37 protein-coding genes and 2 pseudogenes are annotated in these 53,695 nt (G+C 62.1%); 14 read left to right on the top strand and 25 right to left on the bottom strand.

The annotated features are described in order from the left end of the window. Nucleotides 1–6: 6 nt before the first annotated feature. The 8 genes from D0550_RS31160 to D0550_RS31125 all read right to left on the bottom strand — a co-directional run bounded on the left by D0550_RS31160 (nt 7) and on the right by D0550_RS31125 (nt 13,017). Nucleotides 7–1,110 (bottom strand): DUF1552 domain-containing protein, encoded by a 1,104-nt coding sequence (locus D0550_RS31160; protein ID WP_116813088.1) that lies wholly within the window; start codon nt 1,108–1,110, stop codon nt 7–9. After that, on the bottom strand, nt 1,107–2,825 hold the full coding sequence (locus D0550_RS31155) for a DUF1592 domain-containing protein (protein ID WP_161966170.1): 1,719 nt from the start codon (nt 2,823–2,825) through the stop codon (nt 1,107–1,109). Before D0550_RS31155 ends, D0550_RS31160 begins: the two co-directional genes overlap by 4 nt. An 8-nt stretch (nt 2,826–2,833) precedes the next feature. Then, nucleotides 2,834–3,952, bottom strand: coding sequence for a hypothetical protein (locus D0550_RS31150; RefSeq protein ID WP_116813086.1), 1,119 nt, complete (start codon nt 3,950–3,952; stop codon nt 2,834–2,836). After that, nucleotides 3,949–5,091 carry an NHL repeat-containing protein gene (locus D0550_RS31145; RefSeq protein ID WP_116813085.1) on the bottom strand — a complete coding sequence of 381 codons (1,143 nt, stop codon included), beginning with the start codon at nt 5,089–5,091 and terminating at the stop codon, nt 3,949–3,951. Before D0550_RS31145 ends, D0550_RS31150 begins: the two co-directional genes overlap by 4 nt. Continuing rightward, nucleotides 5,091–7,928, bottom strand: coding sequence for a TonB-dependent receptor plug domain-containing protein (locus D0550_RS31140; protein ID WP_161966169.1), 2,838 nt, complete (start codon nt 7,926–7,928; stop codon nt 5,091–5,093). Before D0550_RS31140 ends, D0550_RS31145 begins: the two co-directional genes overlap by 1 nt. Nucleotides 7,929–8,172: 244 nt before the next feature. Beyond that, a complete protein-coding gene (locus tag D0550_RS31135) occupies nt 8,173–11,253 on the bottom strand; it encodes a TonB-dependent receptor plug domain-containing protein (protein ID WP_161966168.1) in 3,081 nt (1,026 codons plus the stop codon). Nucleotides 11,254–11,404: 151 nt separating this feature from the next. Further along, nucleotides 11,405–12,415, bottom strand: coding sequence for a FecR family protein (locus D0550_RS31130; RefSeq protein WP_116813082.1), 1,011 nt, complete (start codon nt 12,413–12,415; stop codon nt 11,405–11,407). Beyond that, nucleotides 12,412–13,017, bottom strand: coding sequence for an RNA polymerase sigma factor (locus tag D0550_RS31125; protein WP_116813081.1), 606 nt, complete (start codon nt 13,015–13,017; stop codon nt 12,412–12,414). Before D0550_RS31125 ends, D0550_RS31130 begins: the two co-directional genes overlap by 4 nt. Nucleotides 13,018–13,159: 142 nt before the next feature. On the opposite strand from D0550_RS31125, the gene D0550_RS31120 reads away from it, so the two are divergent. Beyond that, complete coding sequence (locus tag D0550_RS31120) at nt 13,160–14,188, top strand: threonine aldolase family protein (protein WP_206606650.1); 1,029 nt, start codon at nt 13,160–13,162, stop codon at nt 14,186–14,188. Between the two features lie 71 nt (nt 14,189–14,259). Here D0550_RS31120 and D0550_RS31115 read toward each other — a convergent pair whose 3' ends face one another. The 3 genes from D0550_RS31115 to D0550_RS31105 form a co-directional block, all read right to left on the bottom strand. Continuing rightward, entirely contained in the window at nt 14,260–16,896 is a 2,637-nt protein-coding gene (locus tag D0550_RS31115) for an FG-GAP repeat domain-containing protein (RefSeq protein ID WP_116813080.1), read from the bottom strand. Between the two features lie 132 nt (nt 16,897–17,028). Beyond that, a complete protein-coding gene (locus D0550_RS31110) occupies nt 17,029–18,063 on the bottom strand; it encodes a zinc-dependent alcohol dehydrogenase family protein (RefSeq protein ID WP_116813079.1) in 1,035 nt (344 codons plus the stop codon). A 147-nt stretch (nt 18,064–18,210) separates the two neighbouring features. Continuing rightward, nucleotides 18,211–18,873 (bottom strand): GNAT family N-acetyltransferase, encoded by a 663-nt coding sequence (locus D0550_RS31105; RefSeq protein WP_206606649.1) that lies wholly within the window; start codon nt 18,871–18,873, stop codon nt 18,211–18,213. Between D0550_RS31105 and D0550_RS31100 the strand changes: the two genes are divergently transcribed. From D0550_RS31100 to D0550_RS31085, 4 genes are all read left to right on the top strand, one after another. Beyond that, nucleotides 18,872–19,294, top strand: coding sequence for a (R)-mandelonitrile lyase (locus D0550_RS31100; RefSeq protein WP_116813077.1), 423 nt, complete (start codon nt 18,872–18,874; stop codon nt 19,292–19,294). The two genes, D0550_RS31105 and D0550_RS31100, sit on opposite strands and share 2 nt — an antisense overlap. Nucleotides 19,295–19,478: 184 nt before the next feature. Next, nucleotides 19,479–20,549 (top strand): GGDEF domain-containing protein, encoded by a 1,071-nt coding sequence (locus D0550_RS31095; protein ID WP_161966167.1) that lies wholly within the window; start codon nt 19,479–19,481, stop codon nt 20,547–20,549. 405 nt (nt 20,550–20,954) lie between these two features. Then, nucleotides 20,955–22,025, top strand: coding sequence for a class I SAM-dependent methyltransferase (locus tag D0550_RS31090; protein WP_116813075.1), 1,071 nt, complete (start codon nt 20,955–20,957; stop codon nt 22,023–22,025). Nucleotides 22,026–22,065: 40 nt separating this feature from the next. Further along, a complete protein-coding gene (locus D0550_RS31085; protein ID WP_161966166.1) occupies nt 22,066–22,647 on the top strand; it encodes a YceI family protein in 582 nt (193 codons plus the stop codon). Between the two features lie 16 nt (nt 22,648–22,663). Here D0550_RS31085 and D0550_RS31080 read toward each other — a convergent pair whose 3' ends face one another. The 5 genes from D0550_RS31080 to D0550_RS31060 all read right to left on the bottom strand — a co-directional run bounded on the left by D0550_RS31080 (nt 22,664) and on the right by D0550_RS31060 (nt 31,042). Further along, nucleotides 22,664–24,451 carry an acyl-CoA dehydrogenase C-terminal domain-containing protein gene (locus D0550_RS31080; protein WP_116813073.1) on the bottom strand — a complete coding sequence of 596 codons (1,788 nt, stop codon included), beginning with the start codon at nt 24,449–24,451 and terminating at the stop codon, nt 22,664–22,666. Further along, nucleotides 24,438–24,998, bottom strand: a complete 561-nt coding sequence (locus D0550_RS31075; RefSeq protein ID WP_241520979.1) for a TetR/AcrR family transcriptional regulator — start codon at nt 24,996–24,998, stop codon at nt 24,438–24,440. The genes D0550_RS31080 and D0550_RS31075 overlap by 14 nt, the downstream gene beginning before the upstream one ends. A gap of 224 nt (nt 24,999–25,222) precedes the next feature. Next, entirely contained in the window at nt 25,223–28,150 is a 2,928-nt protein-coding gene (locus D0550_RS31070) for an FAD-binding and (Fe-S)-binding domain-containing protein (protein ID WP_206606648.1), read from the bottom strand. Continuing rightward, nucleotides 28,135–29,235, bottom strand: coding sequence for an enolase C-terminal domain-like protein (locus D0550_RS31065; RefSeq protein ID WP_116813072.1), 1,101 nt, complete (start codon nt 29,233–29,235; stop codon nt 28,135–28,137). The genes D0550_RS31070 and D0550_RS31065 overlap by 16 nt, the downstream gene beginning before the upstream one ends. A gap of 13 nt (nt 29,236–29,248) precedes the next feature. Continuing rightward, the gene (locus D0550_RS31060) at nt 29,249–31,042 is read right to left on the bottom strand and encodes a thiamine pyrophosphate-requiring protein (protein WP_116813091.1); all 1,794 of its coding nucleotides are present in this window, start codon (nt 31,040–31,042) and stop codon (nt 29,249–29,251) included. A gap of 151 nt (nt 31,043–31,193) precedes the next feature. Here D0550_RS31060 and D0550_RS31055 point away from each other — a divergent pair, with 151 nt between their 5' ends. The 4 genes and pseudogenes from D0550_RS31055 (at nt 31,194) to D0550_RS36220 (ending at nt 35,749) form a co-directional block, all read left to right on the top strand. Next, nucleotides 31,194–33,005 (top strand): glycoside hydrolase family 15 protein, encoded by a 1,812-nt coding sequence (locus D0550_RS31055; protein ID WP_116813071.1) that lies wholly within the window; start codon nt 31,194–31,196, stop codon nt 33,003–33,005. 93 nt (nt 33,006–33,098) lie between these two features. Continuing rightward, a complete protein-coding gene (locus D0550_RS31050) occupies nt 33,099–33,839 on the top strand; it encodes a DUF4197 domain-containing protein (RefSeq protein ID WP_206606647.1) in 741 nt (246 codons plus the stop codon). A 62-nt stretch (nt 33,840–33,901) separates the two neighbouring features. Continuing rightward, nucleotides 33,902–34,324, top strand: a pseudogene (locus tag D0550_RS37305) (protein kinase domain-containing protein); the annotation flags it as partial. A gap of 1,149 nt (nt 34,325–35,473) precedes the next feature. Further along, entirely contained in the window at nt 35,474–35,749 is a 276-nt protein-coding gene (locus D0550_RS36220; RefSeq protein ID WP_241520981.1) for an energy transducer TonB family protein, read from the top strand. Here D0550_RS36220 and D0550_RS31040 read toward each other — a convergent pair whose 3' ends face one another. After that, the gene (locus D0550_RS31040) at nt 35,750–36,376 is read right to left on the bottom strand and encodes a GyrI-like domain-containing protein (protein WP_206606646.1); all 627 of its coding nucleotides are present in this window, start codon (nt 36,374–36,376) and stop codon (nt 35,750–35,752) included. 50 nt (nt 36,377–36,426) lie between these two features. Here D0550_RS31040 and D0550_RS31035 point away from each other — a divergent pair, with 50 nt between their 5' ends. Next, a complete protein-coding gene (locus D0550_RS31035) occupies nt 36,427–36,735 on the top strand; it encodes a YciI-like protein (protein WP_116813068.1) in 309 nt (102 codons plus the stop codon). Nucleotides 36,736–36,774: 39 nt separating this feature from the next. Here the strand turns inward: D0550_RS31035 and D0550_RS31030 are convergent, their stop codons facing one another. The 4 genes from D0550_RS31030 to D0550_RS31015 form a co-directional block, all read right to left on the bottom strand. Next, nucleotides 36,775–37,542 carry a PRC-barrel domain-containing protein gene (locus tag D0550_RS31030; protein WP_174842524.1) on the bottom strand — a complete coding sequence of 256 codons (768 nt, stop codon included), beginning with the start codon at nt 37,540–37,542 and terminating at the stop codon, nt 36,775–36,777. A gap of 37 nt (nt 37,543–37,579) precedes the next feature. Beyond that, on the bottom strand, nt 37,580–38,032 hold the full coding sequence (locus D0550_RS31025) for a YbhB/YbcL family Raf kinase inhibitor-like protein (protein ID WP_116813067.1): 453 nt from the start codon (nt 38,030–38,032) through the stop codon (nt 37,580–37,582). Nucleotides 38,033–38,095: 63 nt separating this feature from the next. Next, nucleotides 38,096–39,091, bottom strand: coding sequence for a cation diffusion facilitator family transporter (locus D0550_RS31020; RefSeq protein WP_174842523.1), 996 nt, complete (start codon nt 39,089–39,091; stop codon nt 38,096–38,098). A gap of 33 nt (nt 39,092–39,124) precedes the next feature. Then, nucleotides 39,125–39,784: a DUF6766 family protein gene (locus D0550_RS31015; protein ID WP_116813065.1), complete on the bottom strand. Its 660-nt coding sequence runs from the start codon at nt 39,782–39,784 to the stop codon at nt 39,125–39,127. A gap of 165 nt (nt 39,785–39,949) precedes the next feature. Between D0550_RS31015 and D0550_RS31010 the strand changes: the two genes are divergently transcribed. Next, nucleotides 39,950–41,737 carry a sulfurtransferase gene (locus tag D0550_RS31010; RefSeq protein ID WP_116813064.1) on the top strand — a complete coding sequence of 596 codons (1,788 nt, stop codon included), beginning with the start codon at nt 39,950–39,952 and terminating at the stop codon, nt 41,735–41,737. A gap of 9 nt (nt 41,738–41,746) precedes the next feature. On the opposite strand, the gene D0550_RS31005 is transcribed toward D0550_RS31010, so the two are convergent. The 4 genes from D0550_RS31005 to D0550_RS35095 form a co-directional block, all read right to left on the bottom strand. Further along, on the bottom strand, nt 41,747–44,101 hold the full coding sequence (locus D0550_RS31005; RefSeq protein ID WP_206606645.1) for a glycoside hydrolase family 31 protein: 2,355 nt from the start codon (nt 44,099–44,101) through the stop codon (nt 41,747–41,749). Nucleotides 44,102–44,118: 17 nt separating this feature from the next. Further along, entirely contained in the window at nt 44,119–45,606 is a 1,488-nt protein-coding gene (locus D0550_RS31000; RefSeq protein WP_116813063.1) for a tryptophan halogenase family protein, read from the bottom strand. A gap of 1 nt (nt 45,607) precedes the next feature. After that, entirely contained in the window at nt 45,608–48,427 is a 2,820-nt protein-coding gene (locus D0550_RS30995) for a TonB-dependent receptor (protein ID WP_161966165.1), read from the bottom strand. Nucleotides 48,428–48,821: 394 nt separating this feature from the next. After that, on the bottom strand, nt 48,822–50,702 hold the full coding sequence (locus D0550_RS35095) for a cellulase family glycosylhydrolase (protein WP_161966164.1): 1,881 nt from the start codon (nt 50,700–50,702) through the stop codon (nt 48,822–48,824). 312 nt (nt 50,703–51,014) lie between these two features. Between D0550_RS35095 and D0550_RS30980 the strand changes: the two genes are divergently transcribed. From D0550_RS30980 to D0550_RS36590, 3 genes and pseudogenes are all read left to right on the top strand, one after another. Next, entirely contained in the window at nt 51,015–52,121 is a 1,107-nt protein-coding gene (locus D0550_RS30980) for a glycoside hydrolase family 43 protein (RefSeq protein WP_116813061.1), read from the top strand. Nucleotides 52,122–52,243: 122 nt separating this feature from the next. Beyond that, a pseudogene (locus D0550_RS37010) lies at nt 52,244–53,341 on the top strand (PAS domain-containing protein); the annotation flags it as partial. A gap of 100 nt (nt 53,342–53,441) precedes the next feature. Further along, nucleotides 53,442–53,695: methyl-accepting chemotaxis protein (locus D0550_RS36590; RefSeq protein ID WP_275129303.1), on the top strand; the 254-nt coding region annotated here is incomplete at its 3' end.

Below are 53,695 nucleotides of genomic sequence, written 5' to 3'. Positions count from 1 at the left end.
GCAGCGTCAGATGTGTATAAGAGACAGATCGAGCACCGAGCCCGGGCCCTCCTTGTAACGATCCAAGGTGGTGAGGAACTCGGCGAACGTGCGCGTCGCAAAATCGATGAACCAGGTCACGTCCTTCTGGTAACCGAGTTTCGGATCGATGGGCTCCTCGTGCGTCAAACTATGCCAGTCGCGCACACCGCCGGGCGTACGCAACCCCTGTGTGCCGAAGTTCATATTGAACACTCGCGTCTGACCGCACGCGATGGCATGCGCCAGCAGTCCGGCGAACAGCTTGTTGTTTCGTTCCACGGCGGCGACATTGCGCCCGGGATCCGCCTGCTCGATTTTGTCCGGAATGCGGCAAGCGGCCATCGGCGCGGGCTTCTGCAGTTCCATGTCGAGCTGTTGCTCGATCTGGCGCAGCGATGTGAAGTATTCGTCGAGACGAGCGCGATCGGCCGCACCGACCCGGCTCATCACGCCTTTGCGCTCCTCGCTGATCGCGGACAGCACGCTTCGACGCGCCATCACCTGCGGATCGGGCGTGAACTCGGCACTGTTCGGATCGTTGAACTCGGGTCCGAAGATGCGTGTGTACAGGGCCGCCGGCGACGGCTCGGAAGGATTGATCGCACCGCCCTTGCGACGACTCAAGCTCTGCCGACCGCCGCTGAGTGCGATCTCGATGGACTTGAAGCGAGTGCGGTTGCCGATCACGTCCGCAATGGTCGTGTCCAGGCTGGGATCAGAATCAACGCCGAGCGGCAACGATCCCATCGTCGCGATCTGTACGCCGCTGACATGCGTTTCCAGCGGCCGCCCGTCGAGGAAATATTTGGTGCCGCTGATGACATTGATGCGCTCCCGGAACGGATCGAGCACCTTCATCTCGGCGTTGTTCTGGTAGTTCGCCCCCAGGGTCGCCGGCTTCCAGCGCCCCGGATTGAAGCCGAGATTCTGGAACCACGACCCGAACACGACGGGCAGCTCACCGCCAGTCGCGGCGAGCGCCGTGCCGTTGGTATTCAGGAAACAATCCAGAAACGGCAGCGCGACCGAAACGGCGGTGCCACCGAGCATGCCTCGAAGCACGGTGCGGCGATTCAACGGTTTGCTCATGATGACGCTCCACTGAGTAGCTCGGTCGTGACGATCTCTTCGGTCGGCGGCAATCTCTTTGCAGGATCCGCCGGGGGCGGACCGACGCGATACAGGGCATCGCTCAGCGCAATCTCCTGCATCAGCGCCGGCAGACGATGACCGCTCTTCTCGAAATCCGTCTTGAGCGTCTTCAGCCACGTCCGCTCGTCCTTGATGGGCAGGCGCCCGAGGGCACGCGCGGACAGGCGATCTACCACGCAGGCAACGGCAGCTGGATTGTTATAAACGGCTTGCCCCAATCCGCCGGCATCGCCATAGGAGATGCCGTCGAGCTCGCCGCTCGGGTCGATGGACGCGCCGTTCTCGACGCTGCGGAATTCACCCGCACCGTCGAAGTTCTCCAGTGCAAATCCGATCGGATCGATGATCTTGTGACAGCCCGCACACGACGGCACGGTCGCATGCGCCGCCAACCGTTCTCGCGCAGTCGATGCACCATGCGCCGTGCTGTCTTCGAACTCGCTGAAACTCACATCTGCCGGCGGCGGCGGAACTGTCTGGCACAGCGCGATTTCCCGCACCGCCTTACCCCGCAGCGTCGGCGAGCCGCGGCCGGCCGGCGAATGCAATGCCGTGAATGCCACCTGAGTGAGAATGCCGCCACGCGGATCATCCGCTGCGAATTCGTAAGGCTGCCAGTCGTCGGGCGAGCCGTTGGGCCCGTCCTTGAAGATGGGCACTTGATAAATGCTGCCCAACTCCGGCGTGAGGAAGGTCTTGCGAGTCGTAAAGATCTCGCGGTAGTCCGCGTTGCGAGTCAGCACCACATCGAGCACCGTCCTCATCGTTTGCTCACGCGCGTCCGCCGCCGCTTGCGCACTGAACTTGGGGAACAGCGCCGCATCCTTGGCCAGCACTTCGAACTCGTCGAAGCGCAGCTGATCGACGAAGAAAGCTCGCACGCCCTCCTCCAACCGCGGCGACGCCTTCATCCGTTTGACCTGACGTTCCAACCCGCGCTTGGTCTGCAACTCCCCCTCGGCGGCAGCCGACAGCAGCATCGAATCGGGAGCGGAGTTCCATAGAAAGAAGCTGAGCTGAGAGGCGACCGAGTAGCTGTCGAGTCGAAACCCGCCCTTGTGCTCCGGATCCGGCTCGACGATCTGCTCCACGAACAGGAATGCTGGCGAGGACAGCATCGCAGCCAGGCTCAATCCCAAGCCTTGATAGAAGTCGCCCGTGATGCGGGTAGCTTCAGACGCGGCAGTCATGTATGCGCTCAGCTGCTGGTCCGTGAGCGGCCGGCGATACAGCAGGCGACCCACTTTGCTCAAAAACTCACCGGCGCACTTCTCATCCGGTACTGTGGGTGACGCCGGCTTGCAGGCGACCAGCATGTCACGATGATTCTGGTCGACGACTTGCGCGGCGACCGCTCGCCCCATCGCATCGTATTGCTCCATGCCCGCGGCAGTGATGCTGACCCGACTTGCACCGACGGCAAGCAAACCATCGACACGCATGTCGGGCTCGAAACGCCCGCCGAGATCGATATCGCCACCGAACACATCCTGAACGATGTTGCGATACTGCTCCGCCGTCAGCCGGCGCGTGACCGACGGGCCCGAGTTGATCTTGTGATCATCCGAAGCTGTCATGAAGAATGTGAGCGCGGTAGCTGCCACCGCAACCACCACCGCACCGGCGCCGATCAACCGAGTTTTTCCAGTCATTGCTCCACTCATCGGCGCGACACCTGCTGCGCCGGCGCCTCAGCCGGCTTGACGAACGCCGGCACGGCCTCGATGTAATACGTCGCCGAGATCGATTCGTTTTGACCCGTCACTGGATCGGGATCGGCATCGGCGTAACGCTTCAACAGGTAATAGAAGCCGGGAACGTCACCGGTCACCTGCTGTTCGCCGCCGAAGCCGACGCCGGCGATGCCCCAGTAGATCGGCCGCCACGGCTGATATCCGGCCATGAAGCCGCGCGCCGTGCGATCGGGTTTGAGCTCGAGGCGCAAATGCAGGTTCGACAGCTTGAACTCGGGCGACACCAGCGGGTTCTGTAACAACCGCAAGTTGCCGTGCTCGGTGATCGTGACCACGCCATTGCGCAGCTCGCCGTTGAACTTGTTTCGCGAGCGCAGATCGGGATCGACGCGATAGGCCATATCGAGGCGCGGCGAGCCATCGCTGTTGGAACGTAAATATTCGTAAGCGCGCTCGATGGCGATGGTGACGGGACCGTCCTTGCTGAGGTCGGCGCCGTCGACAGTGATCAGCCAGGCTGGCTGCGAATCCTTCAGCTGTCCCCACGCCCATGCCCAATAGGTCGGGCGGCTGTCGAGCGAGCCACGAAAGGCACGCGTGCAACCAAGCGCGCGGTAAAGATTGTGATCGACGCCGCGCTGCTTGGTTTCGGGATCTTGAAAGCTGCCCGGCTGATCGGGCCCTTTGCCATCGAGGTCAAAACCGAAACCGTCCTTGCCATCCAACCCAGGCAGGCTCAGATCGACGACAGCGGCCGGATGCGTGTAGGGATTGACCGGTTTGCCATCGATGCGACCGCGATTCATGATGAGCTCGTCGAGGTCGCGGACTTCGTCGCCATTCATGATCTTGCGACGCCACTCGGCGACCTGCTGGGGTGTCGCGCCGAGCTTGGCGGCATAGCGCAGATACACCTCTTCCACTGCCGGATGCACGCCGCGCGAGCAATCGTGATCGTTGCTGTAAGTGGCTTGTGCGAACCAGCTGATTGCAAAGTGACGCGTTTCGGCGGCGACGTTCGCAAGCGGCACGCAAGCCAACGACAGCGAGACCAGCGCGGCACGAGTGAGCTGTCGACGGCTCATTGCGGCAGGCTCCCCGCTGCGATCACCCATTTTTGAATGCGCTTGCCGGCGGCTTCAGCGGTGAAGATATTGCCCTTCGAATCGAACGCCGCCTGATGCATGCGATTGAGCTGGCCAGCGTAGTTGCCGAAGTCGCCAAACGTGCCGATCACGGCGCCGGTGGCACGACGCACCAAGCGAACCTGAAAATTGCCGAGATCCGCGAGCGCGAGCACGCTTTGCTGCGGATCAGGCGAGAAGCTGATGTGCCCCACCGTGCCCGGCGGCCGCGTTTCTTTGCCGTAGAAATATTCGGCGACGAACGTGCCATCGCGCTTGAACACCTGCATGCGATCGTTGTCGCGGTCGCAGACGTAGACCAGCCCGTCGCGCGACACCTTCACGCAATGCACGTTTCTAAACTGTGAGGCCGGCGGCGCGGATGGATAGTAGGGCCCAACCTTGTCGTCGGTCGGTGGCTTGCCATACGCACCCCACTTGCGCTTGAAAGCGCCGCTGTCGGCATCGAACACGATGATGCGATGATTGCCGTAGCCGTCGGCGACGAACACTTCATTGCTGGATGGATCGATCGCGATATCCGCCACACCGGAGAGCTGCGTGTTGTCCAGGCTGCCCTTCGACGGGCCGGCATGGCCGATCTGCATCAGAAACTTCCCGTCGCGGGTGAATTTCAACAGCATGCCGTCGGCGGGCTCGCCGTTCGGACCTGGCCGGGTCGAGCTGCCGCCCACCCAAACATTCCCTTTGTGATCCACCAGGATGCCGTGCTCGGTCGTCGGCCACTCATAGCCCTGGCCTGGCCCGCCCCACGCTTGCACTAGATTGCCTTGAGGATCGAACTCCATGACCGGGGGCGCAGGCACACAGCAGCGCCCCGTCGGCGGATCGAGTGCCGCCGCCTTTTCCCAGGGAAACAAGGTGCCTGGCCGCTGCACCACCCAGACGTGGTCCTTCGAGTCCACGAACATTCCGCCCATCTCACCAAACGTCCATTTGTTGGGCAGCGGCAGCTTCGGCCAAGAGGTATCGACGGCATAGCGTGGCATCTGCGGCGTTGGCGAATCCGCCGCGACCGGCGCGGCGGATACCAGCAGCACAGAAGCCGCAGCCAAGAACAATTTTGCAGCCGCGCGCATCACATCTTCATCCTCACACCAACCCGATAGACGCGACCCAATATATCGTAGAGCGACGCGTTGACGGGCGCCTGCGCGTAGGAAATGCCCGCAGGTCCCTGCGGCACCATCGCCGGATCTTTGTTGGCGAGATTGACGACGCTGAGGAACGTCTCGACGTCGGAGGCGGCCCAGCGCATTTTGTAAGAGACGGACGCATCCAGGTAGAAAGCGCCTGCCAGCGAGTTGTCGTTGATGGTGGGATTGTCCGCGGTCGAGACCGGGCAGCCGCTCGTACACTCGATATAAGTGTTCGAGTACGTGCCAGAGCTGAAGCCGCGCGCCGTCAGCGAGGTGGAGATTCGCTCGCCGCTGTACGCCAGCGTCGCCCGATAAACCCAGTCCGGCGGACCGCTGGTACCGAGCCCGTTCAATCCCGAGTTACTGCCCACCGAATCCGCGGGTGGATTGACGCCGTTGTCCTGATAATTCTCCAGGTAATTGGTCGCGAGCAAGCTGAAGCGCAGGTTGCCGGTCAGATTGCTGAACCACCGGTCGATGCCGAACGCGTAGCTCATCTCGTAGTCGATGCCCCGTGCTTTCAGCTCGACCAGATTGAACGGCGACAAGCGGATTTGCGTGATCTGCGATACCCCACCCGCGCCGATGCCACGCGTAATGGCGCTACAGAACGCCTGTATGCCGGCGAAGCAATTGTCGACGATGTTTTGCGCAGCGACGTTGCCAATCGCATCCGAGATTTTCACATCGTAGTAGTCGACCGACGCGGTGAAGCCTTCGAGGAATCTTGGCTGCAACACCACGCCGATGCCGAGCGTATCGGCCTTCTCCGGCTGCAGCAGCGGATTGCCGACCGCCAGGCCTTGATAGGGTGCGTTCTGATTGTTGTTGAACGGATCGATAACGCTGTTGGTATTCGCCGTGCCCGCCGCGAACAACTCGTTCAAGTTGGGCGCGCGAATGTCTCTCGAACGGGTCACGCGAAAGCGCAGATCGTCGATCGGTTGCCAGACCGCGCCGGCCTTCCACGTCGTCACCAGCCCCGAGGTGCTGTAATCGGTGCGCCGAACGGCCGCGTTCAGATCGAAGGACTGCGCGAACGGCACATCCTTGGCCAGCGGCACCACTGTTTCGAGAAACGCCTCGGCCACATGGTAGCTGCCGAAGGTCGGCAGATAGTTGCCGGCAAACCAGCCGTTGACCATCGAGGTGGAGTCCGACTCGCCGCGCACCTTCTCGTCGCGCCGCTCGATGCCAATGGCAATCGAGACTGGACCGGCCCAGGAATTGAACGGCTCGCCGCGCACCGTGGCGGCAACGACTTCCTGAGTGAAGCGCTGATCACGATGCGGCGATCCGATCAGCCAGGCGATCGTCTCGGGCGAGTTCACATTGAGGCCCATCGGGTTGTAAGGCAGACAACCGTCGTTGGGAGTGGTCAGCGTGCTGCGGCAGATCGGCTGGCCGTTGGCAGGATTTACAACGGTGTCCAGCGCGGCGGCATAGCGCGCTTTGGAGCTGATGTTGTAACCCGTCTCGGAGCTGTTGGTGGTGCCGAGCTGGTAGTACGCATCCCAGTTCCACGTGCTGCCAAACAAATCGAAACCACCCTCGAAGCCCGCCATCAGCCGAGTGACTTCACGCTGGCCGGTAAAGCTGATGGTGGGAATGTCGTTGTTCATCGTGCCCAACGTGAACTGAGTAATGCCTTGGTCGGCCATCTGCGCCGCCACCGACGCAGGAATGAATGGGTTGCCGGCCCGTATCACCAGATTCGCAAGATTGAACTGCTTGAGCTGCCACGACCGCGTTTCCGATTCATTGCGTGAGGCCTGAGCGAACACCCCGAAGTTGTCCGTGAGCGAAAAGTTCACGCGGGCGAACAGGCCGGTGCGATCGACCTCCTGATCGAGCGTGTTGTATTGATTGAATTGATTCGAGGCCCACTCGCCGCCTTGCATCCACGGATCGCGGACCAGCGAGCCGTACTGGAACTGGCGTGGCGTGCCACCTTCGCCGAACGTCGTGCCTCTGAGCGCCGTGTTGGTGATGATGCCGCCGAGCGTCGCAGTAGTGAGGCTGGCGCCACTGACGACGAGCCGCTCCGGCAAGCCGCTGGTCGGCGTGTAGGCCGGATTGTTCATGATGTAGCGGCCGTCGTTGTTCCAGCTGCGAGGCACGCCATAGATGCCATCGCGATGGGTGTATTCGCCGTTGAGCAGCAGATGACCGCGGCCATCCGCGAACGGCAGACCGCCGGTGAGCGTCACTTTCCAGTTGTCGTCATCGCCGTAATCGGTGCGGCCGCCGGACACTTCGCTCTTCAATCCCGTGAAGTCCTTGTCGAGAACGAAGTTGACCACGCCAGTCATGGCGTCCGAGCCGTACGCCGCCGAGGCACCGCCCGTCACCACTTCCACGCGCTGAACCAGCGACTGCGGCAGATCGTTGATATCGACGATGCCTGTGATGGCCGACGGCACCGAGCGCTTGCCATCGAGCAGTACCAGGGTACGCACCGTGCCCAGGCCACGCAGATTCAGCGCGTTGATGCCTGCCTGACCATTGCTGAAAGAAAGATTGGACGTCTGCGGCGTGGCGCTGCCCACCATGGCCGGCATGTCGTTGACGAAGTCGGCCAGATTCTCCGGCGCGGCTTGATTGATCTGTTCCGTGCCGATCACCGTCAGCGGCGTCGGTGCCTCGAAATTCTCGCGACTGATCCGGCTGCCGGTGACGACCACCTCTTGCAGCGAGTTCGGCTGTGACGCTCCAGCGGGAACGTCCTGCGCCAGCGCAGCCAACGGCACGACTGAGCCGGCACACCACGCAAGCAAACTTCCTTTTCCAGCTTTACGCCAACGACACCCCGAGCCTCTTACCATACGAGCGGACATCGATTCCCCCTGCCACGCCGCGCGCCCGAAGACACCCGTTCGAGTCGTTGCTCGACGGGGCATTTCGGGTCTGTGCAGACGCTAGGCTTGTTTCGTTCACTTCAGTTTCGTGCTCATGCCCGGGGTCAAAGACCGGGGGCTCGCACTTACTACGTTCGAGGGAACGATTTCGGAAACACCACGATCACCATTGCAGGCGAACGCCGGCGCGATAGGCGCGCCCGAGGGTATCGTAAAGAAGCGGATTGACACCGGGATCGACGAAGCTCGCGCCGGTGATACCGCCCGCCGGCGGCGGATCGCGATCGGTGAGATTGTCGACCTTGAAGAACAGCTCGAAGTTGCGCAGGCCGCGATTGCGCAGTCGATAGGTCAGCGACAGATCCGCATAGGTCGCCCCGGGTACGTGATTGCTGTTGATGGTGCGATTCACGACGCTCGGCGCCGGACATGCGGAGGTGCATTCGATATACGCGTTCTCCAGCTTGCCGCTGCTGACCCCGTGGCCAATGAGGCTGATGGCATAGTCGCCGTTGTCGTAGCTCGCCATGCCAAGCCAGCGCCAGTTCGCCGCCGAGCCGCTGTTGTCTCCAGCAAGCTCGGTGACCGTGATGCCATCGTCGATGCGTCGTTCGATGACATGCGTGGCAAGCGCACGCAACGTGAGATTACCGCTCCACAGCGGGCGGCGATAACTCGCTTCGATGTCCACGCCCTCAGCGCTCTCTGCAAGCAGATTGACCGGTTGCACCGTGATCTGCGTGACCGCCCCGCTCTCGTTGCGCACGATGGCTGAGCACAGTGCAGTGTTGCCAGCGAAGCAGCTATCGATGACGGCCTGCTGCTGGATGGTGGCGATGGCCTTGTCGACATCGATGCGGTAGTAGTCCATCGACATGCTCAGTCCCGGCACGAACGTCGGCTGATACACGACGCCGAAGCCCAAGGTATCGGCTTCCTCTGGATCCAGATTTGGATTGCCGACCATGGGCCGAAGGATCAGCGCGGTGACGTTGCCGCGAAACGGATCGCTGACTTGCTGAGTATTGACCTGGCCCGCGAGGAACAGATCGTTCAAGTTCGGCGCGCGGATATCGCGAGAGCGGGTGCCTCGAAACGTCAGATTGCGAACCGGCGAATACGTGGCGCCGAGCTTCCACGTCATCACCTCGCCCGAAGAACTGTAATCCGTCCAGCGAACGGCGCCGTTCAGATCCAGCGCATACGCCCAAGACTTCTTGTTCACGATGGGAGCGACGCTTTCCAGGAAGCCTTCGATCACGTCGTAGGAGCCGCGCGTCGCTTTGAAGTTACCTACGAAGTAGCCACTCGCTTGCGCGATCGGATCGGCGTGCGACACCACCGACTCCTTTCGATACTCGATGCCGCTCGCCACCGACACCGGGCCGGCCCAGGTGGCGAACGGTTCGCCCTGCACGCTGGCCGCTACCACGTCCTGCTGCAACGTTTGATCGAGCCGCGCGGTGCCGAGCACATAGTCCACGGCCTGCCGCGAGTTCACTCCGTAACCGAGCACGTTGTAAGGCACACAGCCATTGTCTGGATTCGTCAGCGTGGAGCGGCAGACGATCCTGCCGTTCGCATCGCGCACCGAATCGATCGCCTCGCGATATCTTGCGACCACCGTCGAAGTGACATCGTTGGAGATCTTGCTCGTGCCCCGCTGCGCATAGGCATCCCAGCGCCAGCTCGAACCAAACGCTGGCAATTTGCCATTGATGCCCGCGACGAAACGTGCAACGTCCCGTTGCGAATAACCGTGGATGTTGCCGAGGTCTTCGTTGGAAGAGCCCACGGTAAGGGTATCGAGCCCGAGGCGCTGCATCTCCTCACGCACGGTTTCGGGCAGGAATGCGTTGTCGCGCTGAATGGTGATGTTGCCGAGATAGTAGTTCCAGCAACACTGGTTGTCGGTCTGGGAATGCGCGTAGGAAGCGATCGCGAACACTTGCAGATCGTCGGTGAGCTGCCAACTGCCGCGCGCAAAGAAAGTTTGCCGCTTCACGGCCGCTTCGAGATCTGGCGAGCGCGATCGATCCGAGATCCGCCAGTCGCCGCCCGACATGAGCGGCGCCGAATCGATGGGCCCGTACTGAAACTGGCGCACCGCTCCACCTTGCGTGAACTCGGTGCCACGCAGTGGACCGCTCGTCACCAACGCACCGGGCGCCGATTCGTTCATCGCCGTCTCCGGCAGCCATAGCAGCTCAGGTTGCCCGTTGCCGCTCGTGTAATTCGGGTTGTTGATTATTTTCCAGCCTCGGTACCAGGAGCGTGGGACGCCGCGCACGCCGTCCGCGTCGCTGAAGCCGCTGCTGAACAACAGATGGCCGCGCTTGCCCGCAAACGGCAAGCCAGCGGTGAACGACACCTGATACTTATCCCCATCGCCGCGGTCGGTCATGCCGACCATGGCGTTCGCCTTGAAGCCCGTGAAGTCCTTGTCGAGCAAGAAATTCACCACACCGGTCATCGCATCCGAGCCATAGGCAGCCGAGGCACCGCCGGTCACCACCTCGACGCGCTCGATCAAACCGTCGGGCAGTTGATTGATATCGACGACACCGGTCAGCGCAGTCGGTGTGAGCCGCACACCATCCATCAGCACGAGCGTGCGATTCGCGCCCATGCTGCGCAGGTCGAGCGTGTTCGTGCCGGCTTGCCCACCGCTCACACCGGAGTTTCCGGAGCGTGGTGTCGCGCTACCCGCGAGGGCCGGAACGAAATTGACCGCGTCGGCGACATTGCTTGCGGCCAATACTTTCAGCGTTTCGTTGCTGACGACCGCCGTCGGCGTCGGGGCTTCGTAGCCATCGCGAATCACGCGCGTCGCCGTGACGATGACCGCTTCGAGCACGTCGTCCTCGTCCATCCAGTTCGAACGCTCGACAGTCTTTGCTTCGGCAGCCGGCCCGGCCTCGGCAGCGCGCACCGGCAGTTTCGGATGAATCGATATGATGTCCTGGCTCACGACCGTGTAGCGCAGGCTGGTGCCTTTCAGCAGGGTCTCGATCGCATCGACGATACGACGGCGGCCGCGCACTTCAGACGCAAAGCTCTTGGCCACTTCCTCACCGGAGGAGATCACCTGCAAATGCGCCTGGTCCGAGAATTCGATCAACGCGGTGGCGAGTGGCTGAGCGGAAATCTGGAACACGGCTTCGCGCGAGCCGACATCCTCGATCGCTTGTGCAGTGGAGACAATGAGCAGGCTCACCAGCACGAAGCCAAGCCGCAGCCGCATGACGCAGCGTGCGGGCCCGTCCGCGCCGAATCGCACCATCACTCATCCCCCAACTCAGCATCACATCCGTCCACTCAGCGTGGCTCGGAGCTCTTGTAGTAGTGGGGATATATACTTTCGAAACGCTGCGGATGGAAGCGGATAAGCACGCTCAGCCACTCGGAACCAATTCGATCGCGTCGCCTCGCTCCTGAACCTGGAGTGGAAATACGCTCTCGAGCGCCTTGAGCGCATCGCCGATGCGCGAGCTGAACACCGTGCCGGTGAAAGGCATGGCGCTCAAGCGTGCATCGCTGATGACGATGCGTTTGTTGTGATATCGGCTCAGATCCTCGGCGACACTGCCCAGTGGCTCGTGCATGTACTTGAGCACACCGTTGCGCCAGGAAGCCACGTCCGTCGGGCTGATCTCCGCGATTGTGACCATCCGCGAGCCGCTGTTGTAAACGGCCTGTTGACCGGCCACTAGCGGCGTTCGCGCACTCTGCGACGTGATGGCGGCATCGTTGCCGGACTCATCGTCGCTGTCGAGCTGCACGCGGCCCTCGCTGACTGCGATCACGACACGATCGCTGTTGCGCCTGACATTGAATGCGGTACCGACAGCGGTCACTTTCATGCCGCCGGCAGCCACCAGAAACGGTCGGCCGGGATCCTTCGCCACCAGAAAGTAAGCCTCGCCAACGTCCACGCTGATGAGGCGCTGGCTGGCGGTGTAGCGCGTCGTGATGCGCGAGTCCGCGCCAAGCTCCACTCGAGAGCCATCGGGCAGCACGCTGCTGCCGGTGCCAGCGATGGGCGTCGCATAACTCTGCAACAGCTCATCGCGATCGCTACGCAGGAATGCGAATGAGCCAATGCCGACGGCGATCAGCACGCTAGCCGCAAGTGCAAATCCGGCGTATCGATTCGTTCGGCGCGCCACTCGCGGCGGGGTCGACGCAGGCTCCGGCAGCGGCACTTTGGGAGCGGATGGATTGGCTGCGTGCCACACCAATTGCGCCGAGTGAAATTCCTGCAGGTTCCTCGGATCCTCCTCGCACCATTGCAGCCACGCGTCCGCGAGCGCCTCGTCGCAAGGCGCGTCGAGCAAACGGACCAGCCAGTCGGCGGCGGCCGCCATCCGGTCGAGGTCTGCACTTGTGGGGGTCGAACCTGTCATCGCTTCAGGCGCTCTAGCGCCTCCTCTCTGCTTGCGCCTCGCAGACGCAGCTGGCAATACATCAACGCGCGAGTCAGGTGGTGCCGGACCATCCTCTCGGTCACTTTGAGCTCGATCGCGATTTCGGCCACGCTCATCCCCTGCACCCGGTGCAGGTAGAACGCGCGCTGCGCCGACGGCGTCAATTCTTCCAGACACCGATTCACAAAACCAAGTTCCTCGGCGGCCACGGTGCGACGCTCGGGGTCGTCCCGAACCGTCAGCTCCTCGAACAGCTCGGCCTCGACCGCAGCGGCCGAGCGGTGCCGGACATTGCGTTGTCGCAGCCGATCCACCGCGAGGTTCGAAGCGATGCGGAACAGGTACGCACGCAGCAGGCTGGCAGCACCGGGCCGATCCAGCTGCAGCAGCCGCACGTACGACTCCTGCGCAACCTCCTTCGCGTCCTGCACCGACTTCAACTGCAGCGTCAACAGGCTGACGAGCGCTTGGTTGTGCTCGCGAAACAGGCGCTGCACGAGTTCCGCCCGAGTGGCGCTATCGGCGTCGTCACTCGGGGACTCAGGCACGAACGTGGGCTCGGGAACGTAGTCCGGTGGCATCGTAACCTTCTGGCTCGCTGGCCATGCCTATATACGTTCGAGGCCGGCCAGACGGAAACAGGATCATGCCCTCGAGGCACCCCGCAGACCAAACCAGCTACACTCCCCACCTCCGCCATCGATGCCCACCGCCGGAAATCCCATGTCCGCACAGATGATTGACGTACGCAGCGACACGGTCACTCGACCCACGCCCGCCATGCTCGAAGCGATGCTACGAGCCGATGTCGGTGACGACGTCTACGGCGAAGACGAGACCGTCAACGCCCTACAGAGCGCGGCTGCAAAACTGTTCGGCCATGAAGCCGCCCTGTTCTGCCCGACCGGCACGATGACCAACCAGATCGGGCTCAAGGTGCACCTGCGGCCCGGCGACGAGGTCATTTGCCATGCGCTCGCGCACGTCTATCTATATGAAGGCGGCGGGATCGCGGCCAACTGTGGTGCCTCGGTGCGCCTGCTTCACGGCCAGAACGGTCGATTCACGGCAGCCGACGTGCGCGCCAACATCAACAATCGCGATGACGCGCACTTGCCCTGGACGCGGGTCGTGTCCATCGAGAATACCGTCAACAAAGGTGGCGGCAGCTGCTGGGACCTGCAGGAGATCGAGCGCATCCGGGCGGTCTGTGACGAACACGATCTGGCGCTCCACCTGGATGGCGCACGGCTGTTCAACGCCTTGGTGGCGCGCAATGAATCGCCGCGCGACTACGGGCGCCTGTTCGACACGATCTCGATCTGCCTTTCCAAGGGGCTCGGCGCGCCGGCAGGCTCCCTGCTCATCGGATCGAAGAAGCTGATCGCCCAAGCCCATCGCTACCGCAAGCTGATGGGCGGCGGTATGCGCCAGTCGGGCTACATTGCGGCAGCCGGCTTGTATGCGCTCGAGAACAACGTGAGCCGACTTCAGCAGGACCATGCTCGCGCCAAGCGACTGGAAGCGGAGCTTCGCACCCTTCCCTATGTGGAGTCGGTGCTCCCCGTCGAAACCAATATCGTCATCTTCAACCTGAGCGCGTCGCTGCAACCCGACGTGTTCCTGCAGCGACTGGGACACCAGCAGGTGCGCGCACTGAGCATGGGGCAGCAACTGATTCGCTTCGTGTTCCACTTGAACATCGACGACACTCATACGGACGCGCTGATCGCGGCGCTGCGCTCGATCTGATCCAACGCGAAGTACACCCGGAGCTCGCCGCCACCAGCACGGCGAGCGTCGATGAGCGCATCACGTTGCCATCAAGGTGCGACGCCAAGCGCGACTGCGAGCACCTTTCGATACCGTTGCTCGGTGATGTATGCGAAGTCCAAGCGGCCGTCGCCATTGAAATCGGCGACGGTTTCCGGAAACGCCGGGCCGGACTCACCTGTAGTCGGCCGTAGATCCGGAGCGAATGACGAGAAGGAGCCGTTGCCGTTGTTGTACGCGACGGTGAGGCCAACCGCGCCGATGCCGATGACTATGTCGCTCCTGCCGTCATTGTTGAGATCGCCGACGCGCAGCCTGGTCAGAATTTGTCCCGCATCCAGCGCGGTCGGTGCCGCGTAGGTGCCATTGGCCTGGCGCAGGAAGATCTGCACCTGCGGATTGGAGCTGCTGAGGATGGGGACATTCGCCGTGACGATGTCGGAGCGGCCGTCGCCGTTCACATCGCCAATCCCGATCGGCCCTGCATGGCGCTGGCTCATCGTCGCTTGAAACGGCAACGCGACCGGCGCGCCTGGCAATGCATTCTGCACGCCATAGAGCGCAAACACGTTCGGCGCGGAGCCGTTCGAGCGTTCGCTGATCGCCACGTCGGCCACCCCGTCGCCGTCCAGATCGCTGACGGCGAATTGCGCTTGCGCGGAAGTGCCGGTAGCGACGGCCGTGCCCGCTTGCAATTGCCCGCCGCTGGATTGCAGGAAGTAGATCAACCCGCCGCTACAGCCGAGCGTCACGACATCGAGGCGGTGGTCGCCATTCAAATCCCCGATCGCCAATTGCGAGTCGCTCGAACTGCAACCGCCGGAGATGAGCTGCGGCGTGCCGAACACACCCACGGTGGTTTGCGGGATCACGACGATGCCGTCGCTGTGACGTAGCACGATGTCCGGGATGCCATCGGCAGTCACATCGGCAATCGCGGCGGTGTTCATCTGCTGGACCGGGATCGTGACCGGAGCGCTGAGCAGGCCGCTGGCGTTGTTATAAAACACCTGGACCTTGGCACCGTCCGCAGCCGAGGACGTCAACACCAGATCCACGAAGCCGTCGCCGTTGAGGTCGCCGCTGGTCAGTCCCGTCGCAAGCTCGCCAGCCGCGCCGATGTAGCCGACGCCGGCAGGAGCGAATGGCATCTGCGTACCGTACGCGACCCACTTCACGTCGCGAATGCGCCTGTCGGACATCGACGGTCCACCCACGCTCCATTCGAACTGATACACGCCCGGCCGCGAGAACGACGCCGTTGCGGATTGTCCGGTCTGCATGATCTGCGGGGCATTGCCGTAAGGCCCGGATCCACTCAGCACCAATTGCGGCGCCGGATCGTCGAAGCTCGTGTATTGCCTCCGGCCTAGATCGATCCAGAGCGAGTCGGAGTTACTGACCTCGTCGGCGGTGAGCTGCGACTTTACCGCCGCAAACAGCGTGCTGTGATTGGGATCGGCCGTCAGTGCGATCACGTCGCGAGCGGTGTGCACGCCGTCGCTGACTTCCAATTGCAGAACATAGCGCCCCGGCAGATCCATGGTGATTTGTGGCTGCGTTGCCGCTGCGGCATCCAGCTCGGCGTTGCTACCGGGCGGGCGGAACAACAGCTGCCACTGCGAGGCCACGAACGCGTTCTGCCGATGCGAGCTGAAACGTGAATCCAGCGTCACCGTCGTGCCGGGCAGATCGGTCAGACTGGAACCGCCGTCAGCGAGCGGCGCGTCTTGCGCCTGGCGCGTGGTTTGTTCCTCGAAATCGTCATCCCAGCTCAAGCGCACGCTGTAGTTGGGCTGCGTGGCGTTGGCGCCGACGAACTCAAGTGCGACGCTGGTCGGGGTGAGCGGTTCGAGCCGTAGATAACGACCGGCGAGCCCGACGCCCCGCAAGGCGCCGCCGTGATGGGGATACTCCTCGTCATAACGGAAATGCCACGGCGCTTCGGACTGAACGTCCAGATAGCCATGGCGTGAGTCGTAAGCCCGCGCCGAACCGCTGAGCGCCAGATACACGCCGCCGCTGATTCCCGTACGAGTGAGATTGACGTCCTGCGCATAGAAAGAAACGTTCAGCGTGTTGTCCCGGATGTGCAACGAGCCGGTAACCGCCTTGTCAACGGTGCCGCCAGTATCGCTACGGGTGATGGCGCCGCTGTAAGCGATGTCGACGCCGGGCTCTTGCACCCGGAAGTCCGCAAAACTCATCCGATACCGCGCGATCTGACCGTTAGTGGGGCTGGGTAACTGCAACGTTTCAAGCAGCTGACGACCACTGACGGTAGCGGCGCCCTCGCGATAGCCAGTGTAAGTGGCAAGCACCCATCCGGTGCCATCGGCTCGGCCCCGGCCAGTAAGTTGCAACGTGCCACCGCCGGGACCCGCCTCGGTTCTATTGACCGTCTCGCCGGCGCCCAGGGGCAAGCCGACGATCTCGTCGGCAGCCGCCATCGATATTTCAAACGCGGCGCGCGCGGCTTCGGCAAGTGCGCCGGCATTGGCAGTGTTCAGATCCGCCGCTCCAGCGGCGCCTTGATAATTGATGGCAGGCAGGGCGTCCGGCGTTTCGGGAACGAACGTGGACCCGTTTGGCGGACCATTGCCACCGCCGCCGCCACCCCCGCCACCACCTCCGCCACAAGCCGTAAGGCCGAAGGCGAGCGCCACCCACCACCAGTTTTTAGACATCCGCACTTTATTCCCTGTCGGCCGCGTGCCGCGAGAATGTAACCTAAAGTGTTAGATGCTCCTACCGAAATTGGACAAAGCGTCCTTCCACAATGGGGCACGCGCTTTTCCATGAGAGCTCGCACCGCGGACTCAGGGCCGAATCATCACCTTGATCGATTTGCGATCGTCCATTTCACGGTAGCCGTTCGGCACACCGTCGAGATCCACGACCCGGTCGAACACTTTACCCGGCTGGATGTGTCCTTCCAGAATGTCTGGCAGCAGTTCCTCGATGAAGGCACGCACCGGCGCCGGCCCGCCACCGATCGTGACATTCCGATAGAACGCCGACTGTGATGCCGGCATCGCCTCATCCTGCGGCACGCCAACTCTGCCGACGGCGCCGCCCGGCCGCGTAATCTCGATCGCCGTCGCCATCGCATCCCCATTACCAACACATTCCAATACACCGTGAGCGCCTTGCCCATGAGTGAGCTGACGCACGTGGTCGACTGCCTCGTCGCCACGTTCGCTGACAACATCAGTTGCACCGAACTCGCGCGCCAGTGCAATCCGGTCGGGATGACGGCCCAGAATGATGATGCGCTCGGCACCAAGCCGCTTCGCCGCGATGACGCCACACAAACCCACGGCACCGTCTCCTACCACCGCCACATCCTTGCCCGGCCCCACTTTCGCGACGACGGCGGCGTGATGCCCCGTTCCCATCACATCCGACAGCGTCAACACCGAGGGCATGAGCGCATCCTCGATCTGCTGCGAGATGGTGAACAGCGTTCCGTCGGCGTTGGGAATGCGAATGGCTTCGGCCTGCGCACCAGCCATGCCCCGGTTCCCGAAGAACGCGACATGGACGCACGACGTGTACAAGCCTTCCCTGCAAAACGGGCAGGTGCCATCCGAGCACGCGAACGGCATGATGACCGTGTCGCCGCGCTTCACTGTCCGCACACCGGCGCCAACGTCTTCCACGACACCAATGGCTTCGTGCCCCATGGATTGGCCCCGCTCCGATCGTTCCATGCCGCGATACGGCCACAGGTCACTGCCGCAGATGCAGGCCCGCGTAACACGTACGACAGCGTCGGTCGGTTCGGCCAGGGTGGCGTCGGGAACGTTCTCGATGCGAACGTCGCCGGCTGCATGCATGATCGTTGCGCGCATGATGTTGCCCTCTCGAGTTGCCCGGATGGAGCACGGACGAATGCCTGCGATTAACGCAGCGGACGCGAAAGAGTTACGGATCGGCGTCGCAAAGTGACTGGTCCGTCCTTCCCCGACGGCAGGCTACCGACGCAAGCGATGTGAACTTTACGAAATCAGCGGCTTGCTCAGAAACAATGCGCCGCCTGCCTCGGCCACGTGCACGTCCTGACTGAATCCTGCCGCCGCGTACAGCCCACGGGCCCGCGAATTGTTCTCCTGCACTTCGAGCGTCAGCTTGCAACAGCCCAGTTCATTCGCCTCCCGCTCTATTGCCTCCATGAGCTCGCGCCCGATTCCGTAACCCCTGGCAGCGGGATCGACGTAGAAATCAGAGATGTTCAGCAATGGGCGCGCGGCAAACGTCGAGAAGCCGCGAAAGCAGATCGCAATCCCAACTCCGCGTTCTGCGCGCATGGCCAGTAACACGACTGTTCCCGGATGGGCCCGCAAACCGGAAATCAGGTGCGTGCGCGCGAACGCGGAGAGTGGCTGCCCGGCGCCCATGCGGTCCTGAGCGTAGGCATCCAGTAACTCCAGCGTCCACGTGGCATGAAGATCCTGGTCAAGGTCGGCTTTGAGAATGCGCAGAGCAGCGGACATATCACGACCGGCGTTGGGAAGTTGCAGGAATGATAAGACGAGAGCGCGACGACGGACACCCTCCCGGGAGTTGGATGTCATCCTCGGCAGCGGCTGATTATTTGCCGCCGCTGCGTAACTTTCACATCCATCGGCGGTTACGACATTTACCTCCCGGGAGTCACTCATGCAGATCCATCGAAGCGGCAGCCGGCCATCCGCCAAGGGACCCGCCCAGTACTTTTCGGGCACTGTGCGCATCGATCCACTATTCGAGGCACCTGCCCCGGCGCGTGTCACCAGCGTCAGCGTCACATTCGAGCCAGGCGCGCGTACTGCGTGGCACACACACCCGCTCGGTCAAACGCTGATCGTCACGTCCGGCTTGGGTCTGACTCAATGTGAGGGCGACAGCCCGGTGGAGATCCGGCCGGGGGATGTGATCTGGTGTCCGCCCAACAACCGGCATTGGCATGGCGCCGCGCCGAACACTTCGATGACTCATATCGCGATCGTCGAAGCCCTCGACGGCAAGACGGTCGACTGGATGGAGCAAGTCACCGATGAGCACTACCAGGCGGCAGCTCGAAGCGCACAGCAGCGGCAATGAGAACAGCGCATCGAGCGCGCGGCTAGCCGCGATCTGCTCGCCGTTGCCGAATTTGCCTTGTCAACGGGCGGCCATGGCCGCAAACTTGCGCCCGGCGAGCGCGTCCGGCGCGATTCGCCGGCCTCAGGAGGTCGAGGCCATACCATTAAGAGCAGTCCGGGCAAACCGGCGTTTCATATTTCAGATGCGTTACACCGAATCGAAGGAAAAGAGCGCAGAAATTCTGCGCCTCACGCTGCCGTTGATGGCTCAGCATCGCGCTGCGTACCACCCGCAGACCTATACCATCTGGTATGAGCACACCTCCGGCATCAATCCTCGCTTGAGCAACGAGCTGGAGCAGCGCCTGGCCAGAAATGAGTCGCTGAGCGATGACGATATCTGGCGTCTGCACGCGAACTTCGTCATCGCCCGTGACGCCGAAGCGCTCGAGCGCATGCACCAGCGCTTGCATACATTGCTATCGGATACCGCGACCGCCGCCTGCAGCGCGGGCCTCGAGGCGACCCAATTCAATCAGACATTGCAGATCCATAAGAGCCAGCTGACGCAGCCGCTGGCCATGGATCTGATTACCGACATCGTCGCCGAGCTCATCACCGATACCGAGCGCATGCGGGTCGTGACGCAGGAGCTGTCCGAGCAGCTGGAGCGCTCTACCCAGGAAGTGCATCAATTGAGCGAACAGCTGAAGCACGCCGAGCATCAGGCGAAGCTGGATCCGCTGACCGGCATGCTCAATCGCCGCGGGCTGGAGCAGCGCATCCAATCCTTCGTGCAGGATGCCGAATCGCTGCAGGGCGGCGTCATGCTGCTGGCGGATATCGATCACTTCAAGATGCTGAACGACACCTATGGCCATCTGCTCGGTGACAAAGTCATCCGCTCGGTGGCCCAGGTCATCAGCGAAAGCATCAAAGGCCGCGACATCGCGGCCCGCATCGGCGGCGAAGAATTTGCCGTGTTTTTGCCTGATACCAGCATCGAAGGTGCCACGATCCTGGCAAAGCGGATCAGCGCAGCCACCGCATCCCGCACGATCCGCCGCGCCGGCACGGATCGCAGCATCGATCGCGTGACCATCTCGGTGGGCGTCGCCGCCAGTACCGCAACCGATACATTGGAAACCTTGCTCGACCGCGCCGACAAAGCCATGTACGCGGGCAAGCAAGCTGGCCGTAACCGTGTCACGTTGTACGAGCCTTCGCTTGGCGCACTGCGCGCTCAAGCCGAGAGCCCGTACCCGCCCGCCTGACCAGCAACCTTGCAAGGATTTGCAAGGTTCACCGAGCGCGCATGTCACATGCTGCCGAAGATTTCGTCGTCGCCATCTAATATTTCGTAATCGAACTCGGCGGCTCGTTACATCGAACGTACGAAACGCACCCGACTCACTGCTCTCCTCGTCGCGCCACGCGAAGAATTCGAACCCGCGTCCATCCCCGACCACTCGGCCGTGCAGAGGAGGTATGGCTGACGTATCGGCACGGCTCCTGCCAGTGAGCCCGGTACCGGCGCCTGAGGTCAAACGCCGAGCCCCGCCGTGCCCGATTTCCCGGCGACGGGTCGCAGATCAGGCAATCGAGCATTGGTTCAGGGCTTTGCCGGCGCGGTTCGTGGATAATCGCGGACCGCCAGATCACGCGCATGGGTAAGCAAAATGACCGGACGACCGGGTCGCGACGAAAAGCCCCTCTATGAAGCCATCATCGACGCCCAGAAGCTCGCCTTCGCGCCGCTGTCCTTTCATGCCGCGCTGGCCTTGAGGGATCTCGGCATCCTGGCCGCGCTGGCTGAATCCAGGCAGGAGGGTCTGACCGCCGCCCGTATCGCGCAGATTGCGCGTGTGCCGCTCTATGGCGTCAAGGTGCTGCTCGAATCCGGCGTGGTCTCGGAATTGATCGCGATCGAGGGCGACCGGTTCTATCTGCGCCAGCTCGGGCTACTGATCCTCCGGGACCACATGACTCGGGTCAACATGGATTTCACGGCGGACGTTTGCTATCGAGGGATCGCCCACCTGAAGGAGACCGTCACCACCGGCAAGCCGATGGGACTGGTTGAGTTCGGACCGTGGAAGACGATCTATGAAGGTCTCACGCAGCTGCCCCAGGATGTGCAACGAAGCTGGCTCGCGTTCGATCACTACTACTCGGATCACATGTTCCCGAGCGCGCTGCCGCTGGTGTTCGCCGACCGGCCCAAGCGGCTGCTCGATGTCGGCGCCAATACCGGAAAATTCGCCCTTTCCTGCCTCGAGCACGACTCAGAGGTGACGGTCAGCCTGCTCGATCATCCGGGCCAGCTGGAGCTGGCCCGTCAAGCGATCACGGCCAAAGGTCACGCCGCGCGGGCGAGCTTCCATCCCATCGACTTCCTGGACGCCGCCGTCGAGTTCCCAGGCAATCAGGACGCCATCTGGATGAGTCAGTTCCTGGACTGTTTCGGCGAAGACGAGATCGTGTCCATTCTCGAGCGCGCACGACGCGCCCTGGCGCCGCACGGCCGGCTCTACATCGTCGAAACGTACTGGGACAATCAGGAGCATGCCGCCGCACGCTTCGTGCTCACGATGACGTCGCTGTATTTCGCGTGTCTCGCCAACGGCAACAGCAAGATGTACCTCTCGGATGACATGCGCACCTGCGTGCAGCGCGCCGGGTTCCGCATCGAGCGGGAGCTGGAACGTTTCTCGGCGAGCCATACGATGTTCGTATGCCGCCCGGCTTGACGAGGCGCGCACAATCTCATCATCGAACCGGGGGTGCAGAATGAAGCTACGCAATGTCCTGCTTTCGTCGCTACTCATCGCGGCAGCGGCCGCGCACGCCGAGACCAAAACCTATACGGTCGACCCGCGCCACACGTTTCCGATGTTCGAAGTCAGCCACTACGGCCTCTCAACGCAACGCGGGCGCTTCACCGCCGTGAGAGGCACGATCACGCTGGATACGCAGGCCAGAAGCGGCACCATCGACATCACCATCGATGCGAAATCCATCGACATGGGCTTCGCGGAATGGAACGAGCAGATGCAGGCCGAAGGCTTCTTCGATACCGCGCGTCACCCGGAGATTTCTTATCGTTCGAACAAGCTGGAGTTCTCAGGCGGCCGACCGGTACGCGCCCAGGGCACGCTCACCCTGCTGGGAGTCTCGCATCCGCTCACGCTCGAGATCGACAGCTTTCACTGTGACAAGAACCGGGTCAGCGGCAAACCGACCTGTGGCGCGGATGCCAGAACCGAGTTGCAACGCTCCCAATTCGGCATGACCCGATCGCTGCCCGGCATCGGCGACGATATCACCCTCGTCATCGCCATCGAGGCAGTCGAACAGGAGCCGGCCGGCTAGCGCACGCGCCGGCCGCTCAGACCTCCAACCCGAAACTCGCCTCCGGCATGCCGGTCAGCGATTCGCTGCCGTTGCCGATGCTCGCGGCGTGGGCGTGGATTCTCGGCAGCAGCTTGTCGAAATAGAACTGTGCCGTCTGAATCTTTGCGCGGTAGAAGGCTTCCTCGGTCGTGCCGTCAGCAAGCTTCGAGCTTGCGGCTTGCGCCGACAATGCAAACATATAGCCGACGCTCACATAACCCGCCAGCAGCAGATAATCGACCGCCGCCGCGCCGACGAACGCCGGATCGGATGCGCTGCGCTCGGCAGCCAGCTCGGTCAGCTCCAGCCAGATCTTCACCGCTGCGACGAGCCTGGCCGTCATCGCGGTCAGCTCCGCGCCGTTGGCCTGGCGACAGAACGCCAGGATTTCAGCGCTGAATTCGGTCAGCGCCTGACGCTGCGGCCCGAGCAGTTTGCGTCCCAGCAGATCCATGCCCTGAATGCCGGTAGTGCCTTCATAGATGCGCGTGATCCGCACATCCCGAACGCGCTGCTCCAGTCCCCACTCCTTCATATAACCGTGCCCGCCAAGAATCTGGATGCCCAGATCCGTCGCTTCGCTCGCCCACTCGGACAATGCTCCCTTGGCAATCGGCGTGAGCACTGCAAGTCGTTGCTCGGCCAGGGCGCGCTGTTCAACGTCGCCGCCGTCCGCCAGATCGACCCACTTCGCACAGTACAACACCAATGCTCGACCACCCTCGGCGATGGCCTTCTGCGTGAGCAACATGCGGCGGATATCCGGATGCACGATCAAAGCCGAAGGTCCGCCGCTCGACGATGCGTGCGGCGATCGACCGGCCAGACGTTCCCGCGCGTACGCCAACGCAGATTGAAATGCGCCTTCGGCGTGCGCCTGCGCTTGCTGAGCGGTGCCAAGCCGCGATTTGTTGATGAACACGAACATTGCGTTCAAGCCGCGTTCCGGCTCGCCGACCAGCCAGCCGCGTGCGCCTTCGAACGCCATCACGCACGTCGCGCTCGCCCGCAACCCCATCTTGTGCTCGATCGACAGACAGCGCAGCGAATTGGCGCTGCCCCGCGCCGCCTGATCGTCAACCTTCGGCACCGCGAACAAAGAAATGCCTCGCGTGCCCGGCGCGGCATCGGGCAATCTCGCCAACACCAGGTGCACGATGTTGTCCGAAAAGTCCTGCTCGCCGGAGCTGATGAAGATCTTCGTGCCGCTGATGCTGTAACTGCCGTCGCCACGTGGCTCCGCTCGCGTGCGCACCTGGCTGAGATCCGAGCCGCAATGAGGCTCGGTGAGACACATCGTGCCCATCCATTCGCCGCTCACCAGTTTCGGCACGAAGCGCTCGATCAACTGCGCATCGGCGAAACTCACCAGCGTCTTGATCGCGCCATCGTTCAACAGCCCATACATGCACCACGAATGATTGGCCGCCTGCATGAACTCCGACATTGCCAGCTTGAGCGAGTACGGCGCGGCCTCGCCGCCTTGCTCCTCGGGATTCGCGAGTCTCGGCCAACCACCGTCGACGTACTGCTTATATGCATCCGCAAAGCCTCGCGGCGAGCGCACCTTGCCATTCTCGAAGTGCGCGCCCTCCTCGTCGCCGCTGCGATTCAATGGAGCGAGGACTTCCTCGGCGAACTGCCCAACCGCCTCCAGGATCGAATCGACATCGTCCATACTCACGCCGGCGCCTGTCGGCAACGACGCGTAGTGAGATGAGAATCCGAGCACTTCCTGCATGCAAAAGCGCACGTCGCGAATCGGGGCTTTATAGCTGTGCATTACGGCTCCGGATAGCAAGGGATTGCTGGACGATGTCATGCAACCGTTCGTGCAGACTGTCGATGGGAATGGTCGGCGTCACGAGCCACCGGTACAGCAATCCATCGAGCGCCGCGCAGAACAACTCAGCGGCGAGGTTTGCATCGATCGATTTGTCGATGTCGCCGTGCGCCTGGCCGGCCTCGATCCACACTTGCACGTGACGATGCTGGGCACGATGCACCTTGGCGACGTTCGCTCGATATTCGGCGCTCGGATCGATGCTCGCGTAGCGCAGCAGATACATCGCACGAATGTCATCCGGCTCGTCACGAATGAATCCATGCAACGCTTCGATCGCTTGTCGAAGAGCGGCCACACCGATGTTGTCGCCGACTGAGCTTTTCACGCGGGCGATCCACTCGGCCGCCACAGTGTCGTGCACGTAAGCAAACAATCCCGCTTTCGTTCCGAATCGATGGGTCACCAAACCGCGTGAGTAACCGGCGTGCTGGCCGATGGCCGCGAGCGTCGTGCCGGCGAGACCACGTTCATTGAGCAGACTCACTGCCGCGTCTTTGAGCAGGCGATCGGAAAGCGCAGTGCGGTCTTCTTGCCGCCGCCGGGGTGAGCTTGCTGGAGCTGTCATGGGCGTCATTTACTTGCTGGCAACAAGCAACTTAGGGCGCCACGCCGCCCTCGTCAACTCCTCAGCCTCGCCAACAGAGGTATGTCGTTGATTTTAGGTACTTATTTCGGAAGCGACGAGCTATCGCCGTCGGCCGATTGCGCTCATAGATAAGGAGCCTCCCGGCCCAATCCCTGCGCCATCACTTCAGCCAGGTGCAGCGCTCGCCTGCCCGTCGTCTGTGCAATCTGCTCGCGGCAACTGTAGCCGTCCGCAACGATCAGCGTATCCGCAGCGGCCTCGCGCACCGCGGGCAACAAGACTCGCTCGCCTACCCGCATGGAGACTTCGTACTTGCTCTTGTCGAATCCGAAGGAGCCCGCCATGCCGCAGCAGCCCGAATCCAGCACGTTCACATCCATGCCGGTCCGCTTCAGCACCTCGATCTCCGAGTCCATCTTCAGCACCGCCTTGTGGATGCAGTGGCCGTGCAGGAGCGCCTTGTGTGCCACATGCGGCGGCGAATAGTCGGGAACGTCGTGCATCAGAAACTCGGACAGCAGTTGTGTCTGCTTCGCCAGCCGGTTGGCCTGCTCGTTGTGCGGCATCAGGTTCAGCAACTCGTCGCGAAACACTGCGGCGCAGGCTGGCTCCAGCACGATGAGCGGCGTGCCTGCTTCGATGTCGGCACGCAGAGCATGCATCACGTTCTCCAGATAACGAACTGCTGTGTCGAGCATGCCGAACTCGTACAAGGGGCGCCCGCAGCACAGATGTCCCGCTGGAACATGCACCTCGCAGCCGGCACGCTCCAACACGAACACTGCAGCTGCGAGCGTTTCCGGATGCCAGTAGTTGTTGAACGTGTCGGCCCACAGCAGCACGCGCCGTCCGTTCGTTCCGTTAGCTCGTCGTCTAAATGCATGGTCGAAGGTCTCGTGGGCGAATGTCGGAAGCGTGCGTTGCGAGGCAACGCCGGTAAATGCCTTCGCCGCTGCGGCGAACGGCTCTCGCGTGAGCAGAAAATTCACCATGCGCGGTGCCCCAGCCGCCAGCTTCGCCCAACGGTCGATATACCCAAACGCGTACGCCTGGCGTGGCCGTAACTTTCCCTTGTAGTAGTGCGACAGAAATTCCGCGCGCAGGGTTGCCATGTCCACGTGTACCGGACACTCGCTCTTGCAGCCCTTGCAGGACAGGCAGAGATCGAGCGCCTCCTTGACGCTCTCATCCCGCCACTGATCGCGCAGAACATTCCCCTGCAAGGCCTCGAACAACAGTCGTGCGCGTCCTCGCGTGGAGTACCGCTCTTCGCGCGTGGCCATATAGCTGGGGCACATGGTTCCGATGTCATGCTTGCGGCAGTCGCCGACACCAACGCAGCGAAGCAGAGCGCGCGAGAACCTGCCGGTGTCGTCCGGGAACATGAAAGTGGTTTTGGGCTCGATCGGCCGATACCCGGCGCCGAGGCGCAGGTTGTCGGAGAGCCTGAAAGCATCGATGACCTTGCCGGGATTCATCTTGCCGTGCGGATCCCAGAGTGCCTTGAAGTCACGGAACGCCTGCATGATGGTGCTGCCAAACATGATGGGCAGCAGTTCGGCCTTGGACTGACCATCGCCATGCTCGCCGGAAATCGACCCGCCGAAGCTCGCCACTAGCATGGCCGCCTCGTGCGCAAACTGGCGATACTTGCGGATGCCCGACTCCGTGGTGAGGTCGAAATCGATCCGCGTGTGCACGCAGCCTTGTCCGAAGTGGCCGTACAGATCGCCCTCATACTGATATTTGCCGAGCAGCTCGCGAAACCGACGCAGGTAATCGCCGAGTTGGGCAGGCGGAACCGAGGCGTCCTCCCAGCCTTCCCAGGTGATGGGCTTGTCCGGCACGTGTGCGGTGGCGCCGAGTCCCGCTTCGCGGACTTTCCAGACCAAATGTTCCTGTTCGGGATCGTCGAACAGTTTCATCGACGGGGCATCGCGCTTCGTCGCCAGCGCTCGCATGGCATCGCGCGCCTTTGCTTCCGATTCCTGGATCGTCGCGCCGCCGAACTCGACGAGCAACCAACCGCCGCCGTTCGGCAGCAGCTGCACCTCCTGCGGATGCAGGTGCACAGCCTTCATATCCTCGATGAGTTTCTGATCGATGCCCTCCAGTCCGATGGGCGCGAACTTCATGATCTCGTCGATGTGATCCGCGGCGGCATACACGTCCGGATAACCCAACACGAGCAGAGAGCGCGCCTGCGGGCTGTCGAGCAGGCGTGCTTTCGCTCGGAGCACGACGACGCAAGTGCCTTCCGAGCCGACCAGCGAGCGCGCGATGTTGAAGCCGTTTTCGGGCAGCAGCGGCGGCAAGTTGTAGCCGGATACGCGGCGAGGAATTTCCGGGAAGCGCCGGCGAATCTCCTCCCCGTAGCGATCGACCAGCGCCGCCAGACCGGTATGGATCTGCGCCGTTCGAGCCTGCTGCGCGGCTGTGAGACCCGCGCCCTCTCCATCATGGGCCCCGAAGTGCATGCGTACGCCATCGTAGGTCAGCACGTCGAGCGCAAGAATGTTCTCAGAGGTTTCGCCCCCCATGACGGAGTGCACACCGCACGAGTTGTTACCGATCATGCCGCCGAGTGTGTTGTGGCTGTGGGTCGAGGGATCGGGCGCGAAGGTCAGATGGTGCTGCTCGGCCGCGGTGCGCAGATCGTCGAGGACCACACCCGGCTCGACCCACGCCGTCTTGCCCGCAACGTCGATCTCCTGAATGCGATTGAGATATTTGGAGAAATCGATGACGACCGCGACATTGCAACATTGCCCGCACAGGCTCGTGCCGCCGCCGCGACTCAAAATTGGCACACCGAATTCTCGACACAGCGCCACTGTCGCGAGCACATCGTCGACTGAGCGTGGAATCACGACGCCGATCGGCACCTGCCGATAATTCGAGGCGTCGGTCGCGTACAGGGCACGGCTGCCATCGTCGAAACGCACCTCGCCGGAGATCGCTTGACGCAGCTTCACATCGAGGCCGCGAACATCGAACGCCGGCTGCAACGGTGCAGTGCTCGGCAAGTGCTCATTCAGATGCGATAACACTCCGCATCCTCCTTCTTCAGCTCGATGCCTAGCCCCAGGCGCGATAGATCCGCCGCAAGCACGCCATCAGACGGAACGCAGGCACCATCGAACAGCATCCGCTCGATGCGGACGTGATCGAAGAAATATTCCAGGTTGATTGCCGGCCCCGCCGAGCACGTCGCTGCGACGTGCAGCGACGGTGCGCAATGACTCGATAGCGGCACGTGAAATGCCTCGCACAACGCAGCCGCTGCGAGAAATCCAGTCAATCCGAAACAGCGAGTTGCATCCGCCTGCAGCACATCCACGGCTTGTGCTTGCAGCATTCGGCGGAAGTAACCGGGCGTGTAGCCGTACTCACCTGCACTGATATTCATTCCGGCTGGCGCGCGGTCGCGTAGCAGCCGCAACCCTTCCAGATCGTCCGAGCTCACCGGCTCCTCGAACCAGCTGACATTCGAGTCCGCAAAGCCTTGCGCCAGTAATAGCGCCTGCTTGCGCGTGTACGCTCCATTCGCATCGACGAACAGCGCCACGTCGTCGCCAATTGCACGCCGGGCCGCGGCCACGCGAGCGCGATCACGCTGAGGTTCGCGACCGACTTTCATCTTGACGGCTCGAATTCCCTCTCGCGCCCAACCTGACAGCTGCTCCTGCAGTTGCTGGTCGGTATAAGACGTGAAACCTCCGCTGCCGTAGATGCATATCGACTCGTGCGCAGCCCCGAGCAACGTCACCAATGGCACGCCCATGAACTTCGACTTCCAGTCCCACAGCGCGTTGTCGACGGCTGAGATCGCCATTGCCGAGATGCCCGCCGCGCCAAGATTTCTGACGTTGTCACGCATGTCGCGCCATCGAGCAGCGATGGCGAGCGCGTCGCAGCCCACCAATAATTTCTCGAAGCGCTCATGCACCAGCCTGGCGGTCGCCTCGTCGGCATAGGAATACCCGCCGCCGCACAGCCCTGCGGCCTGGATTTCTACGAACACGAGTGTGGTGCTATCCCAGGCCAGCGTGCCGTCCGACTCCGGCGTCGCCGTCGGCACGCGATAGGCCGACACGACGACTGCCTCGATCGGTACCTCATTGATGTCGCGCATGGGGCTCGACCGGCTAGGTGCCCTTGCCGGGGAACAACGCCGCCCAGCTCTCTTTCATGGTCGACTTGATGATGGCCAGCGAATCGGGATCCCGATGCAGCAACGCCTTCAGATAATTGCGCACGTTCTTCATCGACACGTGCGGCGGCAACGGCGGCACATTGGGATCAGTAATCATCTCCAGCACCACGGGACGATCGGCCGCGAACGCCTCTGCCCAGGCACCGGCCACCGCTTCCGCTCGATCAACGCGTATGCCGATCAAGCCCAGCAATGCCGCGTACTCGGCGTAGTCGAAGCGGGGTACGTCCTGCGATTCGGTGTACTTCGGATCGCCTTCCATCACCCGCTGTTCCCAAGTCACCTGATTCAAGTCGCCGTTGTTCAGCACCATGACGACCAGATGCGGATTCGGCCAGTCGCGCCACAGCCGCGAAATCGTGACCAGACCGTTGATGCCGTTCATCAGCATGGCGCCATCGCCAACGGTCGCGACTACTGTGCGGTCGGGATGCGCCAGCTTGGCGGCAATCGCGTACGGCACACCCGGCCCCATCGTCGCGAGGCCGCCGGACAACGACGCCATCATGCCGCGGCGTAACTTCACATCACGCGCATACCAATCGGCGGAAGAGCCCGAATCGGCCGTGAGGATCGCCTCGTTGGGCAGCTGCGCGGACAGTTCCCAGAAAACACGCTGCGGGTTGATGGGGTTGGCTGCGTTCATCGCGCGCTTCTCCAGCACGCGCCACCAGCGCTCGACGTTCTGCTCGATCCCTTGCTGCCAGCCTCGATCCTCCTTGCGCTCGATCAGGGGCAGCAAGGCGCGCAATGTTTCTTTGCTGTCGCCGAGCAGATTCAGTTCCATTGGATACCGCAGACTCAGCATGCGACCGTCGATGTCGATCTGCACGCCGCGCGCATGCCCTTCCGCCGGCAGGAATTCCGAGTAGGGAAACGCGGAGCCCACCATCAACAGCGTGTCGCATTCATTCATCATGTCCCAGCTCGGCGCGGTGCCTAGCAAGCCAATGGACCCCGTGACGAACGGCAGATCGTCGGGAACCGCAGCCTTGCCCAGCAGTGCTTTGGCGATGCCCGCGCCGGTCAGCTCTGCGACTTCGATGAGCTCTTGCGTGGCATGCAGCGCGCCTGCGCCCGCGAGAATCGCCACCTTCTTACCGGCGTTGAGAATCTCCGCTGCACGTTTTAGATCGTCTGCCGGCGGCACGATTCGACGCCCCGGTCTGCCGACGCCCGAATGGATGGTGCCATGCTCGCGCGGCGGCGTTTCGACCGCGTCGAGATCCTGCAGATCGTTCGGGATGATGAGGCATGTGACAGTGCGCTGGTCGTAAGCGATGCGCACAGCGCGATCGACCAGGTGCCGAACCTGCTCCGGAACGATCGCCGTGTGCACGTATTCACCGGCGACATCCTTGAACAGCGACCCGAGATCCACTTCCTGCTGATAGTTGCCGCCCAACGCTGCGCGTGCCTGCTGACCGACGATCGCGAGCACCGGCTGATGATCGAGCTTCGCATCGTACAAGCCGTTCAGCAGATGTATCGCGCCCGGGCCTGAAGTTGCGAGGCACACGCCCAGCTCGTGAGCGAACTTCGCGTGTCCGCACGCCATGAAAGCTGCGAGCTCCTCGTGTCGCGTTTGTATGTACTCGATCTTGCCGGGCGCGCGCCCGAGTGCGCCCATGATCCCGTTGATGCCGTCGCCGGGGTACCCGAAGATCCTGCGGACGCCCCACTGGTGTAGCCGCTCTATCAGAAAATCGCTGACTGTGTCGGCCATGTGCAGCTCCGACGTCGTGACATGCGCTGTCGCATGCCATGGCAACGCGTCGTTGCGACCAATGTTTCGTTAAGGATTTGCAAGGGGAACGAAGCTTTCCAGCAAGAGTTTGACAAGAGTCAGACGAGCGCCTCGCATTTTCCTTACGTCCATGACGAGCCGGATAGAAGACTACGCGCTGATCGGCGATCTGCAGACCGCGGCTCTGGTGGGACGCAACGGCTCCATCGACTGGCTGTGCTGGCCGCGCTTCGATTCCGACGCCTGCTTCGCGGCGCTGCTCGGCGATTCCGGCCAGGGTCACTGGTCATTGGCGCCGAAAGATGCGAGCGCGCAGGTCCGTCGCCGTTATCGGGATGACACGCTCATCCTCGAGACGCGGTTCGAAGTCTCATCCGGGGCAGTAGTGATCGTGGACTTCATGCCGCCTCGTGGCCGCTCCTCCGACATCATCCGCGTGGTGAGCGGCGAGCGCGGTGTCGTCGAGATGTGCACAGAGCTGATCATCCGCTTCGGCTATGGCGCCACGATTCCCTGGGTGACTCGGATTGGAGAAGGCATCTGGCAAGCCGCCGCTGGACCCGACATGGTGATCCTGCGTACCAGCGCGCCGATGCGTGGCGAGAATCTCAAGTCGGTTGCGGATTTCACGATCCACGCCGGCGAAACAGTTCAGTTCATCCTGACCTATGCACCCTCGCACCTCGCTGTGCCGCGAGCGCCGGACGTTCCGCGTGCACTCAGCGAGACCGAACAGTTCTGGCGTGAGTGGATCGCGAAGGGAAACCAGAGCGCCTGTCGACCGCTGGCGGTCAGGCGCTCTTTGATCACGCTGCGGGCACTGACCCACAGTCCGACAGGCGGCATCATCGCGGCTCCGACCACGTCATTGCCCGAGGAGATGGGCGGCACTCGAAACTGGGACTATCGGCTCTGCTGGTTGCGGGATGCAACGCTGACGCTGCTTGCGTTCATGAACGCCGGATATTTCGAGGAGGCCGATGCGTGGCGCGCGTGGCTATTGCGCGCCATCGCCGGCAACGCCGATCAGCTGCAGGTCATGTACGGTGTGGCGGGCGAGCGAAGACTCACGGAATGGGAGGTGACGTGGCTGCCGGGTTATGAAGGATCCAGGCCCGTGCGCGTCGGCAATGACGCCCACGCACAGATGCAACTCGATGTGTTCGGCGAAGTGATGGACGCGCTTCATCAGGGACGCTGTGGTGGACTGGCCACGCACGAGGCCGGCTGGGCTCTGCAACGCGAACTTTTGTCGCATCTTGCCTCGGTCTGGCAGGAGCCGGACTACGGCATCTGGGAGATGCGCAGCAAGCCTCGACATTTCACCTATTCGAAAATCATGTCCTGGGTCGCGTTCGATCGCGGCATCAAAGATGCCGAGCGCTATTCGCTGAACGGGCCACTCGATCAATGGCGCGCGCTGCGCGCACAGATTCACAAGGAAGTCTGCGAGCGAGCTTTCAATAGCGCACGCAACACCTTCGTGCAGTCTTACGGCTCGACACAACCCGACGCCAGCTTGTTACTCATTCCTCAACTTGGCTTCCTGCCCGCCACGGATGCGCGGGTCCTCGGCACCATCGCCGCAATCGAGTCGTCCCTGCTGCACAATGGCTTCGTCCATCGCTACGATACGGCCGCAACCGACGACGGCCTGCCCCCGGGTGAAGGCACCTTCATCGCGTGCAGCTTCTGGCTCGCCGATGCCTACGTCATGACCGGCCGCATCGAGCAAGCCCGTGCACTGTTCGAGCGTCTGCTCACGTTGAGCAATGACGTTGGCCTGCTTGCTGAAGAATACGACCCCGCGACCAAGCGCATGCTCGGCAACTTCCCGCAGGGATTTTCGCATCTGTCCCTGATCGGTACGGCGCTCAACCTGGAGCACGCGAGCAAGCCCGCCGAACAGCGCTCCGGCGCCTCAATCGGCGTCACGCATTGACCGTCGCTCAAAGCTGACAACTCGTTCGCGCTGCCGATCCGTCGTCTCGCGATACACTCTGCGCCCTTCAGCAGGACGTATTCAGGAACTGACATGATGGGTCGAGTGCAATTTCCCCGGAATGCTCGCGCGATTGTGCTTGCCGCCGTGGCCCTGGCAGTGAGCTTGGGCTTGGGCGCGTGCGCGGAAATGTCGCAGATTCTGCAGTCGGGCGCGGGAACCCCCGGCACTTCCAGTCAATCTGGATTGTCACGCGCGATCAAAGAGTCGCTCGAGCTGAGCAGCACTCGGGCAGCGGATCTGCTGTCCCAGACCGGCGGCTATCAGAACAGCTCGTTGTACCGCATCCGCTTGCCAGAACCGGTCCAGCCGATCGCCTCGCGGCTGCGGCAGTTTGGCCTGGGCGGGCAAGTCGACCAGATCGAGAAGCTCATGAATCAGGGCGCCGAGCGTGCCGCGGTCGAAGCAAAAGAGGTTTTCATCGGCGCCGTGCGCAGCATGACGATTGCAGACGCAATGGGTATCGTGCGCGGGAGCAACACCGCCGCGACCGACTATTTCCGCCAGAACACCGAAACGCAGCTCCGGCAGAAATATCTGCCCATCATCCAAAGCAATCTGCAGCAGATCGGCTTCTACAATCAGTACCAGCAGCTGCTGACCGCCTACAAACAATTGCCGCTGACCAACAAGCCCGACCTGGACCTGGAGCAACACGTGCTCACCCAAAGCCTCAACGCCCTGTTCACTCAGGTCGGTGAGGAAGAGAAGGCGATTCGCAAGGATCCGATCGGCCGCGGCAGCAGCGCGATTGCGGCGGTGTTCGGGCGCTAGCCGCCCGCCCCGTTCGGACGGCGGGCCGGAATCCAATCGGCCCCGCCGCCGAATACTCCAGGATGAACGCGGAATTCAGCGATACCGCAGGCTGGGCGCAATGGGTCAACCAGAGCGTCAACGGCGTCTTCCCTCTACGCCGGCTGCTCGGCGCAGCGAAACATAACGCGGTCTTCCTTACCGACTATAAGGCAAAAAACCTCGCCGCCGCCGCGATCAGGTTCGTGCGGGCGGATGCGGCGCAGGCGAAGGCGCTGCTTGCGCAGTGGGGCGCGGCGGCCCAGCTTGCTCATCCTCATCTGGTCCGCCTGTTCGAGATGGGGCGGTATCGGGCTGGGAAGCATGAGTTTGTCTTCGTGGTCATGGAATATGCGGAACAGACGCTCGCCGAGATTCTGCGCCGGCGCGCCCTGAGCCATGAGGAAGTACGGGAATTGCTGTTCCCTACGCTCGATGCGCTGACGTTCTTGCATCGGCGGCATCTGATTCACGGCGGACTCAAACCATCGAACCTTCTCGCCGTCGACGATCAGCTGAAACTCGCCAGCGACACGCTCCGGCCTGCCGGCCAGGGCTTTGCCACTACGGATGATGTCTGGAGTCTCGGCGCTACCTTGGTCGAGGCGCTCACCCAGCGCGCGCCGTCTAAGTCCGATCCGCGATTGGAGCTGGGTTTGCCCGCCGATTTGCCGACAGGACTGGCGGAAACGGTGCGACGCTGCCTGAGCCCGACTCCCGCCGATCGGCCAACCGTCATTGACCTCAGAAGTGAATATAAACCGGCGTCTTCAGCGGACTCGAAGCCGGAGCCGGCGCCGCAGGCTCCGCCGCAAACGCCTGTCTCTCATTCTCAGCTGCGAGCACCTATCGTCTCGCCCGCGCAGCTGCGGGCATCTGCCGGTTCACATCCTCAGGCTCAGCACGCTGCTGTTTCGAAGCCTCAGCCGCAAGCACCGGCCACCTCGCATGCTCAACCGAAGGCGCCTGCCGGTTCACATCCTCAGGCTCAGCCGGCTCCAGTTTCGAAGTCTCAGCCTCAAGCGCCGGCCGCCGCGCATGCTCAGCCGAAGGCATCAGGCGGTTCACAGCCTCAGCCGCAAGCAGCTAGCCTTTCGAAGGCTGAGCCGCAGGCATCTGCCGTCTCGCAGCCTCAGCCACAAGCACGTGACGTTTCACGACCTCAGGCGCAGCCAGCTGCCGTTTCGAAACCTCAGCTGCAGGCACCGGCCGTGTCGCATGCGCGGCCACAGGCCCCTCCTGGTTCACAACCTCAGGCGCAGCCAGCTGCCGTTTCGAAGCCTCAGCCGCAGGCGCCGGTAGTCTCGCCTGCGCAGCCGCAGGCACCTGCGGCGCCCGATGATTCGACGCCGACGCGGAAGCGACATCTGCCGTTGCTGGCGATCGCAGCGTTGGCGGCGGTATTGATCGCGGCGTGGTTCGGCCTGCGTTCTACGAGCGATCCTCAAGCTGATTTGCAGCCGCCTGTCGTCATCGCTCCGGTCCCTGCTCCCGCTCCAGCGCCAGCTGCTTCAACAACTATCGCCAAGCTCCCACCCGCAGAGTCGAAACGCGCGCGTGATGTTTCTTCCCCGCCAAGCCAGCCGCCTCTCCCACGGCCACCTGCCTCGAACGCCGTGCTTCATGAAGTCACGCCGGACGTGCCGGAGAAGATCAGCCAAAAGATCCAAGGCCACGTCCACGTCACGGTGCGAGTGCTCGTCGACCCGACCGGCGATGTCACCGGTGTGCTCATGGAAAATCCGGGGCCGAGCAAGTACTTCGCAAGGCTGGCGGACAACGCCGCCCGAGAATGGCAGTTCATCCCAGAAGACAGTGAACGCGCCCGAGTGTGGCTGGTAACCTTCGTGTTCACTCGCGACGGCGTGTCGACCCGCGCAATCGAACAATAGCTATTCCGCCGGTTGGCGAATGATCGTTTTCCATTTGGCCGGCGCCGCGCGACGGATGTCGCTCAAATAGATCTCGTGATGTTTGCCAGTGAGCTTCAACCCCTGTGCTTCGATAAAACGGTGCAGCTTCTCGATCGTCGGCCCCTCTTCGCTGAACGGCCCGATGTGCAATACCTGCCCCGCCTTACCCTCTTCAAAAGCAGCGAACTCCACTTTACCCAGCGACGGCAGGTCTTTCTTCCGGGCCAGCTCCGATCTGCAAGTCTCGACCAGGGATGACGTCACGATCGTCGGTTGCAGGATCATCAGCGTCCATTGCCACTCATCCTTGCGCGTAACGCTGAACTGTCTCATGTCGTCCACCCACCACAGCCCCTCCAGCGGCATGACGACATAGTCCATCGCCGCACTCTTCTTCACGGCAAACTTGAGGGTATAAGCCAGGCTGAAGAGCGCCTCCACAGCCTCCTGGTACGAGCGTGATGAATTTGGATCGCCGGCGCCGTCAATCCGTAGATAGCTGAGCGGCGGGACCTCCACCAAGCACGGCTCCTTGGCCGACGCGGTGTACAGGTGCTTGAGCTCTTTCTTGTAGTCGACCTTGTTCATGGCCCGCACAGTATGCATGCGGCCTGCTTCGTGCCACAGTTCCACATCCACACCACCGGAGGCAGACCATGAAGCACTTCCTGCTCTTTTACGAAGTCGGCGCGGACTATGTGGAAAAGCGCGCGCAGTTCCGAGAGGCGCATCTGAAGAAGGCGTGGGAGAGCTGCGCTCGCAACGAGATGGTCCTTGGCGGCGCGCTGGCCGATCCGATCGATGGCGCCGTCATCCTGTTTCGGGCCGAGTCACGCGAGGTTCCGGAAGCCTTCGCGAAGACGGATCCGTATGTCCAGAACGGACTGGTCACTCACTGGTACGTCCGAGAGTGGTCCACCGTAGTGGGCACAATGGCGACGCATCCGGTACCGCCGACGGGCTGAAACGCGCGCCACCGACCAGCCGGGAGCTGACCTGCAATTTCACATCGGCAGTTCCCAGTTGGGGTCCTTGGTTTTGCGCCCCTGTCGTCCGAGCGTTTGACTGTAGTATCGGTGCAGCACCTCTTCTTCCGCCTGCGTGAACGAGGCGGCATCGTACTCCGGACTGTTACGGACCTCGTCCCGAGTCAGCACGACGTGTACCTTGCTGCTCTCCCAACTGACGCGCTCGATCCAATCCGTCGAGATCAGCACGTGGCGCCCCGGCAACCAGTTGCGTGTATCGACGACGAAGTAACGCAGCCCCCAGCTGGCGTCATCGAAGATGAAGTCATCGACGTGGCCAATCGCGCCATTCACCGCTTCGACGTGATAGCCGTCGACCTCGTTCGCGCTGCGCAGATTCGGATCGCCCTGCTCTCGCGCCTCCTGCTGAGCCTTGCGCGCCCGCTCCAGAGCCAGATCGGCCATGGCGGCCTCTTCCGGTAGATGCAACGAACCCCAGGCCAAGGGGCCGGCCCAGTAATAGGGATAGCCGTAGTAATCCGAGTACTCGGCCTCGTACTGACGAGACACCGGCTTCTCCGAATCCACCCCGGGACTGTTTTTAACCTGCTCCCGGGTCAGCGCCACGTCGACGCGTTGCGCTTGCCAGTTCACGCTGCGAATGGCCCAGGGCGATATCAGCACCCGGCGCGCGGTCAGCCACGATCCGGGATTCACCACCAGGTAGCGCAGGGTCCAATGCCGACCGTCGAAGTATGCGTCCCGGATGCTGCCGAGCTCACCGTCGGTGGCCCCGATCGACATGCGTTTCAAATCTGAGAAAGTCCGCAGCATGGTCGCCTCAGCGTTGATAAGTACCGATCGTCTCTGTCGCCGCGAGAATGTGCGGCGTCACTGACTGCCATAGCTCACTCGCACTACGGTTGCGGGACACGTCGACGTTGTCGACATCCAGCGCCGCTACTTTGAAGTGGTAGTGATGCACACCGTGTCCGCGCGGTGGCGCGGGGCCATCGTATGAAGCATGGCCGAAATCGTTACGACCGCAGTCGAGTTGCTGGGCGCGGCCGCCTTCGGAGATGCCGGTCCGATCCGCCGGAATGTTCGCCACTGCCCAATGTCTGAAAGTCCCAGACGGCGCGTCGGGGTCTTCGCAAATCAGAGCAAAGCTGCGGGTGCCCGCAGGCGCTCCGGACCACTCCAGCGGCGGCGAGAGATTGTCGCCATCGCCGGTGTACTTGCGTGGGATGGTGCTGCCTTTGGCGAAGGCGGGGCTTTTCACTGCGAATGCCATGCTTGCGCCCTCCAACTGCGAGTCTCGACGCGGAAGCAACGCGAGGTGACCGCACCAGTTCCTTCAGTTCGGTTTTCTGTCATCGTCGTCGGTCATTGGCTGACCCGATGCGGACTCGATGTCGCCGAATCGCCGGCGAACCAGCTCACGGTAGGCACGCTCGGTTTGTGGCTTGACGAACAACGCGACGATTTCCGGGCGCTCGGCGCGCACTTTGTTCTCCAGCTCGTAGATCTTCTGCTCGATCTGCGGCGTGCGTAGCTCGTCCTTGAATTTCAGGCTGATGGCGACGGCGATCTGATCGGGCGCCAGTTGCATGCTCAGCACTCCAAACGCCTGCTGCACGCACGGCTCTGCAGCGACCATGGCAAGAATCTCCTCAGCCAGTCGCGGTTCGGCGCGCTCGCCGATCAGCAAGCTCTTGCTTTCGCGCGCCAGCAGCACCGCCACGGCTGCCAGCAGCAAGCCAATCAAGATCGACGCAATGCCATCGTAGATCGGTTCGTTCAGCCGGGTTGCAGCGAAGATCCCCAGCGCGGCGATCGCGATGCCCGCCAGAGCGGCAGTGTCCTCGAAGAGCACCACGAAGGTCGGCGGGTCCTTGCTGCGTCGGAAGGCCCGATAAAAACTCAGCTCGCCTCTGACTGCGTTGAACTGACGGAACGACACCCACCACGATCCGCCTTCGAACAACGCGGCGAGCCCCAGGACGATGTAGCTCACCACCGGATCCTCGATGGGCTGCGGCGCGAGAATGTGGCGGACACCTTGAAAGATGGACACGCCGGCCCCCAGTGCGAACACCAGCAGCGCGACGATGAAACTCCAGAAATAAAGCTCGCGGCCATAGCCGAGCGGATGCCCCACATCCGGACGCCGCCGTGCCTGACGCATGCCGTACAGAAGCAGCACTTCGTTGCCGGTGTCGACCACGGAGTGCACAGCTTCACTCAACATCGCCGAGCTGCCGGTCCACAGCGCCGCGCCGGCCTTGGTGATGGCAACCAGAATGTTGCCGATCAACGCCGCAAAAACCGCAGGATTGGAGTTGCCCTTCACGACTACTCCAGATCCGGGCGACCGGTGGATTCCTCAGCCGCCCGTGTGATTGTGAGGACTGTCGACGGGCTTGGACTCCGCCGAGCCTCGCTGCCGTAAAAAGATGGTGAGCACCACCATGCACCAGATCGCCAGAAATTCGCTTTGCCAGTTCTGGAAGGACTGAAACCAGAAGCGCGCCTGCGTGAGGAACTCCCAAAAGGAAACTTCAGTCCCCCCGTGCAAACGCTGCTCTTCGTTATACGCCGCTGCGCCGCCCACTGCGTGCGATATGAAAGAGATGAGGAACAGGATGAGAAAAGCCAGGCTCAGCGAGTGCTCGTACAGCCGCAGTCGCCAACCGCCAGCCTGCACCGGCCCGGGAGCATCGCTGCTGCGGCACAGCCGCGGATCGCGATCGACTTCTTCGGGCTCATCGGGAGACTTCGATTCCGCCGAGCCGCGCTGGTACAGGAAAGCTGTAAATAGTACGAAAGCGAACATCTGCAAAAACTCGCTTTCCCAGTTCTCCGTGGTCGCCTCCACGAAGTCGCCACTGCTCAGATACTCCACGAGCGTGGGTGGCGTCGCGCCATGGTCGCGCTGATCCGCGACTTGATCGCGCCAGCCCGTCAATGCCTGTCCCGCCCAGAAAATGAGAAACAGCGCGAACAGCACCAGGGACAGCCCGTTATCGCGCCAGAATCGTTTCATCTCGAGCCTCCATCAGCGCCCCGCACAGGGTTGAATTCCCACGGGCCGAGTCAGGATCCACGCGATGCCAAAAAGGGGCGCGGCCTCACCTTCCGCGCCTGCGGGCCGACGCTGCCCGCAAGGGTTTGCGGCATCCCGGCCCCCTCTATAAGATGCGCGGCCTCCATGAGCCCCGTCGTCAACATCGCCGCCTACAAATTCCTGCCGCTCGACGGCCTGAAATCGCTGCGCGTGCGGCTGCAGGACCTGTGCGCAGAGGCGCAGCTCAAAGGCAGCATTTTGCTGAGCCCGGAAGGCATCAACCTGTTCGTGGCCGGTGGCGAGCGGCAGATCGAGCAGTTGCTGGCCGAGTTGCGCAGCTGGCCCGGGCTGGCGGATCTGCAACCGAAAATCAGCCACACCGATCATCAGCCGTTCCGTCGCATGCTGGTGCGGATCAAGAAAGAGATCATCGCTTTCGGCGTGCCCGGCATCGATCCCGCCCGACGCACCTCGCCGAAGCTGGCGGCCACGCAGTTGAAACAATGGCTGGACGAAGGCCGCCCGATCACGCTGCTCGACACCCGCAACGACTACGAAGTCAAGTTGGGCACGTTCAAGAACGCGCTGCCCATCGGCGTCGATCACTTTCGCGATTTTCCCGCGGCCGTGGCGAAACTGCCTGAGCAGCTGAAAGAGCAAACGGTGGTGATGTTCTGCACCGGCGGCATCCGCTGCGAGAAGGCGGGGCCGTTCATGGAACAGGCGGGCTTCAAGAACATCCTGCAGCTCGACGGCGGCATCCTGAAATATTTCGAGGACGTCGGCGGCGAGCACTACGACGGCGAATGCTTCGTGTTCGATCAGCGCGTCGGGCTCGATCCGAAACTGGGCGAGACGCATTCGACCCAATGTTTCCAATGCCAGTCGCCGCTGACGCCGGCCGAGCAGGAACATCCGCACTATGTGCCGGGCAAGTCGTGCCAGTACTGCTTCAAGACACCGGCCGAGCAGATGGCGTTGAACATCGCGCGCCGTCATGAGGTGATTCGGCAGCTGGTGAATCCGCTGCCCGGCAGCCAGCCCTACGATCATTTCAAGCCGGTGAACGTGCCGGTGGATTGCGATGGCCAGACCATCGTGGCAACGCTTCACCGCGTCGTCAGGCACATCGCGCTCGAAGTGTGGGAGCGCAAATGCGCCGACGGGTTGGTGCTTACCGCAGATCACGAGCCGGTTGCGGCCACCCATCGAGTGAAGCCCGGCGAGCGTTATCTACATCGCTTGCCCGCGGTCATCGAACCGGCCGTGAATATGGATGTGACCATCCTTCACGAGGACGAAGCCATCGTCGTCGTGAACAAGCCTGCGCCACTGCCGATTCATTCCGGCGGCCGCTTCTATCGCAACACGCTGCAATGGCTGCTCTACGACGTGTACGCGCCGCAGAAGTTGCGCCCCGCGCATCGGCTCGATGCCAATACCACAGGTGTCCAGGTGCTGACTCGCACTCGGCATTTCGCCGGGCGCGTGCAGGATCAGTTCGCGCGGACGCAAGTCGAGAAGGTTTATCTGGTACGCGTCAACGGTCATCCCGAGGCCGACCAATTCGCTTGCGAAATGCCGATCAGCAGAGAACCGGGGAAGCTTGGCTCACGTAGCGTCGACCCCGACGGGCTTCCATCACACACGGACTTCCGTGTCCTGCGCCGTTTCAACGATGGCACCGCCCTGCTCGAAGCGCGCCCTCGCACCGGACGCACCAACCAAATCCGAATTCACATCGCGCATCTTGGCTGGCCGGTGTGCGGCGATCCCGCCTATCTCGCTGGCAGCGAAGTCGGCGAGACACAGACGCTCAGCATCGATGCGCCCCCGCTGTGCCTGCACGCCTTCGAGCTCACGTTCAAGCACCCGGTGAGCCGTCAGCCCGTGACGTTCCGGGCGCCGCCGCCTGCGTGGGCAGAGGAATAAGAGCCCGGCTCATCGCACGATCCGGGTCAGCTCTCGGGTCGAACGACTCACCGCTTTATCACCTTCCGCGGACAGCTGCCCGGCCCGATCATCCCACTGCAATCGAGTGGTCCGTCCGATCCCTTTCTCATAGTCGTACGACACGCCGTCATCATCGTAGAGCGTGAACTCGGCGCTCTTGCCGGCATAAACACGAATCTCCTTGAGCGCCTGAGCCGTCGCGGTACTTGGAATATCGACGCCCATCGGGATGATGGAGCCGGCGCGAACGAACAGCGGAATGACATCGATCGGCGCCGCGACGGTGACCGTCTGCCCACCCGCGAACTTCTGGTTGGTCCAGTAGTTGTACCAATCGCTGCCCGCGGGCAAGTAAACCTCGCGACTCTCTTGACCCTGCTCCGTGACGGGCGCAACCAGGAAAGCGGGACCGAACATGTATTGGTCGCCAATGTTGAAGACGCGCGGATCGTTCGGGAAATCCATGAACAGCGCGCGCATGAACGGCGCGCCCGTGTCATAGGTGTGCTTGCCCAGTGAATACAAATACGGCATCAGGGTGTAACGCAGCTTCAAGTAGCGACTGATGATCGCCTCCGCTTCCCTGCCGTAGGACCAGACCTCCGTTTCCTTTCTCAAGCCATGCGCGCGCATGGTGGGCAAGAACGTGCCGTACTGATACCAGCGAACCGCCAACTCCGGATAATCGTCGTAGTCGCCGATGACATTGCGAGCATCGGAGGGATCGACGAGCGGCTTGCGTTGCGATCTATACCGCGGCGTGTACCACTGCCAACCGCCGATGTCGTTGCCCCAATAGGCGAGACCCGAGGCGGTGAAGTTCAACCCCGTGGTCACCTGCTGCTTCAGCGCCTCCCACGTCGGATGAATATCGGAGGACCAGAATAGATTGCCGTAGCGCTGTGCGCCGATGTACGCCGCCCGGGCCAGAATCAAATTGCGCTTGTTCGGCCGATCGCGCCTCGAGCCTTCGGCAATTCCTTGCGTGTGCACGAGCGGATACAGATTGTGATAACGATCGCCCGAGCCAATGCTATAGAAATAGCCGTCCGGCACCAGATCGGGCTCGGTCTCATCCAGCCAGAACCAATCGAAGCCTTGCGACGCAATGTTGTCCCGGATCTTGCCCCAGAACCATTCGCGTGCCTCGGGATTGGTGCTATCGAGCAAGGCACCGGCACGATCGTTGCGCACCGGCAAGCCATCGACCGGTCGACCGTCCGCATGCTTCAGGAACCAGCCTTTCGACGCCAGTAGATCGAAGTAGCGCGACTCGAGCTCGAAGCGCGGCCAGACGCTTATCATCGAGCGCATGCCCTGCTCGTTGAGCGTCTTGTTCATCGCCGCCGGCGACGGAAAGTCGCCGGGATTGATGTCGAGCTGTCCCATGCGAGTCCAGTAAAACCAGTCGACGACCATGATATCGAGCGGATAGCCACGCTGACGGTAGCCGGCCGCGACATCGAGCACCTGTTTCTGATTCTCGTAACGCGCCTTGCTCTGGATGTAGCCGAATGCCGCTTTCGGCGGCAAGGGCGTGACGCCTGTGAGCTTCCGATACCCTGCGTACACATCATCGACGGTACTACCGGTGATTACGAAGTACGAGACGCGCTCGCCCACTTTGGAATGCCACGTCGTGCGCCCTTGCAATCCAGCAGAGATCACCGTGCTGGACGGATTGTCCCAAAGGATGCCGTACCCTTTGTTGGTCACCAGGAACGGCACGCACACTGTTTCGCCGGCTGGCGCATCGTAGTAATGCTTGCAATCGATGGTGCGACCGCGGTGGTCCAGAATGCCCTCCTGATTCTGACCCAAGCCGTAGTAGTGCTCATCGGGCGGCGCGGGAAAGCTCGCGCCGACACGGAATGTTTTCTCGCCGTTGACCGCGTGCGGCGCCAGCTCCCAGCCACTCATCTCGACGATCGTTTCACCGCTGGGCTTGCGCACCGTGAGCGACACGGGCGGCAACGACGAAGCAAAGTAACGTTGCATCTGATTGGGCGGACCGGGATGCGGCTGAGCTTTGACTTCGACGGACATCGCCGCTGACGAATAGACGTCGCCCGAGGTGACGACATCGTGCTTCCATCCCTTGGCATCCGGACTCGCGACGAATCCGTAGCCCGGGACAGCGACCACCCGCTCCTTCTCCAGGCTCAGCGTGACGCGCACGATGTTGGGTGCGTAGGGCTCGATCGCCACATAGCTGCCATTGCGATCGAGCAGCCCCAAAGGCTCGGCCGTAACGATGCCACTCGCACACATCAGCGCCAACGAAACCACTGCCGGACGACACATTGGAATCATGCGATTGTTCTCTTTGCTAGGCGTGAACATTGGCATTGCAGTCGAGATCAGGCCGCCTTGCAGTTGCTTTCGATGAACTGCTGATGCGTGGGCATGCGCGCCACGGCGGCGTGTAGCTTACTTCGTAGCCCTTCGGCTTTCTGTTGCAAGTCGGCGAGCGGCGCAATATCTGCCAGCGGATCCCAGTGTTGCGGCTGAACCCCCTGCCCCAACATGACCGCGACCCAGCTGGCGTCCGCGAACAGTTGCCCATCATGCCGGGCGACCGAGCCCCGCGAGCGAAACAGCTCCAGCCGATGCGCGAGTGTCTCGGGAATCGACATGTGCCGACAGTCCCGCCAGAACGACTCCTCACGACGATTGGCCACGTAGTGCAGGATGATGAAATCGCGGATCTGCTCATACTCCGCGATGCTGATCCGATTGAACTCCGCCTCCGGGGCCGGATCGCGCGACGCCGACAACGGCATCAGGGACAGGAAACGAAACACGGCGGCCTGTACCAGATGCAGGCTGGTCGATTCGAGCGGCTCCAGGAAGCCACCCGCAAGCCCCAACGCCAGGCAGTTGCCGTTCCAGAATTTCCTACGCCGTCCGGTGGTGAAGCGCAGCAGCCGCGGCTCGGCGAGCAGCTTTGCATCCAGGTTGGCCAGCAGGACACGCGCAGCGTCATCGTCGCTGATGTAGTTGGAACAATAGACGTGCCCGTTGCCGGTTCGATGCTGCAGCGGAATACGCCACTGCCAGCCGGCTTGATGCGCCGTCGAGCGCGTGTATGGGACCAATCCTTCGTCATTTCTCTCGCACGGCACAGCGAGTGCTCGGTTACACGGCAGCCAATGCGACCAATCCTCGAAGCCGGTGCCGAGCGTGCGCTCGATCAGCAAGCCTTGAAACCCCGAACAGTCGAGAAAGAAGTCGCCCGTGATATTGCGACCGTCTTGCAGCCCCAGCCCCCGAATCAAACCGCTGTCGCCATCCCGATCGACATGCACGATGCGTCCTTCATGACGCACCACGCCGCGCTGCTCCGCATAGCTGCGCAGAAAGCGAGCGTAGAGCCCGGCATCGAAATGATACGCATAGGCCAGCTGCGGCATGTCCCTGGGCATGGTCGGAAACGGCGGCAAGAAGCGCCCTTGCGTCGCCGCGATCGCCGCCGGTGAATAGTCACTCAGCGGATGCGGATGCCCGTGAGCGCTCAATCGCAGCCATAACTGATGAAATGAAATACCGTCGACGTTCGCGCCGAACTCGCCGAACTGATGAAAGTACTGGTGCCCGGCGTGCCCCCAGTTCCTGAACTGAATGCCCAGCTTGAAACTGGCCTGCGTGGCGCGGACGAACTCGCGCTCGTTGATCCCCAGGACCTTGTTGAAGAATTGCAGCGGCGGAATGGTCGCCTCGCCGACGCCAACCGTGCCGATCTCCTCCGACTCGATCAAGCTGATCGGATGCATCCCCTGCAGCGCATGCGCCAGCGCGGCGGCGGCCATCCAACCGGCAGAGCCGCCGCCGACGATCACGAAATGCATGTCAGAAGCTGGCTCTGACGAACACGTTGTAGCGCCGGTCCGCGCTCACCCAGTTGTGATACGTGAGACCGGTGTTATCCACGAAGTTGTCGACCAGGATGCGGTACGGCGCATCCGTCAGGTTGACCGCCTGCAGGCCCACTTTGATCTTCTGCGTCGCACTCCAGGTCACCGAGCCGTCGAGCTGACCGTAGTCGTCGGCCCAGGCAGGAATGTTCAGATTGGCGGCCGCCATCGTCAGCACATACCTTTCACGCCAGTTGTAGGCCAGCCGCGCCTCGAAGCGTTGCGTGCTGTAGTACAACTCGGCGTTGTAACTGGTCTTACTCAAGCCTTCCAGCGGATAGTCGTCCAAAGCCGAGTTGTCGCGCTGGTTCTGATCGTACGGATTCGCCGCCACGTTACGCGTACCGCCGCTCTCCACATAAGTGAACGCCATGCGCGCGCCGAAGTTCTTCCAGAATCCCGGCAGGAAATCGAAGAAGCTGTTGTAAGCGACCTCCAGTCCCTGCACGTAGCCGCTGCCTTGATTCTCCGGCCGCAGCACGCGGACCGTGCGCGTCTGACCGTTGTTGGTGTAATCCGCCGACGAGTTCAACGAGGTTTCCATGAACCCTTCGAGCTGCTTGTAGAAGAGCGCGCCGGTCAGCGAGTTGGTGGAATTGATGTACCACTCCGCCGTCAGGTCGTACTGCCACGAGCGCATCGGCTCCAGATCTGGATTGCCCGAGTAACCGTTGTACTGGTACACGCAGTTACCGATAACGGTGCCTTCCGGCAGCTCACCGCAAGTGCCATTGGCCGCAATCAGGCCGAGCCGCGGAGTGATGTTGATCGCCGGCAACAACAACGGGAAATCAGGGCGAGCCAGCGAGCGCGCCACCGCCAGGCGCACGAACAGGTCATCGCGCACTTTGTATCTCAGATTCAAACTGGGCAGCACATCCGTATAGGAGTTCTTGTCGTTCGCCTCGTACGACGCTCCGTTGGCGAAGGCCTGTTCGTCCGGCGCGCCCATCAGGTCGGCGCCGGTGAATATGAGCAACCCGCTGCCGACATTCTCGGTCCGCACTACACGCACACCGACATTGCCATCGAGCTTCTGCTTACCGAAGTGCGCGACCACATAACCCGCCAGCGTCTTTTGGTTCTGCGAGTTGATACCCAAGCCGTCGTTGCCCGGCCTGGTATCGGCATAGCTGCCATTCCAGGGCGTCCAGTCGCAGCAGTTCGTCCCGAAGGTTTCGACGCTGTGGATGGTGCTTTCAAACGCGGCCCGACTATTGAACGCCGAGGAGCGTGGAAACAGATAGACACTCGGTGCCCGGCCGCCGTGGAACCAATCCGAGAATCCCTGCTGCACGTACGGCACGCTGGCGCCGGCATCGCCAAACGTCGTGGCACCACCGCCCCACGACTGAGCGACCGATCCCCACCGATAGCCGGTCTCGCGCGTGGTCGAGCTGTAATCCTCGTGACGGATGCCGAAGCGGATGCGATCCAGCCAATCGCTGTCATCGAACGTGTACTCACCGTCGGCCCGATAAGCCCAGGCGTCGGCATCGTTCTTTTCATAGTGATCCATGGCCCAGCCGTAGTAGTACTGGTCGGGATCGGACATCACACTGTTGGGACGCAGTGCGATCGCGGGCCGGCCATCGCCATTGAGGCGCAAATTGAAGTCCAACGAACTGTCGCCCTGTCCAAACGTCGGCGATCCGAGTGTCAGGTCCATGGCGTCGGTATCCGCAAGCGCGCGTTGCGCGTCCACGTCGAAACGCCATCGATCGCCCGCATGCCAGGTCACATGCAAAGCCGCGTCATGATTGGTGCTTTCGCGTTCGTTGTAGCGTGCCGAGCCGTTGAAAGCGCCGTTGGTGATGTCGCCACCCACCAGATAACCATTGGAGACGCGCAGGTTGCTGCCGGTCAGAGCGTTGCCCTGCTCGGTCCACGAGGCGTTCTCGTTCTGCTCGAACGTCGCGTCAGCAACGAAATACTGCAGCGACACGTCCACCGCGTCGCTCGGCCGCCATTGCAACGCTAGCGAGCCGCCGAGGCGCTCGCGATCGACAGTCAGCTCGCGCCAACCGATACCGCCGGGCGCGAATACGTTCTGACCTTCATAGCCCGGCAAGTCATCGCGCGCATAGTACTTGTCGATGTGCAGGGTATGAGTCTGCGTAGTGAGCTGCGAGGCACTGCTGGAAATGAGGAAGCCCAGCTCGCCGATGCCCGTGTTCCAGCGATCGCTGAACAGGAACGAGCCCGAGGGACGTTCTTTGTTGGCAAGATCGCCGACCGCGTATTCCGCCGACAAGGCGAGGATTCGATCGGCGCTGTCGAACGGCAGGCGGGTCCGCAAATCCACGGCGCCCGACAGTCCGCCTTCGATCATCGCCGCCGATGGGTTTTTATAAACGTCGACAGCCGCCATCAGCTCGGGCGGAATGTCTTCGAAGCCCAGCGTACGGCTCTTCTTCGCGGAGAACGCCGAGCGTCCGTTCAGCTCGCTGCGCACCCAGGTCAAACCACGAACCGTCACGCCTGCGCCTTCGACGGCGATGCGATCGGCATCGCGCGCCTCGGGAATGCGGCCGATCGCGAGACCGGGAATACGCTGCAATACCTCGGTGACGCTGCGATCAGGCAATGCGCCGATGTCGGAAGCGGTAATCGAATCGAGAATTTCTTCGGCGTCGGCCTTGCGGGCCTGGGATGATTTCAGTTGCTCGCGAATGCCGGTAACGATGACTTCCTCGAGCTGCGACGACGAGCCCGCCGCATTCTGCGATTGCGCCGGCATCGCGGACAGCGCCATTGCCAATGCCAGTGCCGGCCCTGTTGCTGCCGCGTTCCGAAAATGCAGCGCCCAGCGTACAGCGCTGGCTACGGACGATCCGTGCCCCGCACGATGTGAATTCACCTCAGCCATAACAACGTATCCCCCATTGTTTGACCCGTCGTGCCAATCGCTGAGGGATTGCCATGCGCGCCGCCGCGCTTATTTCACGCGGTCGTCACCGTCCCCCACTCCTGTCGCCGATCCGCGGCCGTAGCCCGGATCGGCAATGAAATATTATTCACTAATGATTCTACGCCTTAACTCGGACAAATGTCTACCGCTAGACAGGAATTTATCGAGCGAACGTTTTAGCCCGACTCGCTAACATCTCGGGCCTATGTCGTTCGCTCGACATTCCTGCCTGCACTACTTACCAGGCGTAAATGCTCGCCCAGGGATATGCCCCGGCGGTGACGGAGAAGTAGTAGTAACCATCGGCCGAGCGAGTGAGCGGCAGCTGTCCGCAGGTTCTGGCCTGCCCGCCCACCGTCAAAGTGCGCCCGTCGAAGTTGGAGCACCCCCAGCCATTGATGGTCTGGTTGGTTCGATAACAAACCGCGCCCGTGGTGTTGAAGTTACCGGTGTTGTTGGTGAACGAGATGGGATTGGAACAAGTCCCGCCGGTCCCGCTGGTGTTGAATGTCGCAGTTACATTGCGGGCAGCAGTCATCGAAACCGTGCACGTACCAGTGCCGGTGCATGCCCCACTCCACCCAGCGAATGCTGAACCGCTTGCCGCCGTTGCCGTCAGCGTCACCGACGTGCCGCTCGCATAGTTCGCAGTGCAGGCGCTGCCGCAGTTGATTCCACTGGGCGACGAGGTCACGGTGCCAGTGCCGCTGCCCATCTTTGTGACGCCCAGTGAAAATGTCGTCGCGGTGCTGTTGAACGTCGCCGTGACTGAACGAGCCGCGGTCATCGATACCGTGCAGGTTGCGGTTCCTGAACACGCCCCGCTCCAGCCTGCAAACGAAGAGCCGCTGGCTGCCGTTGCCGTCAAAGTTACAGACGTGCCGCTCGAATAGCTGGCACTGCAAGTTCCGCCACAATTGATGCCTGACGGCGATGACGTCACCGTGCCGCTGCCAGCGCCCGCCTTCGTAACAGTGAGCGCGTAGCTCGTCGGCGTACCGATGCCCGCACCCCGCTTGATCGCATCGAGCACGCCCTGATCGATGACACTGCCGCTGTTGCGATCGAAGATTGCGAAGCCGTTCGTCTGACTCGGCTGCACGCCATTGTCCCAATAGTAGGTCTTGATGCCATTGGCAGCTGCGGCGCGATTGACGTACTCGAGATAGTACTGCCGCGCCGGCAGGCTGAGATTGGACCGCGTGGCCACCCCGTACTCGCCGATGATCACCGGGATGTTCTGGTTGACCCACTTGGTTCGCACTTGCGCGAACAGATCATCGTGATATGCCTCCTGCGCCCACGTGCACGCGCCCTGCGATGGATACGGCGCGCCCCAATACAAACAACTGCCGCTCGGATTGAGCGTGAAGTCGTACGGGTCGTAGTGGTGAATCTCGACGATCATCCGATTGGCGATGGTGTCGGTGGGCATCGAGAAATAATTCAGCCCGTGCCACGCATTGGTGTTGTAGGTCTGCACGACCAGCGTCCGCGAAGCGTTGTTGCCACCGGTAGCACGCACCGCGTTTACAAAAGTCTGGTTATAGGACTGCTGTACAGTGATGTGCTCAGTGGTCGGCGTGCCGTAGTCGGCATGCACTTCGTTCGTTCCAGCAAACAGCAACCGTTCGTTGTAATCGCGGAACGTGGTCGCGATCTGGGTCCAGTAGGCGCTTTGTTTCTGATTGACCGCCTGCTGATACGAGTACAGCGGATGTTCCTCGAGCCAGCCGCCATCCCAGTGAATGTTCAGGATGACGTACAGGCCCTGGCCGTGAGCATAGTCGACCACTTGTTTGACCCGCGCCATCCAGGTCGCATCGATCGTCCTGGTGGTTTGGTTGGCATGGCAATCCCACGCCGCTGGAATGCGGATGGAGTTGAAGCCCGCCGCCTTCACCGAGTTGATGAACGCCTGCGTGACCGCAGGATTGCCCCACGCGGTCTCACCGCATTGAGCTTCGAGTGTGTTGCCAAGGTTCCAGCCGAGTTGAATCTGCGCCGCGACCTGGGTTGCCGTCGGCAATGTTTGCGACCAGACCGATAAAGGTGTGAGCAGTAAACCCGCCCAGAGAACCACGTTCCGTCGCAATGAGGACCACTTGAATGAATCCATGTGTGCGAACCCCCTGGTGATATTGGTGAGGCGTGCGCTTTTTGTTGACCGCGCCACGGCCGCACCGAGTGCTGTTCATTCCTTCGAGCGGCGCCACCGTGAACCTCATTGGCTACCGTTGTCAACAGGGCTTTTCTCGCTCGCGCGCTGTCTCGCGGGCCATTCCAAAGGCCGCGTGAGGACAGCGTCCGCCGGAATCGTTGTGCTTTTCTGGCGTTAGCGGCGGCGCCCGGGACATTTCTGATACCGCTACCAGTCCGCGCGAAATGGTGCTACCTTTCGGCGCCGAACCGCACTCGATCGGGGGAACTCATGAATCGTCCGCAGTTGCACCTGTTGGCATGCTCCGCGCTCGTCCTGCTCGCCGCATGCTCATCAAAAGATCAACCTACCGCCGGCGCCAACGCGGATCCGCAAGCCGCGGCCAAAGACGCGCGCCGCTATCTCTCGCAACCGCTCATTTCCGAAATCTATACGGCCGATCCTTCAGCCCACATCTGGGACGGCAAGATTTATGTCTATCCCAGCCACGACATCGACGGCACGACGCCCGAAGACGATCTGGGCGCGCACTTCGAGATGCGTGACTATCGCGTGCTGAGCATGGACAAGATCGGCGGACCAGTCACGCTGCATCCGGTGGCGCTCGACGTGAGTCAGGTTCCCTGGGCCGAGAAGCAGATGTGGGCGCCGGACGCCGCGCGCAAGAACGACACTTATTTCCTGTACTTCCCCGCCAAGGACAAGCAAGGCGCGTTCCGTATCGGCGTCGCGACGTCCAAGTCACCGACCGGCCCGTTCGAGCCGCGGCCCGAGCCGATCAAAGGCAGCTTCTCGATCGATCCGGCTGTGTTCACCGATGCCGATGGTCGCTCTTACATGTACTTCGGCGGCATCTGGGGCGGTCAGCTGCAACGGAACATCACGGGCACCTACGACCCGAACGGCTCCAAGACCGATCTCCAGGCGGACGATCAACCCGCGCTGACCGCGAAGGTCGCGTTGTTGACCGATGACATGCTCGAGTTCGCTGAAGCGCCGCGCGACGTTGTCGTCCTGGATGAGAATGGCAAGCCGCTGCTAGGCGGCGACCACGACCGTCGCTTCTTCGAAGCCTCGTGGATGCACAAGTACAACGGCAAGTACTACTTCAGTTACTCGACCGGCGACACGCACTACATCGTCTACGCAATCGGCGACTCGCCGTACGGGCCGTTCAAGTACACCGGTCGCATTCTCGAGCCGGTGGAAGGCTGGACCACGCATCACTCGATCGTCGAATGGGACGGCCGCTGGTGGCTGTTCTATGCCGATTCGCAGCTGTCCGGGCAAACACGCCTGCGCAACGTGAAGGTCACCGAGCTGTTCTACAACGCCGACGGCACCATCAAGACGCTCGATCCCCTCGTTCGCTCGTAGGGGATCGCCGCAGGCGCATCGCATCAACGTCAGGCATCTCCTGAAATGTGGGGGATGCCTATCAGGTCTGCACGATCGGAGCCGACACACCGGAGGGTACCCTGAGCAGATGAAATGACGTCATGAGAGTGAGTGATCGAGTGAGCGACGTGGAATACGTGCTTCCGGATGGTGAAGTCATCATCACGCACACCGACCCGTCGAGTCGGATCACCTATGCAAACCGCGCATTCCTGACCAGCAGCGAGTACTCGCTCGAGGAGTGCCTGGGTCAGCCGCAGAACCTCATTCGTCATCCCGACATGCCCAAGGAGGCGTTCGCCGATCTGTGGCGCACCATCCGTGCGGGCAAGTCCTGGACCGGCCTGGTGAAGAATCGCCGCAAGCACGGCGGCTTCTATTGGGTGCGAGCCAACGTCACGCCGATGATCGACAATCAGCGCGGCGAAATCGTCGGCTACATGTCGGTGCGCGTCAAACCAACGCGCATCGAAATCCAGCAGGCAGAGCAGGCTTATGCCGCCATCCGCGAAAATCGCGCGGGCAGTCTGCGCATCCGCGAAGGCCGCGTCCTCGATACTTCCTGGCTTGGCCGCCTGCAGCGTGCATTGAATCCCTCGCTGCGCGTTGGCACGTGGGCTGTCGTCGGCTCTCTGTGTGCAGTGCTGCTCACCATGGGCGTCATCGGTGCATCCACCCTCGGCTTCGGATGGATGACCAATCTCAGCTTCCTCGCTGCCGCCATCGCATTCGCCAACATGTTCTACGTTCAGTCGAATGTGGTGCAGCCCCTGCTGAAACTGCATCGCGCGATCTTCGAGCTGCTCAGCGGCAACACGCATGCGCGAATTCCAGTTGCCGGCGTGTCGTGCATCGTCTCGGTCGCGGAAACGCTCGAGCAGGTGCGAGTCAAAATGGATGGCGTGCTGAAAGACAACATGGCCGCCGCCGCCAACGTGCAATCCGGCGTGGTGCAGGTCGTGGACTCGAACACCGAGCTGTCGAATCGCACCGGCGAACATGCCGCCAGCCTCGAAGAGACCGCCGCATCGCTCGAAGAGCTGACAGCGACCGTCACCCGCAATCGCGACAGCGCGCATCAGGCTGCATCGCTGGCAACGCAATCCTCCGACGTGACGATTCGCGGTCGCGAGGTGGTGGGCCAGTTGTTCTCGACGATGAATGAGATATCCGGCTCCTCCACGCGCATCGGAGAAATCGTCGGCATCATCGACGGCATCGCCTTTCAAACCAATCTGCTGGCACTCAACGCCGCTTGTCGAAGCGGCACGCGCTGGCGATCAAGGTCGCGGCTTCGCGGTGGTCGCTCAGGAAGTGCGCAGCCTCGCGCAGCGCTCCGCCGCTGCCGCCAAGGAAGTGAAGGATCTGATCGAGGCGTCGGTACAAACGGTCGGTCGCGGCACCGATCTGGCGAATCAGGCCGAGCAGGCCATGTCCAAGGTCGTCGATTCCGTGCAGCAAGTCACCAACGTGATCAGAGAGATCGAAACGGCCACTCTCGAGCAGGCCGCGGGCATCGAGCAGATCCTGTCTCTTATACACATCTCCGAGCC

Source organism: Steroidobacter cummioxidans, assembly GCF_003104955.1.
Note: the sequence above shows the minus strand (reverse complement) of the source record. Positions and strands in the feature narration are given on the sequence as shown.

Bases quoted from the DNA above. Each gene is read 5' to 3' on its own strand.
- D0550_RS31160 (WP_116813088.1), bottom strand. From the start codon at position 1,110: ATGAGCAAACCGTTGAATCGCCGCACCGTGCTTCGAGGCATGCTCGGT.
- D0550_RS31155 (WP_161966170.1), bottom strand. From the start codon at position 2,825: ATGACTGGAAAAACTCGGTTGATCGGCGCCGGTGCGGTGGTGGTTGCG.
- D0550_RS31150 (WP_116813086.1), bottom strand. From the start codon at position 3,952: ATGAGCCGTCGACAGCTCACTCGTGCCGCGCTGGTCTCGCTGTCGTTG.
- D0550_RS31145 (WP_116813085.1), bottom strand. From the start codon at position 5,091: ATGCGCGCGGCTGCAAAATTGTTCTTGGCTGCGGCTTCTGTGCTGCTG.
- D0550_RS31135 (WP_161966168.1), bottom strand. From the start codon at position 11,253: ATGCGGCTGCGGCTTGGCTTCGTGCTGGTGAGCCTGCTCATTGTCTCC.
- D0550_RS31130 (WP_116813082.1), bottom strand. From the start codon at position 12,415: ATGACAGGTTCGACCCCCACAAGTGCAGACCTCGACCGGATGGCGGCC.
- D0550_RS31125 (WP_116813081.1), bottom strand. From the start codon at position 13,017: ATGCCACCGGACTACGTTCCCGAGCCCACGTTCGTGCCTGAGTCCCCG.
- D0550_RS31120 (WP_206606650.1), top strand. From the start codon at position 13,160: ATGTCCGCACAGATGATTGACGTACGCAGCGACACGGTCACTCGACCC.
- D0550_RS31115 (WP_116813080.1), bottom strand. From the start codon at position 16,896: ATGTCTAAAAACTGGTGGTGGGTGGCGCTCGCCTTCGGCCTTACGGCT.
- D0550_RS31110 (WP_116813079.1), bottom strand. From the start codon at position 18,063: ATGCGCGCAACGATCATGCATGCAGCCGGCGACGTTCGCATCGAGAAC.
- D0550_RS31100 (WP_116813077.1), top strand. From the start codon at position 18,872: ATGCAGATCCATCGAAGCGGCAGCCGGCCATCCGCCAAGGGACCCGCC.
- D0550_RS31105 (WP_206606649.1), bottom strand. From the start codon at position 18,873: ATGAGTGACTCCCGGGAGGTAAATGTCGTAACCGCCGATGGATGTGAA.
- D0550_RS31095 (WP_161966167.1), top strand. From the start codon at position 19,479: ATGCGTTACACCGAATCGAAGGAAAAGAGCGCAGAAATTCTGCGCCTC.
- D0550_RS31090 (WP_116813075.1), top strand. From the start codon at position 20,955: ATGACCGGACGACCGGGTCGCGACGAAAAGCCCCTCTATGAAGCCATC.
- D0550_RS31085 (WP_161966166.1), top strand. From the start codon at position 22,066: ATGAAGCTACGCAATGTCCTGCTTTCGTCGCTACTCATCGCGGCAGCG.
- D0550_RS31080 (WP_116813073.1), bottom strand. From the start codon at position 24,451: ATGCACAGCTATAAAGCCCCGATTCGCGACGTGCGCTTTTGCATGCAG.
- D0550_RS31065 (WP_116813072.1), bottom strand. From the start codon at position 29,235: ATGCGCGACATCAATGAGGTACCGATCGAGGCAGTCGTCGTGTCGGCC.
- D0550_RS31060 (WP_116813091.1), bottom strand. From the start codon at position 31,042: ATGGCCGACACAGTCAGCGATTTTCTGATAGAGCGGCTACACCAGTGG.
- D0550_RS31055 (WP_116813071.1), top strand. From the start codon at position 31,194: ATGACGAGCCGGATAGAAGACTACGCGCTGATCGGCGATCTGCAGACC.
- D0550_RS31050 (WP_206606647.1), top strand. From the start codon at position 33,099: ATGATGGGTCGAGTGCAATTTCCCCGGAATGCTCGCGCGATTGTGCTT.
- D0550_RS31040 (WP_206606646.1), bottom strand. From the start codon at position 36,376: ATGCATACTGTGCGGGCCATGAACAAGGTCGACTACAAGAAAGAGCTC.
- D0550_RS31035 (WP_116813068.1), top strand. From the start codon at position 36,427: ATGAAGCACTTCCTGCTCTTTTACGAAGTCGGCGCGGACTATGTGGAA.
- D0550_RS31030 (WP_174842524.1), bottom strand. From the start codon at position 37,542: ATGTCGATCGGGGCCACCGACGGTGAGCTCGGCAGCATCCGGGACGCA.
- D0550_RS31025 (WP_116813067.1), bottom strand. From the start codon at position 38,032: ATGGCATTCGCAGTGAAAAGCCCCGCCTTCGCCAAAGGCAGCACCATC.
- D0550_RS31015 (WP_116813065.1), bottom strand. From the start codon at position 39,784: ATGAAACGATTCTGGCGCGATAACGGGCTGTCCCTGGTGCTGTTCGCG.
- D0550_RS31010 (WP_116813064.1), top strand. From the start codon at position 39,950: ATGAGCCCCGTCGTCAACATCGCCGCCTACAAATTCCTGCCGCTCGAC.
- D0550_RS31005 (WP_206606645.1), bottom strand. From the start codon at position 44,101: ATGTTCACGCCTAGCAAAGAGAACAATCGCATGATTCCAATGTGTCGT.
- D0550_RS31000 (WP_116813063.1), bottom strand. From the start codon at position 45,606: ATGCATTTCGTGATCGTCGGCGGCGGCTCTGCCGGTTGGATGGCCGCC.
- D0550_RS30995 (WP_161966165.1), bottom strand. From the start codon at position 48,427: ATGGCGCTGTCCGCGATGCCGGCGCAATCGCAGAATGCGGCGGGCTCG.
- D0550_RS35095 (WP_161966164.1), bottom strand. From the start codon at position 50,702: ATGGATTCATTCAAGTGGTCCTCATTGCGACGGAACGTGGTTCTCTGG.
- D0550_RS30980 (WP_116813061.1), top strand. From the start codon at position 51,015: ATGAATCGTCCGCAGTTGCACCTGTTGGCATGCTCCGCGCTCGTCCTG.